The sequence below is a fragment of the Neisseria perflava genome, assembly GCF_024170405.1.
GTDB classification, from domain to species: Bacteria; Pseudomonadota; Gammaproteobacteria; order Burkholderiales; family Neisseriaceae; genus Neisseria; species Neisseria perflava_B.
Genome location: NZ_JALJYC010000011.1, coordinates 1 through 57,671 on the forward strand (window position 1 = coordinate 1; position 57,671 = coordinate 57,671).

Annotated in this window: 51 protein-coding genes, 2 tRNA genes, 2 pseudogenes and 1 riboswitch (1 of these 56 running past the window's edge); of the genes and pseudogenes, 22 read left to right on the plus strand and 33 right to left on the minus strand. The window is 52.5% G+C overall.

Features of this window, described 5'->3' with window-relative positions; all coding sequences use genetic code 11:
- Together J2T37_RS05320 and J2T37_RS05325 are read left to right on the plus strand one after the other, a co-directional pair.
- Positions 1 to 75: pseudogene (locus tag J2T37_RS05320) on the plus strand (IS1595 family transposase); the annotation flags it as partial.
- Between the two features lie 79 nt (positions 76 to 154).
- On the plus strand, positions 155 to 838 hold the full coding sequence (locus J2T37_RS05325) for an HNH endonuclease (RefSeq protein ID WP_253354329.1): 684 nt from the start codon (positions 155 to 157) through the stop codon (positions 836 to 838).
- Between the two features lie 160 nt (positions 839 to 998).
- On the opposite strand, the gene alr is transcribed toward J2T37_RS05325, so the two are convergent.
- Complete coding sequence (alr, locus tag J2T37_RS05330) at positions 999 to 2,057, minus strand: alanine racemase (RefSeq protein ID WP_253354331.1); 1,059 nt, start codon at positions 2,055 to 2,057, stop codon at positions 999 to 1,001.
- 222 nt (positions 2,058 to 2,279) lie between these two features.
- On the minus strand, positions 2,280 to 3,533 hold the full coding sequence (locus tag J2T37_RS05335) for a D-amino acid dehydrogenase (RefSeq protein ID WP_253354333.1): 1,254 nt from the start codon (positions 3,531 to 3,533) through the stop codon (positions 2,280 to 2,282).
- Positions 3,534 to 3,668: 135 nt separating this feature from the next.
- On the opposite strand from J2T37_RS05335, the gene J2T37_RS05340 reads away from it, so the two are divergent.
- From J2T37_RS05340 to J2T37_RS05360, 5 genes are all read left to right on the plus strand, one after another.
- Positions 3,669 to 4,133: a winged helix-turn-helix transcriptional regulator gene (locus tag J2T37_RS05340; protein ID WP_253354335.1), complete on the plus strand. Its 465-nt coding sequence runs from the start codon at positions 3,669 to 3,671 to the stop codon at positions 4,131 to 4,133.
- A gap of 201 nt (positions 4,134 to 4,334) precedes the next feature.
- Positions 4,335 to 5,552, plus strand: coding sequence for an aspartate kinase (locus J2T37_RS05345; protein WP_253354337.1), 1,218 nt, complete (start codon positions 4,335 to 4,337; stop codon positions 5,550 to 5,552).
- A gap of 127 nt (positions 5,553 to 5,679) precedes the next feature.
- A complete protein-coding gene (locus J2T37_RS05350; RefSeq protein WP_253354338.1) occupies positions 5,680 to 6,393 on the plus strand; it encodes a phosphoglycolate phosphatase in 714 nt (237 codons plus the stop codon).
- The gene (gene recX, locus J2T37_RS05355; RefSeq protein ID WP_301286354.1) at positions 6,383 to 6,907 is read left to right on the plus strand and encodes a recombination regulator RecX; all 525 of its coding nucleotides are present in this window, start codon (positions 6,383 to 6,385) and stop codon (positions 6,905 to 6,907) included. The genes J2T37_RS05350 and recX overlap by 11 nt, the downstream gene beginning before the upstream one ends.
- Positions 6,908 to 7,017: 110 nt before the next feature.
- A complete protein-coding gene (locus J2T37_RS05360) occupies positions 7,018 to 7,182 on the plus strand; it encodes a hypothetical protein (RefSeq protein WP_253354340.1) in 165 nt (54 codons plus the stop codon).
- Positions 7,183 to 7,298: 116 nt separating this feature from the next.
- On the opposite strand, the gene lptG is transcribed toward J2T37_RS05360, so the two are convergent.
- Complete coding sequence (gene lptG, locus J2T37_RS05365; RefSeq protein ID WP_253354342.1) at positions 7,299 to 8,369, minus strand: LPS export ABC transporter permease LptG; 1,071 nt, start codon at positions 8,367 to 8,369, stop codon at positions 7,299 to 7,301.
- Positions 8,366 to 9,481, minus strand: a complete 1,116-nt coding sequence (gene lptF, locus J2T37_RS05370; protein WP_253354344.1) for an LPS export ABC transporter permease LptF — start codon at positions 9,479 to 9,481, stop codon at positions 8,366 to 8,368. The genes lptG and lptF overlap by 4 nt, the downstream gene beginning before the upstream one ends.
- Positions 9,482 to 9,743: 262 nt before the next feature.
- On the opposite strand from lptF, the gene J2T37_RS05375 reads away from it, so the two are divergent.
- The 5 genes from J2T37_RS05375 (at position 9,744) to J2T37_RS05395 (ending at position 14,043) form a co-directional block, all read left to right on the plus strand.
- A complete protein-coding gene (locus J2T37_RS05375; RefSeq protein WP_253354346.1) occupies positions 9,744 to 11,153 on the plus strand; it encodes a leucyl aminopeptidase in 1,410 nt (469 codons plus the stop codon).
- Between the two features lie 93 nt (positions 11,154 to 11,246).
- Entirely contained in the window at positions 11,247 to 11,687 is a 441-nt protein-coding gene (locus J2T37_RS05380; RefSeq protein WP_253354348.1) for a DNA polymerase III subunit chi, read from the plus strand.
- Positions 11,688 to 11,818: 131 nt separating this feature from the next.
- A complete protein-coding gene (locus tag J2T37_RS05385; protein WP_253354350.1) occupies positions 11,819 to 12,598 on the plus strand; it encodes an FKBP-type peptidyl-prolyl cis-trans isomerase in 780 nt (259 codons plus the stop codon).
- A gap of 136 nt (positions 12,599 to 12,734) precedes the next feature.
- Positions 12,735 to 13,361, plus strand: coding sequence for a phosphoribosylglycinamide formyltransferase (purN, locus tag J2T37_RS05390; RefSeq protein WP_253354352.1), 627 nt, complete (start codon positions 12,735 to 12,737; stop codon positions 13,359 to 13,361).
- Positions 13,362 to 13,368: 7 nt separating this feature from the next.
- Positions 13,369 to 14,043, plus strand: a complete 675-nt coding sequence (locus tag J2T37_RS05395) for a DUF3108 domain-containing protein (RefSeq protein WP_253354354.1) — start codon at positions 13,369 to 13,371, stop codon at positions 14,041 to 14,043.
- 98 nt (positions 14,044 to 14,141) lie between these two features.
- On the opposite strand, the gene pgi is transcribed toward J2T37_RS05395, so the two are convergent.
- The 5 genes and pseudogenes from pgi to zwf all read right to left on the minus strand — a co-directional run bounded on the left by pgi (position 14,142) and on the right by zwf (position 20,015).
- Entirely contained in the window at positions 14,142 to 15,785 is a 1,644-nt protein-coding gene (gene pgi / locus J2T37_RS05400; RefSeq protein WP_253354356.1) for a glucose-6-phosphate isomerase, read from the minus strand.
- A 5-nt stretch (positions 15,786 to 15,790) separates the two neighbouring features.
- Positions 15,791 to 16,639, minus strand: coding sequence for a DNA-binding transcriptional regulator HexR (gene hexR, locus J2T37_RS05405; RefSeq protein ID WP_253354358.1), 849 nt, complete (start codon positions 16,637 to 16,639; stop codon positions 15,791 to 15,793).
- 171 nt (positions 16,640 to 16,810) lie between these two features.
- Positions 16,811 to 17,824: pseudogene (locus J2T37_RS05410) on the minus strand (glucokinase); the annotation flags it as partial.
- Positions 17,805 to 18,500 carry a 6-phosphogluconolactonase gene (pgl, locus tag J2T37_RS05415; RefSeq protein ID WP_253354360.1) on the minus strand — a complete coding sequence of 232 codons (696 nt, stop codon included), beginning with the start codon at positions 18,498 to 18,500 and terminating at the stop codon, positions 17,805 to 17,807. The gene pgl and the pseudogene J2T37_RS05410, both read right to left, overlap by 20 nt.
- Positions 18,501 to 18,569: 69 nt before the next feature.
- Complete coding sequence (zwf, locus tag J2T37_RS05420) at positions 18,570 to 20,015, minus strand: glucose-6-phosphate dehydrogenase (RefSeq protein WP_253354361.1); 1,446 nt, start codon at positions 20,013 to 20,015, stop codon at positions 18,570 to 18,572.
- A gap of 453 nt (positions 20,016 to 20,468) precedes the next feature.
- On the opposite strand from zwf, the gene edd reads away from it, so the two are divergent.
- Positions 20,469 to 22,304 (plus strand): phosphogluconate dehydratase, encoded by a 1,836-nt coding sequence (edd, locus tag J2T37_RS05425; protein ID WP_253354362.1) that lies wholly within the window; start codon positions 20,469 to 20,471, stop codon positions 22,302 to 22,304.
- Positions 22,305 to 22,421: 117 nt separating this feature from the next.
- On the plus strand, positions 22,422 to 23,057 hold the full coding sequence (locus J2T37_RS05430; RefSeq protein WP_253354363.1) for a bifunctional 4-hydroxy-2-oxoglutarate aldolase/2-dehydro-3-deoxy-phosphogluconate aldolase: 636 nt from the start codon (positions 22,422 to 22,424) through the stop codon (positions 23,055 to 23,057).
- A 208-nt stretch (positions 23,058 to 23,265) separates the two neighbouring features.
- Here the strand turns inward: J2T37_RS05430 and J2T37_RS05435 are convergent, their stop codons facing one another.
- Positions 23,266 to 23,472, minus strand: a complete 207-nt coding sequence (locus tag J2T37_RS05435) for a DUF2788 domain-containing protein (RefSeq protein WP_253354364.1) — start codon at positions 23,470 to 23,472, stop codon at positions 23,266 to 23,268.
- Positions 23,473 to 23,729: 257 nt separating this feature from the next.
- Positions 23,730 to 24,896, minus strand: coding sequence for an O-succinylhomoserine sulfhydrylase (metZ, locus tag J2T37_RS05440; RefSeq protein WP_253354365.1), 1,167 nt, complete (start codon positions 24,894 to 24,896; stop codon positions 23,730 to 23,732).
- A gap of 197 nt (positions 24,897 to 25,093) precedes the next feature.
- Between metZ and ushA the strand changes: the two genes are divergently transcribed.
- On the plus strand, positions 25,094 to 26,731 hold the full coding sequence (gene ushA, locus J2T37_RS05445; RefSeq protein ID WP_253354366.1) for a bifunctional UDP-sugar hydrolase/5'-nucleotidase UshA: 1,638 nt from the start codon (positions 25,094 to 25,096) through the stop codon (positions 26,729 to 26,731).
- 76 nt (positions 26,732 to 26,807) lie between these two features.
- Here the strand turns inward: ushA and J2T37_RS05450 are convergent, their stop codons facing one another.
- Entirely contained in the window at positions 26,808 to 27,374 is a 567-nt protein-coding gene (locus tag J2T37_RS05450; RefSeq protein ID WP_253354367.1) for a DUF3465 domain-containing protein, read from the minus strand.
- A gap of 58 nt (positions 27,375 to 27,432) precedes the next feature.
- Positions 27,433 to 28,248: a hypothetical protein gene (locus J2T37_RS05455; RefSeq protein WP_253354369.1), complete on the minus strand. Its 816-nt coding sequence runs from the start codon at positions 28,246 to 28,248 to the stop codon at positions 27,433 to 27,435.
- A gap of 90 nt (positions 28,249 to 28,338) precedes the next feature.
- Here J2T37_RS05455 and J2T37_RS05460 point away from each other — a divergent pair, with 90 nt between their 5' ends.
- Both J2T37_RS05460 and J2T37_RS05465 read left to right on the plus strand, forming a co-directional pair.
- Complete coding sequence (locus J2T37_RS05460) at positions 28,339 to 28,590, plus strand: NGO1151 family protein (RefSeq protein ID WP_253354371.1); 252 nt, start codon at positions 28,339 to 28,341, stop codon at positions 28,588 to 28,590.
- Between the two features lie 84 nt (positions 28,591 to 28,674).
- Positions 28,675 to 29,481, plus strand: coding sequence for a basic amino acid ABC transporter substrate-binding protein (locus tag J2T37_RS05465; RefSeq protein ID WP_253354373.1), 807 nt, complete (start codon positions 28,675 to 28,677; stop codon positions 29,479 to 29,481).
- 94 nt (positions 29,482 to 29,575) lie between these two features.
- Here J2T37_RS05465 and J2T37_RS05470 read toward each other — a convergent pair whose 3' ends face one another.
- The 18 genes from J2T37_RS05470 to thiM all read right to left on the minus strand — a co-directional run bounded on the left by J2T37_RS05470 (position 29,576) and on the right by thiM (position 48,070).
- Positions 29,576 to 30,991 carry a PhoH family protein gene (locus tag J2T37_RS05470; RefSeq protein ID WP_253354375.1) on the minus strand — a complete coding sequence of 472 codons (1,416 nt, stop codon included), beginning with the start codon at positions 30,989 to 30,991 and terminating at the stop codon, positions 29,576 to 29,578.
- A 126-nt stretch (positions 30,992 to 31,117) separates the two neighbouring features.
- Complete coding sequence (locus tag J2T37_RS05475; RefSeq protein ID WP_253354376.1) at positions 31,118 to 32,299, minus strand: glycoside hydrolase family 32 protein; 1,182 nt, start codon at positions 32,297 to 32,299, stop codon at positions 31,118 to 31,120.
- Positions 32,235 to 32,438, minus strand: coding sequence for a hypothetical protein (locus tag J2T37_RS05480; RefSeq protein ID WP_253354378.1), 204 nt, complete (start codon positions 32,436 to 32,438; stop codon positions 32,235 to 32,237). The genes J2T37_RS05475 and J2T37_RS05480 overlap by 65 nt, the downstream gene beginning before the upstream one ends.
- A gap of 228 nt (positions 32,439 to 32,666) precedes the next feature.
- The gene (serS, locus tag J2T37_RS05485; protein WP_253354380.1) at positions 32,667 to 33,962 is read right to left on the minus strand and encodes a serine--tRNA ligase; all 1,296 of its coding nucleotides are present in this window, start codon (positions 33,960 to 33,962) and stop codon (positions 32,667 to 32,669) included.
- 200 nt (positions 33,963 to 34,162) lie between these two features.
- Positions 34,163 to 34,237 (minus strand) — tRNA-Glu (locus J2T37_RS05490).
- Positions 34,238 to 34,253: 16 nt separating this feature from the next.
- A tRNA-Arg gene (locus J2T37_RS05495) sits at positions 34,254 to 34,330 on the minus strand.
- 126 nt (positions 34,331 to 34,456) lie between these two features.
- Complete coding sequence (locus tag J2T37_RS05500; RefSeq protein WP_253354382.1) at positions 34,457 to 35,821, minus strand: deoxyguanosinetriphosphate triphosphohydrolase; 1,365 nt, start codon at positions 35,819 to 35,821, stop codon at positions 34,457 to 34,459.
- A 299-nt stretch (positions 35,822 to 36,120) separates the two neighbouring features.
- On the minus strand, positions 36,121 to 37,377 hold the full coding sequence (gene rho, locus J2T37_RS05505) for a transcription termination factor Rho (protein ID WP_253354384.1): 1,257 nt from the start codon (positions 37,375 to 37,377) through the stop codon (positions 36,121 to 36,123).
- A 253-nt stretch (positions 37,378 to 37,630) separates the two neighbouring features.
- On the minus strand, positions 37,631 to 38,806 hold the full coding sequence (locus J2T37_RS05510; protein WP_253354426.1) for a restriction endonuclease subunit S: 1,176 nt from the start codon (positions 38,804 to 38,806) through the stop codon (positions 37,631 to 37,633).
- A gap of 17 nt (positions 38,807 to 38,823) precedes the next feature.
- Entirely contained in the window at positions 38,824 to 40,653 is a 1,830-nt protein-coding gene (locus tag J2T37_RS05515) for an HsdM family class I SAM-dependent methyltransferase (RefSeq protein WP_253354386.1), read from the minus strand.
- Positions 40,646 to 40,873, minus strand: coding sequence for a hypothetical protein (locus J2T37_RS05520; protein WP_253354387.1), 228 nt, complete (start codon positions 40,871 to 40,873; stop codon positions 40,646 to 40,648). The genes J2T37_RS05515 and J2T37_RS05520 overlap by 8 nt, the downstream gene beginning before the upstream one ends.
- A 161-nt stretch (positions 40,874 to 41,034) precedes the next feature.
- A complete protein-coding gene (locus J2T37_RS05525) occupies positions 41,035 to 42,717 on the minus strand; it encodes a glutamine--tRNA ligase/YqeY domain fusion protein (protein ID WP_253354388.1) in 1,683 nt (560 codons plus the stop codon).
- 98 nt (positions 42,718 to 42,815) lie between these two features.
- Complete coding sequence (locus tag J2T37_RS05530; protein ID WP_253354389.1) at positions 42,816 to 43,613, minus strand: DeoR/GlpR family DNA-binding transcription regulator; 798 nt, start codon at positions 43,611 to 43,613, stop codon at positions 42,816 to 42,818.
- A 129-nt stretch (positions 43,614 to 43,742) separates the two neighbouring features.
- Positions 43,743 to 44,645 (minus strand): lysine exporter LysO family protein, encoded by a 903-nt coding sequence (locus J2T37_RS05535; RefSeq protein WP_253354390.1) that lies wholly within the window; start codon positions 44,643 to 44,645, stop codon positions 43,743 to 43,745.
- Between the two features lie 91 nt (positions 44,646 to 44,736).
- Complete coding sequence (locus tag J2T37_RS05540; protein ID WP_253354392.1) at positions 44,737 to 45,453, minus strand: GntR family transcriptional regulator; 717 nt, start codon at positions 45,451 to 45,453, stop codon at positions 44,737 to 44,739.
- A 241-nt stretch (positions 45,454 to 45,694) separates the two neighbouring features.
- Positions 45,695 to 46,111: an OsmC family protein gene (locus J2T37_RS05545; protein WP_253354394.1), complete on the minus strand. Its 417-nt coding sequence runs from the start codon at positions 46,109 to 46,111 to the stop codon at positions 45,695 to 45,697.
- Between the two features lie 162 nt (positions 46,112 to 46,273).
- Entirely contained in the window at positions 46,274 to 47,089 is an 816-nt protein-coding gene (gene thiD / locus J2T37_RS05550) for a bifunctional hydroxymethylpyrimidine kinase/phosphomethylpyrimidine kinase (RefSeq protein ID WP_253354395.1), read from the minus strand.
- 183 nt (positions 47,090 to 47,272) lie between these two features.
- Entirely contained in the window at positions 47,273 to 48,070 is a 798-nt protein-coding gene (gene thiM, locus J2T37_RS05555) for a hydroxyethylthiazole kinase (RefSeq protein WP_253354396.1), read from the minus strand.
- 100 nt (positions 48,071 to 48,170) lie between these two features.
- Positions 48,171 to 48,272: riboswitch (TPP riboswitch) on the minus strand.
- Positions 48,273 to 48,482: 210 nt separating this feature from the next.
- On the opposite strand from thiM, the gene J2T37_RS05560 reads away from it, so the two are divergent.
- The 5 genes from J2T37_RS05560 (at position 48,483) to J2T37_RS05580 (ending at position 56,313) form a co-directional block, all read left to right on the plus strand.
- Complete coding sequence (locus J2T37_RS05560; protein WP_253354397.1) at positions 48,483 to 49,106, plus strand: biliverdin-producing heme oxygenase; 624 nt, start codon at positions 48,483 to 48,485, stop codon at positions 49,104 to 49,106.
- A gap of 334 nt (positions 49,107 to 49,440) precedes the next feature.
- Positions 49,441 to 50,610 carry a galactokinase gene (locus J2T37_RS05565; protein WP_253354398.1) on the plus strand — a complete coding sequence of 390 codons (1,170 nt, stop codon included), beginning with the start codon at positions 49,441 to 49,443 and terminating at the stop codon, positions 50,608 to 50,610.
- A gap of 13 nt (positions 50,611 to 50,623) precedes the next feature.
- Entirely contained in the window at positions 50,624 to 52,096 is a 1,473-nt protein-coding gene (gene galT / locus J2T37_RS05570) for a UDP-glucose--hexose-1-phosphate uridylyltransferase (RefSeq protein WP_253354399.1), read from the plus strand.
- An 81-nt stretch (positions 52,097 to 52,177) separates the two neighbouring features.
- The gene (gene galE / locus J2T37_RS05575) at positions 52,178 to 53,179 is read left to right on the plus strand and encodes a UDP-glucose 4-epimerase GalE (RefSeq protein ID WP_253354400.1); all 1,002 of its coding nucleotides are present in this window, start codon (positions 52,178 to 52,180) and stop codon (positions 53,177 to 53,179) included.
- 104 nt (positions 53,180 to 53,283) lie between these two features.
- Positions 53,284 to 56,313, plus strand: a complete 3,030-nt coding sequence (locus J2T37_RS05580; protein ID WP_253354402.1) for a glycoside hydrolase family 2 TIM barrel-domain containing protein — start codon at positions 53,284 to 53,286, stop codon at positions 56,311 to 56,313.
- A gap of 66 nt (positions 56,314 to 56,379) precedes the next feature.
- Here J2T37_RS05580 and J2T37_RS05585 read toward each other — a convergent pair whose 3' ends face one another.
- Positions 56,380 to 57,375 carry a galactose mutarotase gene (locus tag J2T37_RS05585; RefSeq protein WP_253354404.1) on the minus strand — a complete coding sequence of 332 codons (996 nt, stop codon included), beginning with the start codon at positions 57,373 to 57,375 and terminating at the stop codon, positions 56,380 to 56,382.
- 80 nt (positions 57,376 to 57,455) lie between these two features.
- Positions 57,456 to 57,671 carry the 3' end of an alpha-galactosidase gene (locus J2T37_RS05590; protein WP_253354406.1) on the minus strand. It continues 1,917 nt past the right edge of the window, so 216 of the gene's 2,133 nt are visible here — the last part of the coding sequence; its start codon lies off the right edge, out of view; the stop codon is at positions 57,456 to 57,458.

A 57,671-nucleotide genomic window follows, 5' to 3' on the forward strand; every position in this document is an offset into this window, starting at 1 on the left:
TGGCGTTTTAACAACAGTGAAATAAAATCTCAAATTTCTATTTTGAAACAGTTAGTAAAAGGTAATTTGCTCTAATTATCTAGTACAGCCCCAAATTATTTATGAGAACTCCAGCTTTAATCGTGCGGTAAATCAGAATTCCAATGAAAGACAGATGAATTTTCTAATTCAAACGCTAGTGGAACATCCGCTAGGAAAGTTATCAAAAGAAGAAATTCTCGCATTAATGCTAGTTAATATTACAAGCTATCCTAAGGGATTTTTAAATATAGATGAGTTATCCAAATACCAACAACAAGCAGTTGAATTAGGTTTTATTAAAAGAAAATATAATCAAATTGACTACCTTTGGAACTTACTTAAAAAACTAGATAATTTGACTATTGTCCAGAATGAAGTATGTTTTACAGAGGATGCTGAGCGTGTTTTTGGCAACTATATTGAAATCAGCTCCCGCAAACGCGACCCATATTTGCACCGACTATACAAAAACCAGTTACAAGAAGAATCAGAAGAATATTTCAACGGCGTTAAATGTATGTTGGAACAGTTAAGCTATCCGGTTCTAATTGCCAGTCACATTAAACCATTCGTTGACTCTAACGACCAAGAAGCATATGACCCTAATAATGGGTTGCTCTTAAGCCGAACAATCGATTCTCTATTTGATTTAAAATACATCTCCTTCAATGATGATGGAACAATGCTAAAATCAAATCAACTAGCGACAGATGTATGGAATTACTGGAAAAATTTCAAACTTCCAAAAGAGGTTCTAAATCCCCAAAGATTAGAATATTTAAAATATCATCGTAGTCTCATTGATTCATCATCATGAACACAACCTCCATTTTTTGGTATTGAAACCTGCCTACTAACGAATAGTTAGCTTTAGCTTGTAAATTAGTGCTAACTTCATGTTACCCCAATAGCTTAAAAGGCCGTCTGAAAATCTTAAGATTTTCAGACGGCCTTTGTTTGGCTAAACACCTAAATGCTTATTCCGAATAAGTAAATTTCGTCCGTTTGACATTACACAGCAATTCATAAGCAATCGTCCCGGCGGCTTCGGCGACTTCGTTGATATTGACGGTATCGCCCCACAGCTCGACTTCGCTGCCCAAGCCTTCTTGCGCGGGGTCAAGTTCGATGGTCATCATGTCCATGGAAACGCGGCCGATGACGCGGCTGCGTTTGCCTTCGACGGCAACGGGGCTGCCGGTGGAGGCCAGGCGCGGGTAGCCGTCGGCGTAACCGCAGGCAATCAGGCCGACGCGGGTGGATTTACTGGTGTAGAAAGTTGCGCCATAGCCGATGGGGGAATGCGGTTGCAATACGCGCTCGCCAAACACGCGGGTGGTCAGGCGCATCACGGGTTTCAGGCGCGGGTCGGTGCCGCCGAAGGGAGAAATGCCGTATAAGGCCAGACCTGCCCTGCCCCAGTCGCGGCGGGCGGCGGGGATATTCAGCATGGCGGCGGAATTGGCAAGGCTTTCTTCTCCGACCAAGCCTTCGCAGGCTAAATCGAAGGTTTCGATTTGCATCTCGGTCATGCCGTTGTCCGGCTCGTCGGCGCAGGCGAAATGGCTGAATTTGACGATATTGGCCACTGCCGGGCTTTGCTGCAAGGCGGTGTAGGCGGCGGCGTAGTTGTGCGGGAAAAAGCCGGCGCGGTGCATGCCGGAATCCATTTTCAGCCACACGGTCACAGGGTTTTGCCACGGATGTGCCAGCAGGCTTTCGAGCTGCCATTGGCTGCCGACGGCAGGCCATAAGCCGTATCGGTCAACGGCTTCGTATTCGCCCACTTCAAACACGCCTTCGAGCAATACTATCGGATTGGAAATGCCGTTTTCGCGCAGGCTGATGGCTTCATCTATGGTGGCGACGGCAAATCCGTCGGCCAAATCCGACAAGGCATGGGCGCAGCGCACCGCGCCGTGTCCGTAGGCATTAGCTTTGATAACGGCTAAGAGCTTGCCGCCGTGGATTTGCTTGAGGGTTTGGTAGTTGTGGCGCAGATGGTCTAGGCGGATTCGGGCATTGAGCGGGCGCATGGGGTTTCCTTGACGGCCGTTTTTCAGACGGCCTTTTTAGGTTTTGAATGAACGGAATTATAAAACTGTCGTCTCGTTTTTTAAATACGGCACGGCAGTTATTTTCTTATTAATGTTTTGTACTGGGCATGCTTTCGGGCTTACTGTCGGCACCGCATTTGCATGATACGTGCCAGGCCGTCTGAAAACGGTTTCAGACGGCCTCGTGCGTTTATCGCTGTTTTAGCCGTAACGCGCCATGCCCAAATCGTCGCTACGCACTTCGGGCATCGTGCCGCACACCAAATCGGCGGCGATTTTGGCCGAACCGAGCGACATCGTCCAGCCGAGCGTGCCGTGGCCTGTGTTGAGAAACAGGTTGTCAAACTTGCTTGCGCCGATGATGGGCGTGCTGTCGGGGGTCATCGGGCGCAGGCCGCTCCAGAAGGTGGCGCGGGTCAGGTCGCCGCCTTGCGGATACAAATCGTTGACGACCAGCTCCAGCGTTTCGCGCCGTTCGGGTGACAATTTGATGTCGTAACCCGACAATTCCGCCATGCCGCCGACACGGATACGCTCGTTGAAACGGGTAATGGCGACTTTATAGGTCTCGTCCAAAATGGTGGATACCGGCGCTTCGGCAGCGTTGGTAATCGGAACGGTCAGCGAATAGCCTTTGACCGGATAAATCGGCAAATCCAAGCCCAAATCGGCCATCACGGTACGACTGAAACTGCCCAAGGCGCACACATAGCGGTCGGCCTCGAAGCGTTCGCCCCCCGCCATCACGGCGGTAATGCGTTTGCCGTTGTGTTCGATACGTTCGATGCTATGGTTAAACTTGAACACCGCGCCTTTTTCTTCGCACAAGGTTTTCAGACGGCCTGCAAACAAATGGCAATCGCCGGTGGCGTCGTTGGGCAGGAGCAACGCGCCGGCAATGCGGCCGACGGCATGGTGCAGCGCGGGTTCGTATTGCAGGCATTCTTCCGGCTTCAGCCGCTGGTAAGGAACATCGTATTCGGCCAATACTTCAATGTCTTTTTCCGCTGCCTCCGCTTCTTTTTGCGTGCGGAAAATTTGTAATGTGCCCAAGTGCCGCCCCTCAAAATCCATGCCGGTTTCTGCCTCAAAACGACGGAACATCTCGCGGCTGTATTCCGACACGCGCACCATGCGCTCTTTATTGGTTTGGTAATGCTCGGCGGTGCAGTTTTTTAACATCTGCAACAGCCATTGCAACTGGTATGCACTGCCGTCGGCTTTCAAAATCAGCGGCGAATGGTGTTTCAGCAGCCATTTGGCGGCTTTTGCGGGAATGCCGGGCGAAGCCCACGGCGTGGTGTAGCCGTAGGACAACTGCCCTGCATTGGCAAAACTGGTTTCCATCGCGGCAGCCTCTGCGCGGTCGATAACGATAACCTCATGCCCCGCCTGCAACAAATACCAAGCGGTGCTGACACCGGCGATACCTGCGCCCAATACTATGGCTTTCATCTCTTTTCTCCTTATACAAACCGCCAATGGCGTATTTGCCAAGTGTATGACAATTCTTACAGCGGCTTTCATTTTATTTTGATGAATTTTTAGGTTATTATGCTGTTTTTATTGATATTAAAAACGGATTCCACCATGAAAGAGCTGGACAAAACCGACCTCAAAATCCTCAAAATCCTGCAACAAAACGCCCGCATACCGATGACCGAACTGGCGGAAAAAGTCGGGCTTTCGACCACGCCGGTTACCGAGCGCGTGCGCCGTTTGGAGCGCGACGGCTACATCAGCGGCTATCATGCCCGCTTGAATCCGCATGCGCTGGGGCAAAGCCTGCTGGTGTTTGTCGAAATCAAATTGCGCTCGAAATCGGGCAATATTTTTGAGGACTTCCGCCACGAGGTAATGCGCATTCCGCAAATTTTGGAATGCCATCTGGTGTCGGGCGAATACGATTATTTAATCAAAGTGCGCCTGCCCGATATGTCGGCCTACCGCGACATGCTCGGCAATATTCTGTTGCAGCTGCCTGCCGCTGCCGAAAGCCGCAGCTATGTGGTAATGGAGGAAGTTAAAGAAGAAGTGGTTTTGGATTTGGAATAAAAAAATAAGGGGATAGGCCGTCTGAAAACCAAGATACATCAAAGCGGCCAGCGGTTTTCAGACGGCCTTTTGCCACGGTATTCGATGATAAGCGGTAAATTTCCCGCCCCAAGCTGCCTGCAAGTCTTGTCTTTCATGTAAAAAATAGTAATAATAGCCTGATTGTTTACAATCAATCCACCAACCCAAGAAAGCACGAACATGGCGTTAATCGTACAAAAATACGGCGGCACATCCGTAGGCTCCGCCGAACGCATCAAAAACGTAGCCAAACGTGTTGCCAAAACCCGCGCCGAAGGTCATGACGTGGTCGTGGTCGTTTCCGCCATGAGCGGCGAAACCAACCGTTTGGTAGCACTGGCGCACGAAATGCAAGACACCCCCGATCCGCGCGAGCTGGACGTTGTCCTGGCCACCGGTGAGCAAGTGACCATCGGCCTCTTGGCCATGGCGCTGAAAAACATCGGCGTGGATGCCAAGAGCTACACCGGCTGGCAAGTAGCGGTCAAAACCGACACCGCCCACACCAAAGCGCGTATCGAAGAAATCGACGGCGACAAAATGCGCGACGACCTCAAAGCAGGCCGCGTGGTGATTGTGGCCGGTTTCCAAGGCATCAGCAGCGAGGGCAATATCGCCACTTTGGGTCGCGGCGGCTCGGACACTTCCGCCGTGGCGCTGGCTGCCGCGCTGGGTGCCGACGAGTGCCAAATCTATACCGATGTGGACGGCGTTTACACCACCGACCCGCGCGTCGTACCTGAAGCGAAATGCCTTGACACCATTACCTTTGAAGAAATGCTGGAGCTGGCGAGCTTGGGCTCGAAAGTATTGCAAATCCGCTCCGTAGAATTCGCCGGTAAATACAAAGTGCGCCTGCGCGTACTGAGCAGCCTGCAAGATGGCGGCAACGGCACCTTAATTACCTTTGAAGAGGACGAAAACATGGAAAAAGCTGCCGTTACCGGTATTGCATTCGATAAAAACCAAGCCCGTATCAATGTGCGCGGCGTACCCGACAAACCGGGTGTGGCTTACCAATTAATCGGCGCTGTGGCCGACGCTAACGTCGAAGTGGATATGATTATCCAAAACATCGGCAGCGAGGGTACCACCGACTTCTCATTTACCGTGCCGCGCGGCGATTACAAACAAACCATGGAGCTAATGCGCAATCTGCAAGACAGTATCGGCGTTGCCGATGTCAGCGGCGACGACGCAGTATGCAAAGTATCCGTGGTCGGCGTGGGCATGCGCTCGCACGTGGGCGTGGCCGCCAAAATCTTCCGTTCTTTGGCCGAAGAAGGCATCAATATCCAGATGATTTCTACTTCTGAAATCAAAGTGTCTGTGTTGATTGACGAAAAATACATGGAGCTGGCGACCCGCGTGTTACATAAAGCCTTTAATCTGGGCTAACCCGCTGCCGTTGGGCAAACCCCCTGACAGGCCGTCTGAAACAGGTTTTCAGACGGCCTGTTTTATGCCTGCCGCCAAACGGTGTTAAAATGACCGCTTTCCGAATGATTGAAACAGAGGAGCCTTTATGACTGTTCCCACCATCGACCACGTTCAAGCCGTTGCTTTTGATTTGGACGGCACGTTGTGCGACTCCGTACCCGATTTGGCCGCCGCTGCCGAAGCCATGCGCGAATACCTCGGTCTGTCTTCCCTGCCCGCCAAAGTGGTGGAAAGCTATGTCGGCGACGGTATCGGCACGCTGGTGCACCGCGTGATTACCAACGACCGCGACGAAGAGGCCGACCCTGCGGTGTGGGAAAAAGGCTTTGTGTTTTTCATGCAATACTACCGCACCCATTTGAGCGACTTTACGCGCCCGTATCCCGAAACCGAAGCCGGTTTGGGCTTGCTCAAAAGCCTGGGCATTCCGCTGGTGGTGATTACCAATAAAACCGAAATTCTGGCCGTGGAGCTGTTGAAACAGCTCGGCTTAGCAGATTATTTCAGCCTGATTCTCGGCGGTGACAGCCTGCCAGAGAAAAAGCCCAGCCCCCTGCCACTCTTGCACGCCGCCGAAGTATTGGGCATCGAACCTGCCGATATGATGATGGTCGGCGATTCTAAAAACGACATTCTCGCTGCCAAAGCCGCCGGCTGCTTAAGCGTGGGCGTAACCTACGGCTACGGCGACATGACCATGCTGTCGCAAGATGACGCCACCAAACCCGACTGGCTCATCGGCAAACTGCCGGAAATCTACGAGAACCTGCAACCGCAGAAAGCGCGTGATGGTGAGTGATGATTTTGAAGACAGGCCGTCTGAAATTTCAGACGGCCTGAATCCGCCGAAAAAGCAGTCTGCCCGCCCTGAAAAATCCCTACGTGCCCGCGCAATGGATATTTTGTCGCGTCAGGAAATCAGCCGCAGCGGTTTGAAGCGCAAACTCGCGCCGCATGCCGAAAGCGAGGCCGAGCTGGAAAAGGTATTGGATGAATTTGCCGAGCGCAACTGGCAGTCGGACGAGCGTTACGCCGAGGCCTATATCCACAGCAAAAGCCGCCAACACGGTACGCTACGCCTAAAACAGGCTCTGGCGGCGCAAGGCGTGGATGAAGACCTCAGCCGCCGCTTTTTGCCCGATCGCGACAGCGAGCAGCAAACTGCAATGGCGGTATTGCGCAAAAAATTCAAGCAGCCCGCCGCCGATTTGAAGGAAAAACAAAAGCAGGTGCGCTTTCTGGCTTATCGCGGTTTCGGTATGGACACGATTCAGACGGCCTTAAAACATGCTTGGGATGAAGACGAAAATTAAAAACCTGTATTGACAGACAGATTTTACAACTTCATGCTATCCGCTTGATTTTTCATCACATACGGCGTACCCTTACGCCTTTTCCGCCATCCGCACACTTGAGCCGAACCATGTCCGAATTAAAAAACAAAGTTTCTCCCCCGCCTGCACCGCTTGATGACCACAAAACGCCGGTATTCCGTCTCGGTCAGGCCGTTGCCGGTTTTATGCTGCTCGTATGGGTCGGCGTATTGGCTTTGGTCTTTTTCTTGGTCTTCCGTTTTTGGCTGAGCTAAACGTGTTATGCCGTTATACAAAATAGGCCGTCTGAAAACCTTTCCGTTTTCAGACGGCCTTTTGCTTAAGATAGCGCGATAATTGAATCGTCAACCACCCCTAGTGAAATTTAAGGTCAGCGTTTTTCCTGTTTGCGAATCAGATACACCGCCAGCAGCGCGAAAATAATCGTCGGCAGCGCACCGGCCAGAAACGGCGGTACGCCATAAAGCTGGCTGGTAAAGCCGAACAAACGGCCGGCAAAATGGAAAGCCAAACCCAAGCAAATCCCGCCGAAGAGTTTCAAACCCATGTTGCCGTGACGCGTGTTTTGCGGCGTAAAAGCAAACGCCACCAATGCCATTACCCACGCGGCAATCGGATACACCAGCTTGCGCCACCACGCAATCGCGTAGATTTGCGTTTGCTGGTGGTTGCTTTTCAGATGGCTGATGTAGGTACTCAATTCGGACACCGACATTTGGTCGGGATCGACCAGCAATACATCCAACAGGCCGCGCTTGAGCGTCACCTGCCAGCGTTGTCCCTCTTCCTGCGCCGTGTCCACACGGTCGTCGTGCAAAATACTGCGGCGCACGTTTTTCAGCTGCCAACTGCCGTCTGAATTTAACACAGCCGATTCTGCTTCCGCCGCTTCGGTCAGCTCATATTGGTCGTTGTACTGCCAAATTTTAATGCCCCGCAGAGTATGGTCGGGCAGCATTTCGCGCACATTGATGATGTGATTTTGCTCTTTCAGCCACAACCCCGTTTCACCGGTGCTGACTTGGCCGTTGATGGCGGTTTTGCGCATATTTTCAGCACGCTGGCTCAAAGCCGGCGCCGCCCACTCGCCCAACACCACCGTGACCAGCGCAAAAATCAGGCCGAACTGCGACAAGATAAGCAGCAGCCTTTTGGTGCTCAAGCCGCTGGCCTTCATCACAGTCAGCTCGCTGCCCTGCGCCAACTGGCTGAGCGCAATCAGGCCGCCGATTAACACGGCCAGAGGCATCAGCTCGTATGCCCGCGCCGGCATCAACATCAGCACATATTTCGCCATCACCCAGCCGGTGTAATTGCCCCGACCGATACGGCCGACTTCGTCAATCACTTCAAAAAAACTGTACAAGGCCAAAAACGCCAGCAGCGAATACACGGCCATGACCGACATTTGGCGGATAAGATAACGGGGAATCAGCTTCATTTTCCGCCTTTCAGGGTCAAACTTTGGCGCACGGCCGCCCAAAACGGCTGCGCCGGCATACTGCGTACGCGCAATAAAACCACGGCCACAGCGAAAATCAGGATGTGCATGGGCAGCAAGCCCAGCAAAAACGGAATCTTGCCGCCCTCCACCGCGTCACGCAGGAAGGTCAGGCCGTTTTGATAGATTAAGAACATGCCGATGGCAATCAGAATATTATATGTGTGGCCGCCGCGCGGATTGAAATACGACAGCGGTATCGCCAGCAAGCTCAGCAGCAATGCGCTAATCGGCAACGAAGTGCGCCACATTAATTCGGCTTGGTGCTGCGGATCGCTGCTGCCGAAAAGCTGCGATGTTGGGATGGTTCGGCGGTTGGACACCGGATCGACGATTTTCGGCGTGGTGCTGATAATCAGATCCAGCTTGTCAAACGACACCCGCGTATAGTCTGCCTGACCGGGAATGCCGCCGTAGCGGTAGCCGTTGCGCAGCTCCAGCGTACGCTTGTTGTCGGCCAGCGAGAAATTGCCCTCTTTAGCGAACACCACGTTGTCATTACCTTTGTCGTCCAGCTCGCGCAAAAACAGGTTTTTCATAATACCCGATTCGGTATCGAAGGTTTCCACAAAATACACGCGACTGTTTTTCTTGCCCAAAGCAGCAAACTTACCCGCCTCTACCATCGAAAGCTGCTGTTTCTGCTTCAAAATCTCCGCATATTCGCGGCTGCGCAGCTCCGCCCACGGCATGACCCACAGCTGCATGACGGCAATCAGGATGGCAAACGGTACGGCAAACTGCATCACCGGCCGTATCCACTGGCGCAACGCCAGCCCGCAAGAGAGCCACACCGACATTTCGCTGTCGCGCCAATAGCGGGTCAACACCGTCAGAATGCTGATAAAAGCGGTTAATACCAGCAAAAGCGGCGTCATGCCGATAATCCAGAAGCCGACCAGCGCGGCCACGGCGTCAATCGCCACCCTGCCGTCGGCGGCGCGGCCGAGCAGGTTAATCGCCTGCGTCGAAACCAGCACCGCCAGCAGCACTACAAAAATGCCGACGGCGGTAAAGGAAAGTTCTTTAATAAAATTGCGTTGGTAAATCATAATCTGTTGGCTGCTGTGAGCGTGGGTAGGCTAAACGTAAAGAGCATGCGGTACGCGCATTTTCTGACCGCTATCGGAATCAAATCTTGAAAAACGCAGGCGGGGCTTGCGACGCACCCTGCCCGTTCGATTTCATTCAACTTTAAATCTTTCAGACGGCCTGTACTTGGCGTACAATCAAGTATCGTTTTCAACTCGGTATATCTGTTTGGACATGCCATCTGAAAATCCCGTATAACCTGTTTCCCATAGGAGAATAAACGTGGAATTTAGCACAAAAGCCGGAAAATTGCAGCCGAATCAGGCAGCCGCGCAATTATTTGTTTGCACCGAAGCGGCGCAAATCACCGATAAGACCGCTGCGGCCTTATTGGGTTCGCTGGAAGAAGGGCAAAATTTTGCCGAAACCAAACTCCCCGTTTCAGACGGCCTGCAAGCCGTGGCGGTTTTGCGTTTGAAAGATTTGGAACGCGCTACTTTGAATAAAGCTGCCGCTGAAGCGGCAAAATGGGCGCAAAACCAAGCGCAGGTTGCGGTTGAGCTGGCGCCGTTTTGCGAAGTAAACGCCCCGCGCGTAGCCGAAGCGCTGGCCGTGGCCTTTGGCAATGCCGCCTACCGTTTCGACCGTTACAAAAAAGAAGCCAAACCGGCCAAGTTCGCGCAAGCCGTGTTCTACTCCGACCACGAAGCCGCCGTTGCCGCCGCGCTGAAAATTGCCGACGCGCAAGTCTATGGCCAAACCCTGTGCCGAGACTTGGGCAATGCCGCGCCGAATGAATGCACTCCCGAATTTTTGGCGACAACCGCCAAAGCGGAAGCGGAAAAAGTCGGCGCGTCTGCCAAAATCATCGGCAAAGAATACATCAAAGCCAATATGGGCTCGTTTTGGTCGGTAGCCAAAGGCAGTGCGCAAGACCCGTATTTGGTCGAACTGAGTTACTTCGGTGCGGTGGATAAAGCAGCCGCGCCGGTGGTTTTGGTCGGCAAAGGCATTACCTTCGACAGCGGCGGCATTTCCCTGAAACCCGGCCCGGGCATGGATGAGATGAAATTCGACATGTGCGGTGCGGCCACCGTTATCAGCACTTTCTGCGCCGCCGTCAAGCTGCAACTGCCCATCAACCTGATTGCCGTGGTCGCTACTTGCGAAAACCTGCCCTCCGGTACGGCCAACAAGCCGGGCGACATCGTCAAATCCATGAAAGGCCTGACCATCGAAGTGTTGAACACCGACGCCGAAGGCCGTCTGATTTTGTGCGACGCGCTGACCTACGCCGAACAATTCAAACCGCAAGCCGTGATTGATGTGGCCACCCTTACCGGCGCATGTATCGTCGCTCTCGGCCACGATGTCAGCGGCGTGATGGGCAACAATCAGGATTTGCTCGACAACCTGCTGGCCGCTTCCCGCGAAGTCGATGACAAAGCATGGCAGCTGCCGCTGTTTGACTGCTACAAAGACCAGCTCAAATCCAACTTCGCCGACATCCCCAATATCGGCACCCCCGGCGCAGGCTCGCCTGTGGCCGGCGCATTCCTGTCTTACTTCACCGAAGACTACCCGTGGGCGCACCTCGACATCGCCGGCACAGCTTGGAAATCCGGCGCGGAAAAAGGCGCAACCGGCCGCCCCGTACCGCTGCTGTTGAACTATTTGCGCAATCTGGCTTAATGCCGGTATAAAGCAAAGGCCGTCTGAAACAAAACATCAGTTTCAGACGGCCTTTTGTTATAATCTGCCTGTTCAAACGTCTGCCTGCCCGCCATGCCCAAAGCCACTTTCTACACCCATGTTGCCCACCCCGCCGCATTTGCCTGCCGCCTGGCTGCCCGTGCCGTCCGCGACGGCGGCTGCGTGTTGGTTTGGTCGGACAACCCAGATACCATCACCCGCCTTGACCGCGATTTGTGGCAAAACGAGCCGGAAAGTTTTATCCCGCATGAAATCTGGCAAACCGGCAGCGCCATGCCGTCTGAAACCCTGCTGTTGCTGGCTTCCGGCCATCAGCTGCCCGCTCTGCCCGAAAACATTACCGTATTAAACCTGTCGCCCGATTTTTGGACGGCGGCGCCGGTGTTGCCCGATCGCGTATTGGAAATCGTCGGTGACGGTTTGGAAGATTTGGCCGACGCGCGCGAGCGGTTTAAAGCCTACCGCCAAAGCGGTTTTGCGATTGAGCATTTCGGCATGCAAGGCAAAGCCTAGCGGCTGTCGAAACGTGTCAAACTTGCCTGTCTTTACAATCCGAACCCTGATTTTTCAGACGGCCTGCTTCATTTTCAAACAAACTGGGCTATAATCCCCTTTCTATTTTTATTTTACCGAAGAATACCGCCATGAATAAAACGTTTAAATTCGGTGCGCTGGCATTGGCCGCCGCATTGTCCCTGACCGCTTGCGATAAAAAAGACAGCAGCGTCGCCGCTGGTACGGCCGCTTCCGCTGCCGATGCTTCATCCATCGGCACACCGGCGCAGCAGGCCAGCTATGCGATGGGTTCGGACATCGGCCGTTCGCTCAAACAAATGAAAGACCAAGGTACGGAAATCGACCTGAACGTCTTCAACGAAGCCCTGCAAACCGTGTATGAAGGCAAAGAGCCGAAAATGAACGAGCAGCAGGCGCAGGAAGTGATGATGAAATTCTTGGCCGATCAGCAGCAAAAAGCGCAAGAAAAAATGGTTGCCGACGCCAAAACCAATCAGGAAAAAGGCGAAGCCTTCCTGAAAGAAAACGCGACTAAAGAAGGCGTAAAAACCACCGCTTCCGGCCTGCAATACAAAATCAAAACCGAAGGTACAGGCAAACAGCCCAAAGCCAGCGATGTAGTGACCGTGGAATACGAAGGCCGTCTGATTGACGGTACGGTATTCGACAGCAGCAAACAAAACGGCGGCCTGGTTACCTTCCCGCTGAACCAAGTGATTCCGGGCTGGACCGAAGGCGTACAGCTTTTGAAAGAAGGCGGAGAAACCACATTCTACATTCCGGCCAAACTCGCTTACGGCGAACAAGGTGCGGGCGGCAAAATCGGCCCGAATTCGACTTTGATTTTCGATGTCAAACTGGTTAAAGTCGGCGCTCCGGAAGCTGCGCCTACACAACCGGCCAAATAAACCAGCCCGGCCGTAAGGCTTTTGCCTAACCGCCAAACCGAGGCCGTCTGAACAAGGATAACGGAAATCTTGGATTTCTTTTCACACCTGTTCAGACGGCCTTAACGCACAATTTTTCTCTCTCATCCCATCCATCATGAAAAACATCGTTATCCTGATTTCCGGTCGCGGCAGCAATATGCAGGCCATTGTCAACGCGAATATTCCCAACGCCCGTATTGCCGCCGTATTGAGCAACAGCGAAAGCGCCGCCGGTCTTGGCTGGGCGGCCGAGCGCGGCATTGACACCGGCAGCCTCAACCACAAAGACTTCGCTTCGCGCGAGGATTTCGACCGTGCCATGATGGAAAAAATTGACGCTTATCAGCCTGATTTGGTGGTTTTGGCCGGCTTCATGCGTATTCTTACGCCCGAATTTTGCGCCCGCTACGCAGGCCGTCTGATGAATATCCATCCCTCCATCCTGCCTGCGTTTACCGGCCTGCATACCCACGAGCGCGCGCTGGCTGCCGGTTGCCGCGTGGCCGGTTGCACCATCCATTTTGTCACCGCCGAACTCGATTGCGGCCCGATTATCGCGCAAGGCGTGGTGCCGATTTTAGACGGCGACAATGCCGACGACATCGCCGAGCGCGTATTGAAAGTGGAACACCAACTCTTCCCGCAAGCCGTGGCCGATTTTGTGGCAGGCCGTCTGAAAATTGAGGGCAACCGCGTTTTCAACAGCCAACGCAGCGCCGACGGTCAAGCGCTGTTGGCCTAATCCGCCGATGAAAACATCCGTTTCCCTAATCGGCGGCTTGGCGGGGGCAATGCTTGCCCTGCCCGCATTTGCCGCCGAACTGCCCCGCTCGGCCGTTTTACAGTTTGCCAGCAACTATCAAGTACCCGCCGTGATGGTGTTCAAACGGGAGGGAACGCGCTATACCATCGTATCCGACATCGACCTGCTGTTTTACCGTATCCGCTTCGAGTCGGGCGGCACGGTGGACGGCAAGTGGCTCAAACCCGCTTACTACCGCGAAATCCGCAACAGTACGCTTTATAGCGCCGCCGAATTTAACGGCCATACCGTTACCTATGGCAAAACCGGCGACAAAAAAACCGCTACGCCCGATGGGGTCACGATGGATTTGTTTACCCTAGCTTGGCAGCTTGCCGCCAGCAATGCCGCGTTACCCACCCCGATATACGCCACCAACGGCAAAAAAATCTACCCGCTCAGCCGACTGACGCCGCAAGGCAGCAGTCGCTACGCCTTCGGCACAAGCGCCGTCAATGCCGATCGCTATACGCTGAAACAAGGTAAGGGGAAGGTTAGCTATACCCTACTGCCCTCATTCGGCAATATTCCGGCGCAAATTTCATACGACACCGAAGACGGCGCGGCTTACCGGCTGAGCCTGACCGGATTAACCATCGACGGCAAAAGCATAATGCCGTGAATGTCACTGCATAATTACTGATCGGCTTGCACCGCAAAAAGGCCGTCTGAAAACCATATGGTTTTCAGACGGCCTTTTACTGACTCATCTTTGCCGTTTTATTTATTGGCGTTCAGATAAGTGCTGATTAAATGCTCGGTAGAGCTGTCGTGTTTTTGCGGTGCGGTCTCGCCGGTCAGCTCGGCCAAGATGGTTTTCGCCAGCTGTTTGCCCAGCTCGACACCCCACTGGTCAAAGCTGTTGATGCCCCAAATAATGCCTTGCACGAAGGTTTTGTGTTCGTACATGGCAATCAGGCTGCCCATGTTACGCGGGCTGACTTTGTCCATCAAAATCAGGTTGGTCGGGCGGTTGCCGGAGAAGGTTTTATGCGGTACCAGCTCTTCAATACGCGCTTCGTCCATGCCTTGCGCTTTAAGCTCGGCGCGCACTTCGTCCGGCGTTTTGCCGCGCATAAAGGCTTCGGCTTGGGCAAACACGTTGGCCAACAGGATTTCATGGTGGCCTTTGAGGTTGCTACGTTTTTCCAAAGAGGCAATCAGGTCAATCGGCGCAATGTGCGTACCTTGGTGCAACAGTTGGAAGAAGGCGTGTTGACCGTTGATACCGGTTTCGCCCCAAATAATCGGCGAGGTTTCGTGCTGCACGGGTTTGCCGTCGAGCGTTACCTGTTTGCCGTTGCTTTCCATATCCAGCTGTTGGATGAATTTCGGCAGGCGGTGCAGGTTTTGGTCATACGGCGCGATGACATGGCTGCCGCCGCCGTAGTAGTTGATGTACCACACGCCGACCAAGGCCAGAATCACCGGCAGGTTGCGCTCCAGCGGGGTATTGATGAAGTGTTGATCCATCAGATGTGCGCCGTTGAGCATTTCGATGAAGTTTTCTTCGCCCAAATACAGCATAATCGGCAGACCGATGGCTGACCACAGGCTGTAACGGCCACCGACCCAATCCCAAAATTCAAACATATTGGCAGTATCAATACCGAATTCGGACACGGCTTTTTTGTTGGTAGAAACAGCCACGAAGTGTTTGGCGATGGCACCTTCGTCATTGGCGTGTTTCAAGAACCATTCGCGAGCGGTCAGAGCGTTAGTCAGGGTTTCTTGGGTGGTAAAGGTTTTGGAAGCCACGATAAACAACGTGGTTTCGGGGTGCACTTTTTCCAACACGCCGCGCAGTTGCGAGCCATCGACGTTAGACACGAAGTGCATGTTCAGACGCGGGTGGCCAAACGGTTTGAGCGCGGTACACATCATCAGCGGACCCAAATCGGAGCCGCCGATACCGATATTCACCACATCGGTAATCACTTGGTTGGTATAGCCCAGCCAATCGCCGCTGCGCACTTCGTGGGCAAATTCGCCCATGCGGTGCAATACATGGTTTACTTTCGGCATCACGTCTTCACCGTCCACAACAATCGGCGAATTGGTGCGGTTGCGCAGGGCAACATGCAATACGGCGCGGTTTTCGGTGGTGTTGATTTTTTCACCGTGGAACATCTGCTGCATGCGTTCGGGTACGCCGGCTTCGCGCGCCAAACTGGTCAGCAGCGACATGGTTTCGTCGGTAATGCGGTTTTTGGAGTAATCCAAAGTCAAGCCGCCCACTTGCAACCAGTAGCGTTGCGCACGTTCGGGATCTTCCTCAAACATTTGGCGCATATGGTTTGCTTTGGTTTCGTCAAAGTGCTGCCACAATTTGGCATTGCTCGGCAATTCTTCCAGATGTTTCATGATGTTCAATCCTTATCGTAGTCAATATGTTTGCTATGGATACTGCGTTTGCTTTTTTGCAGTTGCAGGCTGGCCGCATCGCCCAGGCGCAGCGCCAGGCCGATGGCCAGAATATCAATTACCGCCAGTTGCAAGAGGCGAGACACCATCGGCGTATAAAGCTCGACGTTTTCCTGCGTCGCCACACTCAATACGCAGTCAGCCAGTTGCGATAGGGGGGAATCGGCGCGGGTCACGGCAATCACGGAAGCGCCGTTTTCTTTGGCAATGCTGACCGCATCCAAAAGCTCGATGGATGAGCCGGTATTGGAAATCGCCACCAACACATCTTGATCGCTCAATACCGAAGCCGCCATCAGTTGCACATGGGTGTCGATATAAGAGACGGTGGAAATGCCGAAACGGAAGAATTTATGCTGAGCGTCTTGCGCCACAATGCCGGAGTTGCCGACACCGTAAAACTCCACGCGGCGGGCGTGCATCAGCATGGCAATGGCGTTTTCCAGCTCGGCTTCTTTCAGAAAACGGCGCTCGCCCAGCAAGGAAGCGGCGGCGTTACCCAATACTTTTTCCACCACGCTGTTCATGTCGTCATCGGCATTCAGCTCTTCATGCACATACGGCATGCCTTCGTGACCGATACTGGCAGACAACGCGAGTTTGAACTCAGGCAATCCCTTATAACCCAAGCTGCGGCAGAAACGGATAACCGTAGGTTGGCTGACCGACGCGCATTCGGCAATCTCGGCCACCGCAGCGTGGACAAACCATTTCGGTTCGGCCAGCGCCGATTCAGCAACTTTGCGCTCTGCGCCGGAGAGATTGGCCAATGCTTCACTGATTTTACTTAACATATATCTTCCTAATTTTCCCTTCCCTGTGTGGCAAAGGCAGCGTTGTCAAAACGCTGCCGGTCAGGGTCATGCTTATGAATTTGTTTGGCCGCCGGTATTTCCCGCCGCAGTCAATCCGCCACCAACACATTGGCTGGTTGCACCGCCCAACGCGCTGACGTTGTTGCAGGCATTGCGCAGGTGGTTGTCCAAGGCCACGGCCGCACCGGTCAGGCCGGGGAATTTGCTCAACACCACATATACCGGAATCGCCGCTAAATAGGCGTCAAAACGGCCTTTGTTTTCAAAACGGTTGCGGAACGGCGAATATTTGAAATATTCGATAAAGCGCGGAATAATCCCGCCGCACAAGTATACACCGCCGCTGGCACCCAAGGTCAATGCCAAGTTAGAGGCCACTGTACCCAGCATGGCGCAGAACATGTCCAAAGTCAGACGGCACAGCGGAGAAGAGCCGCTCAATGCGCTTTCGCTGATTTCAGCGGGGGTAAGTTTTTTCGGCTTCAAGCCTTCTTTTACCGCCAAGGCTTCGTAAATCAGGGTCAGGCCGGAACCGCTCAAGAAACGCTCGGCAGAAACATGGCCGTATTTTTTCTTGGCATATTGCCAAATCATCACTTCCGCATCGTCAAACGGCGGGAAGCTGACGTGGCCGCCCTCGCCTGCCAGCGGTACCCAGCCGGCATTGCTCGGAATCAAACCGCTGACACCCAAACCGGTACCCGGGCCGATGACCGCTTTCGGTGATTTTTCATTCGGCTCTTTACCGCCGATTTGCACCAAATCTTCTTGAGCCGTTTGCGTAATCGCCAAAGCCTGGGCAGTAAAGTCGTTCAGGAAAATCAGTGTTTCAAAGCCTAGCGACTGGCGCGTGGTTTCAATGGAAAACGCCCAGTGGTGGTTGGTCATCTGCACCCAGTCGCCCATAATCGGGTTGGCGATGGCGATACCGGCATGGCGGATAGACGGATTGCCAACGCGCTTGAGGTATTCGCGGATGGCATCAACGATGGTGTCGTAATCGTTACACGGCAACACTTCCGGCTGTTCGATTTTTTGCGGCGCGGTTTCCAGCGCAAAGCGGGCGTTGGTACCGCCGATGTCGGCAATCAGACGCGGCCAATCGTTAGTCGGGGTAGCGGTTTCGGTTTTGGTATCGTTTTTTTTAGTTTGCGTAGAAGACATGGCAGTTTGCTTTCTCGTTGGTCACAACCAAGCTAATCGGGTATTCTAAAGTCGGCGCAGCGGAGGCTTGGTCAAACAAGGCTTTTTTCTCTGCGCCTTGCAGCGCCAGATACAGATGCGGCACGCTGACGATTTCAGCCAAGCTCATGGTCACGCGCTCATGCGGCGCGGTTACCGGAGTAGTGTGCGCCAATACCGGATTGTTGTTCAAATCAATCGCTGCCTGTAATTGCGGCGCTTTGGGGAACAACGAAGCGGTGTGACCGTCCGGCCCCATGCCTAAAATAGCGACATCGGGACGTTTGTAATGTTTCAGCGCAAACGCAACCACTGCTTCCGGCTGTAATTCTGTTTCAGACTTACCGGCTTCAACCATCGGAATCCAAACAGCGGCAGCGGCTTTGTTTTGCAGCAGATATTCATGCGCCAAAGCGGTGTTGCTGTCAGCATGATTGGTCGGCACAATGCGCTCGTCCACCAAACCGATTTTCACTTTATCCCATGCGATGTCTTTTTGAGATAATTCTTTAAACAATGCGATGGGCGATTTGCCGCCGGAAACCACCAACACGGCTTCGCCTTTGGCGGCAATGGCTTGCTGCAAATCGGCAGCAATCGCACCAGCCAAGGCTTGAACGTAAGCCTCAGCTGATTCAAATGTTTGAACGGTGTACATATTTGTTATTCCTTCTTCTGTTTTCAGACGGCCTCACATCAGCCAGGCCGTCTGAAAAACCTTTACTGCTTATTGCTCTTCATGCCATTTGTTGCCGTCGCGTGCCAGCAGTTCGCGGGCAGCTTCCGGACCCCAAGACAGGGCGGGATAGCCATGAGGCGGCGTAGTGTTGTTGGCCCAGTTGTCCAAAATCGGCATCACATATTCCCACGCGGCTTCCAACTCGTCGCGGCGGTTAAACAAGCCCAATTTGCCGTTAATCACTTCCAGCAGCAGGCGCTCGTAGGCTTCTTGGCGGCGGCCGGCGATTTCTTTGCCCATGTCCAGTTTCAACGCAGCCAGCTCGACTTTATGACCGGCACCCGGCTGTTTCACTTGGGTATAGAGGCGGATGGATTCGTTCGGTTGCAATTCGATAACCAAGCGGTTGGGCGCAGGCAGGCTGTTTTCAAAGCCGATATTATCCAATTCTTTGAAATTCAATACGATTTCAGCCACTTTACCCGCCATGCGTTTACCGGTACGCAGGTAGAACGGCACGCCTTTCCAGCGTTCGTTTTCGATTTCGGCTTTGATGGCGACATATGTTTCGGTAAAGCTGTCGGCCGGTACGTTCAACTCTTGCAGATAGCCGTTCATGCCGTCGGCGGCGGTATATTGGCCGCGTACCACGTTTTCGTTTACCGATTCAACCGTCAGCGGTTTCAATGAATGGATAACCTTCACTTTTTCATCGCGCAGCGCATCGGCATCCAGACTGGACGGCGCTTCCATCGCGGTAATGCACAACATCTGCATCAAGTGGTTTTGAATCATGTCGCGCAGGGCGCCGGTGATGTCGTAAAACTCGCCGCGCTCTTCCACGCCCAACTGTTCGGCAATGGTCAGCTGCACGCTTTTAATGTATTTGTTGTTCCACAACGGCTCGAACATCACATTGGCAAAACGCAGTTCCAAGATGTTTTGCAGGCTTTCTTTGCCCAAGTAGTGGTCGATACGGTAGATTTGCTCTTCTTTGAAATATTGCGCCACATCGTGGTTGATTTGTTGCGAAGACGCCAAATCGGTACCCAACGGTTTTTCCAATACCACGCGCACGTTATCCGCATTCAGGCCGACTTTAGCTAGGTTTTCGCAGGCTTGGGCAAAGAATTTCGGTGCGGTAGAGAGGTAAATCACCACATTTTCGGTTTGGGTACGGGCTTTAACCATATCACCCAAGGCGTTGAAGTGTTCCGGATGGGTAACGTCAACGGTCAGGTATTCGATACGCTTGATGAAAGACGCCCATTGTTCGTCGGAGAAGTTTTGTTTGACGTGGATTTTGGAGTTGGTTCCCACTTTGGCCAAAAATGCGGCCGTATCCATATTGCTGCGACTCACTCCCAAAATACGGCCGTCGGGATGCAGCAGACCGGCCACATGCGCCTGATACAGGCAGGGCAGCAGCTTGCGCATGGCCAAATCACCGGTTGCGCCGAACAATACCAAGTCAAAATTTGTTTGCGTACTCATGTTTTATCTTTCATCAAGAGGAGGCTTGCGCCATATTAATCAATCTTAAAACAGAAACCGGCAGTGTAAAAATCCAATAAAATCATGGCTATCGAATCTCTAACACAGGTACAATCCGTTTATCCGCCGCCACGCCTGACGGCAGAACGGTTGAATTTGGTAGTAATACTACACAGGGCTACACTTTTTGTCTATCACGAATTCCGTAAATTATTTGACCTAATCCAAGATTTGCGTTGTTTTTTTATTACATTTTATTTTAAACCGCAAAAATCACGATTTAAATCAAATTTCATGCTTTTCTTAAATTATTTTTGTAACAAAATTACAATAGCTGTATTATAATATCCCTACAAAATTCAGACGGCCTCCGTCAATATTCAATACCAATTATTGCGATTGACGGTTGCGCCGCCCGCGACCACACCCTACCTATCCCGAAGGAGACTGAACATGAGCACCACTCCTCTTCATCCGAAATTAGCAGAAATCACCCAGCGCATTATCGAGCGCAGCCGTCCGACCCGTGAAAAATATTTGGCCAAAATCCGCAGCGCCAAACAAGTCGGCAAATTAGAGCGCAACCAGCTCGGCTGCAGCAACTTGGCGCACGGCTACGCCTCCATGCCGAAAACCATCAAAATCGAAATGTTACAGGAAAGCGTACCGAATCTGGGTATCGTCACCACCTACAACGACATGGTTTCCGCCCACCAGCCGTTTAAAGATTTCCCCGATTGGATTAAAGACGAAGCGCTGAAAAACAACGCTACCGCCCAAGTCGCCGGTGGCGCACCCGCCATGTGCGACGGCATTACCCAAGGTTATGAAGGCATGGAATTGTCGCTGTTTTCCCGCGACGTGATTGCCATGAGCACCGCCGTAGCGATGTCCCACCAAATGTTCGACGGCGGCCTGTATATGGGCGTATGTGACAAAATCGTACCGGGCTTGATGATTGGCGCGTTGTCGTTCGGCCATCTACCGGGTATTTTCCTGCCCGCAGGCCCGATGAACAGCGGTATCGGCAATAAAGAAAAAGCACGCACCCGCCAATTATTTGCAGAAGGCAAAGTCGGCCGCGACGCCCTGCTTGCCAGCGAAATGGGCTCTTACCACAGCCCGGGTACCTGTACTTTCTACGGTACGGCCAACTCCAACCAAATGATGATGGAGCTGATGGGCGTACACCTGCCGACGGCTGCCTTCGTTCATCCTTATACCGACTTGCGCGAAGCGCTGACCCGCTACGGCGCGGCGCATTTGGCACGCGGTATCCGCAACGGCACTGCCAAACCGTTCGGCGAAATGCTGACCGAAAAATCCTTTATCAACGCCTTGATTGGCTTGATGGCCACTGGCGGCTCAACCAACCACACCATGCACTTAGTCGCGATGGCACGCGCGGCCGGCGTGATTCTGAACTGGGACGATTTCGACAAAATTTCTTCCATCATCCCGCTCTTGATTCGTGTGTATCCGAACGGCAAAGCCGACGTCAACCACTTTACCGCTGCGGGCGGTCTGCCGTTTGTCATCCGCGAGCTGCTTGACGCCGGCCTCTTGCATGACGATGTGGATACCGTTGTCGGCCACGGTATGCGCCACTACACCCAAGAACCGTTCCTCATCGACGGCAACCTGGAATGGCGCGACGCGCCTGCCGAAAGCGGCAACGACGACATTCTGCGCAAAGCCGACAATCCGTTCTCACCCGACGGCGGTCTGCGCCTGATGAAAGGCAACATCGGCCGTGCGGTAATGAAAGTGTCTGCGGTACAAGACCAATTCCGCGTGATTGAAGCGCCTGCCATCGTATTTAACGACCAACGCGAAGTACTGGCAGCGTTTGACCGTGGCGAATTGGAACGCGATTTTATCTGCGTTGTCCGCTATCAAGGCCCGCGTGCCAACGGTATGCCCGAGTTGCACAAACTGACCCCGCCGCTGGGCATTCTGCAAGACCGTGGCTTCAAAGTCGCCCTGCTGACCGACGGCCGCATGTCCGGCGCTTCGGGCAAAGTACCGGCTGCCATCCACATGAGTCCGGAAGCGCTGATGGGCGGCGACATCGCCAAAATCCGTACCGGCGACATGATTCGCTTGGATTCCTTTACCGGCGATTTGAACGTATTGGTTACCGAAGCGGAATGGGTGGCGCGCGAACACGAGCAAATTGATTTAAGCGCCAACCAGCATGGTTGCGGCCGCGAACTGTTCGCCGGTTTCCGCAGCATGACCAGCAGCGCCGAAACCGGTGCAATGAGCTTCGGCGGCGATTTTGCTTAATTAAACCCGTATTGATGTACCCGTTTTCAGACGGCCTTTCTCCCCTGCCCATGCCGATGACGCAAGGCCGTCTGAAAAATTTTCCCTCTGACTGATATTGGATATAGGAGATTCGATATGTCCCAACTGACTCCCCGCGAGATTTTGAGTGCCGGTGCCGTTGTGCCCGTGATGGCGATTGACGACTTGAGCACCGCCGTTGATTTGGCGCACGCTTTGGTTGAAGGCGGCATTCCCACTTTGGAAATCACCCTGCGCACCCCCGTTGGTCTCGACGCCATCCGCCTGATTGCCAAAGAAGTACCGAACGCCATCGTTGGCGCGGGTACCGTTGTCAATCCTGAACAACTGAAAGCCGTGGAAGACGCCGGCGCGGTATTTGCCATCAGCCCGGGTTTGCACGAATCTTTGGCTAAAGCCAGCGAAAACAGCGGCATTCCGTTGATTCCGGGTGTAGCCACTCCGGGCGAAGTACAACTGGCCTTGGAGCACGGTATCGACACCCTGAAACTGTTCCCGGCCGAAGTAGTCGGCGGCAAAGCCATGCTCAAAGCCCTGTACGGCCCGTATGCCGACATCCGCTTCTGTCCGACCGGCGGTATCAGCCTGGCAACCGCTCCGGCCTATTTGGAACTGCCCAACGTCTTGTGCGTCGGCGGCTCTTGGCTGACCCCGAAAGACGTGGTGAAAAACAAAGATTGGAATACCATTACCAAACTGGCGCGTGAAGCCGCCGCTTTGAAAAAAGCTTAATTTGTATGGATATGGTGAAATAAGTAAAAAATCAAACTGCGTAGGTTGGGATGAAATCCCAACGAGCCCTTTGGTAAATATTGGGTTTACAACCCAACCTACCCCATGCTGCCGGTTTGCTTTCTCATTCATTTCACTATAAACTGCACAAAGCAAAGGCCGTCTGAAAATTTTGTGATTTTCAGACGGCCTTTGCTTATTTGGCAAACTATTTGGACAACACCAAGAAATTAATCAGCAACTCCTTGAAAATAAAACCGAACACGCCCAGCCCCAGCACCAAAAACAACATCGCCATGCCAAACTTGCCCGCTTTGGATTCCTTACCCAGATTCCAAACAATAAAGCCCAAAAAAATAATCAGTACCGACAGGCAAATTTTCAACGCCCATGCCGAGAAAACGGCTTCATCCATCGCATTATCCTTGTATCGTGTGCGCTTATCATATTTTCAGACGGCCTCGCGCCCGAAACACTAGGGTCTGTTGACATTTTATCCGTGAAGCAGATTTTCGAGCAAAAAAGCGCGGATGCAAGGCAAAAAGCGCAGCAAGGTTGTACACCTTGCGAGCATTTTTAACGCAGCAGGCGCGCTTTTTTTGCCGAAAAGATGCCGCGTGATAAAATGTCAACAAACCCTAAGGCCGTCTGAAAAACAGATACGATTCTAAATCAAGCCATTGCCTGTTGCAAATCGGCAATCAAATCATCCACATATTCCAAACCCACCGACAAGCGGATTAAGCCCGGTTTAATCCCCGCAGCCAGCTTGTCTTCTGGCGTCATACGGCCGTGAGTGGTTGTCCACGGGTGGGTAATGGTCGAGCGCACATCGCCCAAATTAGCCGTTTTGGAAAACAGCGCCACGCCGTCCACAATCTTCCAAGCCGCTTCTTTGTCCGCTACTTCAAAGCCGATGACAATGCCGCCGCCGTTTTGCTGCGCCGCAATCAAATCTTTCTGCGGATGGTCGGGCAAGCCCGGATAATACACCGCTTCCACGCCGCTTTGCGTTTGCAGCCATTTGGCCACTTGCAGCGCGTTATCAAATTGTTTTTCCATGCGCACCGACAGCGTTTCAATACCGCTGAGCAGCGTCCACGCATTAAACGGCGACATCGCCAAACCGCAGGAATTGCAATACATCGCCACCTGCGTCATCAATTCGTCCGAACCCGACAACACGCCGCCCATCACGCGGCCGTGGCCGTCCAAGGCTTTCGTGGCCGACTGCACCGAAATATCCGCACCCAAAGCCAGCGGCTGCTGACCCACCGGCGACATCAGGCTATTGTCCACCACCAGCAAAGCGCCCGCCGCATGCGCCATATCCGCCAGCGCACACAAATCCGCCACTTCGCCCAGCGGATTAGACGGTGTTTCCAAGAAAAACAGCTTGGTATTCGGTTTCACCGCCGCCTGCCAAGCCGCCGTATCGGTCGGCGAAACATAGGTAACTTCAATGCCGAATTTGGTTACGATACCGTTGATAAAACCGACCGTCGTGCCAAACAGACTCTGGCTCGACACCACATGGTCGCCCGCTTTCAAAAAGGTAAAAAACGCTGCCTGAATCGCCGACATACCGGTCGAAGTGGCAATCGAACGCTCCGCTCCTTCCAAAGCCGACACGCGCTGCTCAAACGCCGCAATGGTCGGATTGGCGGTGCGGGTATAAGTAAAACCTTTTACCTTTTTGGAAAACAACGCCTCGGCATGCTCCGCGCTGTCCCACATAAAACTGCTGGTTAAAAATAGCGCCTGATTGTGTTCCAAATATTCGGTCTGCTCTTTACCGCCGCGGATGGCTAAGGTTTGCGGATGAAGTTTTTGAGTCATTTTTTATCCAATCTGAAATATTCGAGGCCGTCTGAAAGCGACAAACGGCAAGCGTATTGAAAGAGTTAATTTGTTAACATTTTGCGCTAATTTTGGCAGTCTTTCAAGTTTGCAATCCGGTTAATCAAGAGCCGTGCAGATAGAAAGCAGATTTGATAAGATGGCTTCTTTATTGAATCCATCCTATGCCAATTTTTATGAAATCAGCAGCCATTCTGCCCCTTTTACTCCTCTCTGCAACCGTTTTTGCCTATCAGCCCAACCATAGCTATCGACTTACCGTATTACACACCAATGATTTACACGGCCATTTTTGGCCGAATGATAAGGGCGAATACGGCTTAGCCGCACAAAAAACCCTGATTGACGGCATTAAAAAAGAAGTACAAAAGCAAGGCGGTTCGGTAATCGTGTTAAACGCTGGTGATGTTAATACCGGCATTCCCGAATCGGATTTGCAAAATGCGCGTCCGGACATCGAGGGAATGAATGCCATCGGTTATGAAGCGATGACGTTGGGTAACCATGAATTTGACAATCCGTTGCAATTATTGGATATGCAGGAAAAATGGGCCAAATTTCCTTTTTTGGCCGCCAATGTCTATTCCAATAAAACCCTTAAGCTGTTGGTTCAGCCTTATACGATTTTGAATAAACAGGGCTTGAAAGTGGCGGTTGTGGGGCTGACGACCGAAGACACTGGCAAACTCGGTAATCCAGAATATATGCATGAAGTGGTGTTTAAAGACCCTACCCAAACGGCGCAACAAGTCTTACAAAATTTAAATCAAACCGAAAAACCGGATATTAAAATCGCCCTAACCCATATGGGGTATTACCCTGACGGTAAATACGGCTCCAACGCCCCCGGCGATGTCAGCATGGTGCGTAAATTACCCGCTGGCGCTTTTGATATGGTGGTCGGTGCGCATACGCACGATACAGTCTGCGTGGATAAACAAGGTGTTTTCATCAAAGACTACCAAGCTGGACAAGCCTGCCAGCCTGATTTCCAAAATGGCACTTGGATTATGCAAGCTGGAGAATGGGGCAAATTTGTCGGCCGCGCCGATTTTGAGTTTCAAAACGGCAAGCTAACGCTGCTCAACTATGCGCTGATTCCCGTCAACCTCAAAAAAAGCGTGAAAAATGCACAGGGGCAAACCGAATATGTCCTCTATCAACCGGAAATTCCCCAACATAAAAATCTCGCTAAACATTTAAAAACGTACCAAGACAAGGGCGACAAATTATTGGGTGTCAAAATAGGCGCACTAAACGGCAAATTGGAAGGTGACCGCCATGTCATCCGTTTTGAACAGACCAATTTGGGCAAATTGATTGCAGAATCCCAGCGCCAACGTGTCCAAGCGGATTTAGCCATCGTCGGTTCAGGTGGTATCCGCGACTCCATTTTGCCGGGAGATGTGACCTATAAGGATTTATTGAAAGTCCAGCCTTTTGGCAATATTTTGGCTTATGTGGATTTAAGCGGTCAGGAATTACGGGATTACCTGAACATCGTAGCCTTTAAAGAAGTCGATTCCGGGGCTTATCCGCAATTTTCAGGCATTGAAATGGTGGTTAACCGCAAAACCCATACGTTGGAAAATATCAAAATCCAAGGCAAAATTTTAAATCCGAAGAAAACCTACCGCTTGGCCGTTTTAAGCTATTGGGCAGCCGGTGGCGACGGTTATCCGAGAATTACCCATTATCCGACTTATGTCAACACCGGGTTTGTAGATGTAGATGTATTAAAAGACTTTTTCACGCAACATAGCCCGATTAATGCCGAGCAGTTTAACGCCAGTCGTGCCGTTGTTTTCCAATAAACATCAGCATAACAAGGCCGTCTGAAAAACACGTTGTTTCTGTTTTTCAGACGGCCTTGTTTGTTGCGTTGCAAATTTACTGATACATCTTACCGTTATGCGCCAACCACCCGTCGGCATGGCTGCCGTTGGGGTCATGGTGTGTCCAGTGAATCACTCCGCCCTGTTTTGACCACTCGTATTCGCCGTTGAAACCAACTCGATCGCCTTTTTTCAAGCCTTTGATTTTGTCTGCCAAATCAATATTATGCGCAACCAGCAGGGTTTGACCGCTGGAAAGTTTCAGGATAAAGCGCTGATGGCGACTGCCTTTGTTGTCGTCGGGCAGGGTCTTTACCACCACGCCTTCACCTTGCACCTGTATGTCGCTGCGGTGCAGCTCATAGGCTTGCTGCAAAATTTGCTCGGTCTGGCCGTCGGCGGTGCTGTGCGCTTGCGGCGAAACGGTAGCGTTATCCGCTTCATCCGTTACGGCATGATGGCGTTTTTGGCGGCGGATTTGCCGGTTGCCGGTATCGGCCGTCTGCTCTGTTTCGGTTTGGGCGGCGGGATATTCGGTCTGCGCGCCCTGCCCCTGCTCCGGCTTAAATTGCTGGTAAGCAACGGCGGCAAGAGCAATCAGAATCAGCAGCCATTTTTTCATGTTTCACGCTTTCTATTTGGTCATCTCAACGGCGGACATCTCTGCCCGCCCCGACGGTTTATTTCTTATATTTCATCTCGTATTTGATGTCCGACAGGATTTTTTTGAGGTTGTGTTGCAACACTTCTTCCACCAAATCAGGCGCTTGCTCATTGAGCGTTTGTTGCAACTGGTAGGTAAACAGTGCCATCTGCTTTTGCACCACCACGCGAATCATGCCGTTGACGGCGTCGGTCAGATGCGGGCGCATGCGCTTAATTAGGCGTTCGGTCAGCTCCTGCTCCGACAGACAAAATACTTCTTTGCGGTTAACCGCCTGCGGGTTTAATACATTGATGTTGACGGTAATTTTTTCCGCAACCTCATCTTCCGGCGCACTTTGGCCGTCTGAAACATCATCGTTTTGGTTTTCAGACGGCATTTCATCACCGGCTGCCTCTGCTTGCGCTTTGGGAAATTCAACGGTTTGATGTTTCGGATTCAGCCATACGGTACGCGTGGATTCGATGTATTTGTCGGACGCTTTCATTTGCAGGGCGCTCTGCGCGGCCAGCCAGTTTTCCTGCAAAATCACCATATTGTCGGTTTCAACTTCCTCACGGCCGCTTTGGGCGACTTCGGCATTGTGCTCCTGCTGCCATTTGAGCAGGTATTCCTGCAATACTTTGTCGCGGTTTTTATCGTCCAGACGGTGGGCTTCGCTGCGTTTGCTGCGGCCGGATACCGGCGCCGGCGCTGCGCCGGATTCGCGAATCAACGGAGCGTGGGTATAAGGGGCATTGAGCTGGCGGGTTTGGCGCAGTTTTTCCAAACGGCTTTCCCAATCTGAATGTTCGTCGGTTTGCGGAGCGGATTTGGGCTGTTGCGGGTTCATTTTTATCTCATTAGGACTAAGTACCAAGCGTGCTTGGTTTACTATAAAATAGCGGGATATTTTAACAGATTATCAAGGAGCGCACGCATTATGAGCAGCATTGAACAACGCATCGAATATTTGGAAGAAGCCAATGAGGTTTTGCGTATGCAGAATCATGTTTTGTCCACCGCGCTCAAGGGGCTAATCCGCGCGCTGCCGTCTGAAACCGCCGAAGACGTAATCGAATCCATCCAGCTTGCCTTTGAAGACGCGCTGGCCGAGCTGAATTACGAAGACAGTCCGCATACGGATTTGTTCCACGATGTGACCTACGCGTTTTTCCGTGAAAAAGAGCGCTGATTGCTGACGGGTTGATGACAATATTGTGTAAATTTATGCTAAACTCTGCTTTTCTTTTCCACCGCTTCCCGTAAGGATTCAATCATGAACATGAAAAAATGGATTGCCGCCGCCGTTACCTGCTCGGCGCTGGTTTTGGCTGCCTGCGGCGGTCAAAGCAAAGATGCCGCTTCAGCCTCCGCCCCTGCCGCTGACAGCGGCAAAGTGTACCGCGTGGCGATGAATGCTGAGTTTGCGCCGTTTGAATCGCAAGATTCCGCCGGTAAAATCGAAGGCTTCGATATTGATTTGATGGATGCCATGGCCAAAGCCGGCAATTTCAAAGTCGAATACAAACACCAGCCGTGGGAAAGCCTGTTCCCCGCGCTGAACAACGGCGATGTAGATATCGTCATGTCGGGCGTGACCATTACCGACGAGCGCAAGCAAACCATGGATTTCACCGATCCTTACTTTGAAATCACTCAAGTGGTTTTGGTACCGCAAGGCAAAAAAATTACCTCTTCCGCCGAGCTGAAAAACCGGAACAAAGTCGGCGTGGTTACCGGCTACACCGGCGATTTTTCCGTATCCAAACTGCTGGGTAACGACAGCGCGAAAATCGCCCGCTTTGAAACCAATCCGCTGGTAATTAAAGAATTGGAAAACGGCGGCTTGGATGCGGTGGTACTCGACAGCGCCGTGGTTGCCAACTACGTGAAAAACAACCCGACCAAAGGCTTGGATTTCCTGACCCTGCCGGACTTTGACATTGAAAACTACGGTATCGCCGTGCGCAAAGGCGACGAAGCCACCGTGAAAATGCTGAACGACGCGCTGAAAAAAGTACGCGAAAGCGGCGAATACGACAAAATCTACGCCAAATATTTTGCCGAAGAGTCTAAAAAATAATTCTCGCAACTGCTTATCCGCATAAAAAGGCCGTCTGAAACCCTAAATCGTTTCAGACGGCCTTTTCTTTCGCCTTGTTCCACAGCGCCTGCCACTACAACACCGCCACCGCATAATCCGACAGCCGCGAGCGTTCGCCCTGCACCAGCGTGATGTGGCCGTAGTGCGGCCAGCCTTTGAAACGATCCACCACATAGCTCAGGCCGCTGCTGCCCTCGGTCAGATACGGCGTGTCAATCTGCGCCAGATTGCCCAGGCAGACGACTTTCGTGCCTTTACCCGCGCGGGTAATCAGGGTTTTCATCTGCTTGGGCGTGAGGTTTTGCGCTTCGTCGATGATGACGAATTTGTTTTGAAACGTCCGTCCGCGCATAAAATTCAGCGAACGGATTTTAATGCGGGAGCGTATCAGGTCGGAAGTGGCTTTTTTCGCCCATGCGCTGAATTCGCCGCCCTCGTTTTGCTGGGTCAGTACCTCCAGATTATCTTCCAACGCCCCCATCCACGGGTTCATTTTTTCTTCTTCCGTACCCGGCAGAAAACCGATGTCCTCGCCGACGGGTACGGTCACGCGGGTCATGATGATTTCGTTGTAGCGCTTTTCGTCAAACGTCTGCATCAGCGCGGCGGCCAACGTCAGCAGGGTTTTACCCGTTCCCGCCTGACCCAAAATCGTGACCAAATCAATATCGGGATTCATCAAAAGATTCAAGGCGAAATTTTGCTCGCCGTTGCGGGCGGCAATGCCGAACACATTGTTTCTGCCGCTGTAATCCTTAAGGGTTTCCAGCACCACGCTGCGCTCTTCCACCGCCACCACCCGCGCATTCAGGCAGGATTCGCCGTTATCGTCCGACAGCAGCTCGTTGTGGTAAAAGTTTTGCTCCGTGCCGCCCTCAATGCGGTAGCACACCCGCCCGCGTTCCTGCCAAGAATGCAGCCGGATACCTTCCTGCGTCCAAAATCCCGGCGGCAGGCGGCGGCTGCCGCTGTACAGAATATCGCTGTCTTCCAATACTTTATCATTGATATAGTCTTCCGCATGCAAGCCCAAAGCGCGGGCTTTAATGCGGATATTGATGTCTTTGGATACCAGCGCCACATAATCATAGCCGCCGCCGATACGGTGCGCCAGCGCGGTCACCACCGCCAAAATCTGATTGTCGCCGCTGCCGGCTGCCAAGCCTTCGGGCAATTCGGCCGCCGCCCGTTCGATTTGTAAAAACAGCTTGCCGCGCGGCTCGGTGTGTTCCGGCAGGCGCAGGCTGATGCCCTTGCCCAGGCCGTCCGGCTCGGCATTCAACAATTCATCCAGATAACGGCTGGCCTGCCGCGCATTGCGGGCTACGTCGGACAAGCCTTTTTTGTGGTTATCCATTTCCTCCAGCGTTACCATCGGGATAAAAATATCGTGTTCCTGAAAGCGGAACAAACAGGACGGGTCGTGCAGCAGCACATTGGTATCGAGGACAAACAATTTGCGGCCGCCGCCGCTCAGTTTGGGAGACATGGCTTTCCTTTGCGCGTGAATCACCGTTTCAGTGTGGCAAAGGTGTGTTACAACAGCATGAAAAAAATCAGGCCGTCTGAAAATCAATAGATTTTCAGACGGCCTGTCGCATTTTCAAGCAGGCTGTTATGCCTTAAGCGCTACCTGCTCTCCACCGATATTTCCCGCCAACGCAAAGCCATAATTCTGCGGATACACCTGATAGGTTAAGGCATAACGCCCGCCGTTAATCAAAATCTCCAATACCTGATAATCCAGCAATATATCAACGGTTTCCACCACGCAGTCTATCAGCGTTTCGCAAGGAAAATCCGCATGAAAGCCGTTGCCGCCGAACGCGCCGCGTGTAACTTTCAGACGGCCTTGGCGGTAATCCAGCGTAAAACTGCCTTGCCCGTCACGAAACAGCTCTACGCTAAAATTGCCGTCGGCGTGTAATTGCAGATACACATTTTGCGGTAACTCGCCTTGCTGCGGCAGGGGTTGGCGTTCACCCAAATAGGTTTGAAACGCGGCCGGATAACGCTGCACCAAATGATTATCTTCCAAAGACAATTCACGCGGCACAGCCATCACGCCGCGATATTCGCCGCACGGCGTTTCCTGCGCATACGCCCAGTTGCTCAACCACGCGCCGGTAGTAGGCGGCTCGACACCGTACCAGCTTTGCGCGGCGTAATAATCCTTGCCGTAGTCTATCAGGCCGTAATCCTGCTCGGGCGTAAAGGTTTCGCCGTCGAAACTGCCGACAAAATACACCGACTCGCTGTCTATGCGTTTTTCGGTATGAATCATGCTCGCCAGCAACAGCCACTTGCCGTCAACTTGCAGCAATTCCGGGCATTCCCAAATATGCGGATAAGCAAATTTATAACGAAATTCGCCGCATTTCTGCCAATCCAGCAGGTTTTGCGAGCGGTAAAATTCCACCCTGTCGCCTGCCGAACAAGTCATCATCCACGTTTTACCCGCTTCAAAATAAAACACTTTCGGATCGCGGAAATCACGGCGGCCGCCGCTCGGAATAATCGGATTACCCGCATATTTGCGGTAGCTGCCGTCGGTCTGAACCGCCGCTATGCTTTGCATTTCTTCAGGCTGTCCGGCTGCGTTTTCATTCAAATGATTGGTGTAAAACAACAGACTGCGCTGTTCAGACGGCATTTCGTCGGCAAACAATCCGCTCAGATTATCCTTATCCGTGATTGCGCTGCCCGAATAAATATAACCGAGCGCATCCGGCTCAAGCGCCACGGGCAATTCCTGCCAACGGATTAAATCCTGCGACACCGAGTGTCCCCAATGCATAGACCCCCCATTCGGTCGTGTGCGGGTAATACTGGTAAAACTTCTGATAACCGTCGGCATTGCGGTGCAGACCGTTGGGATCGTTAATCCAGCCTTTGGCGGCGTGAAAATGCAGCAAATAACGGTTGCTTGTCATCATTGAATTCCTTATCAAAAAAGGCCGTCTGAAAAATAACGCTTATTCATTATTTTTTCAGACGGCCTTACTTACTTAACGTGAGTTCGGGATAAGCATATAAATTTCAGAAACATGTTCCTTCCGGCAGACAGAAAATCTGACGATTTTCTGTCTGCCGGAATGTCGCATATTTTTGAAAACAATAAAAATATTTAAAATGCTTATCCCAAGCTCACGTTACTTAAAATCTTACTTCACTTCCAGCTTAGTCACGCCGCCCATATACGGTTGCAGCGCAGCCGGAATATTAATGCTGCCATCGGCATTTTGGTGGTTTTCCAACACCGCCACCAGCGTGCGGCCGACCGCCAGACCGGAGCCGTTGAGCGTGTGCACCAAGCGGTTTTTACCGTTTTCGTCTTTGAAACGCGCCTTCATGCGGCGGGCTTGGAAGTCTTCACAGTTGGAGCAGCTGGAAATCTCGCGGTAAGTATTTTGCGCCGGCACCCACACTTCCAAATCGTAGGTTTTCGCCGCACCAAAACCCATATCGCCGGTACACAGCGTAATCACACGGTAGGGCAGTTCCAAAGCTTTCAAGATATTTTCGGCATGGCCGACCATCTCTTCCAGCGCGTCGTAAGATTGGTCGGGATGGGCAATCTGCACCATTTCCACTTTGTCAAACTGGTGCTGGCGGATAAGGCCGCGCACATCCTTACCATACGCACCCGCTTCGGAACGGAAACACGGCGAATGCGCGGTCAGTTTCAAGGGCAGCGCGGATTCCGGCACAATACTGTCGGCTACGGTATTGGTCAGGGTCACTTCCGCCGTCGGAATCAGATATTGCGTTTTCTTGCTCTCATCGCCGCCACGGGTAACATGGAACAAATCTTCGGCAAATTTCGGCAGCTGGCCGGTACCCAAAAGCGCGGTATCATCCACGATATAAGGCGTGTAATGCTCGGTATAGCCGTGTTTCAGCGTATGCGTGTCCAGCATAAACTGCGCCAGTGCACGGTGTAAGCGGGCAATTTGACCGCGCAGAACAGTAAAACGCGCGCCCGACAGCTTCGCTCCGCCTTCAAAATCCAAGCCCAGCGGCTCGCCCAAATCCACATGGTCTTTGATTTCAAAATCAAATTCGCGCGGCGTACCGACTTTGCGCACTTCCACGTTTTCCGTTTCATCCGCCCCCTGCGGCACGCTCTCGTGCGGCAGGTTCGGAATGGTCAGCAGCCAAGCGTCCAGCTCTGCCTGAACCGCTTCCAAATCGGCCGCAGCCTGTTCCAAATCGGTTTTGATTTGCGCCACCTGATCCATCGCGGCCTGCGCCTCATCGTGTTTGCCCTGCCCTTTCAAAGCACCGATCTGCTTGGAAATACTATTACGCGCCGCCTGCAATTCTTCGGTTTTCACCTGCACGGCCTTACGCTGCTCTTCCAGCGCATTGAAACGCGCGGTATCAAAATCATAGCCGCGCTGCGCCAAACGCTCGGCCACGGCAGCGGTGTTGCTGCGGAGTAATTGGATGTCTAACATTTTAAACTCTCAATATAAAGGGATGACATGGCGACATTGTAAACCAAATTGCAGGGAATTTCATTGCAGGCCGTCTGAAAGTTTGACGTATGGAAACAAACAAAATAATGCTATTGATAGAGCTGCATTGATGGGAGAAAAAAGAGGAAAAGTAGGAATAGAAAAAGGCTTCCGAAAAATCGGAAGCCTTTTTTAAAATCTGGCACGCCCACGGGGAATCGAACCCCGGTTACCGCCGTGAAAGGGCGATGTCCTAACCGCTAGACGATGGGCGCGGATACTTGATTTTAGTGGCGCACCCGGAGCGATTCGAACGCCCGACCCTCTGGTTCGTAGCCAGATACTCTATCCAACTGAGCTACGGGTGCATCCTTATCACTTTGCTTTCGCGCCGTGAATCAAGAAGACCGAATAATATAGAAACTCTGAAATGCTGTCCAGCATTTTTTATCCGGTTTTTCAAAAAATTTGATAGCTGCTTGATTTATAAAATCTTAAAATCCGCGCAACATGCCCATACCCGACAAATCATGTGCGGCCTTGGCGGCAGTATTGTCGGTCATGCCGCCGATAAAGTCCAAAATCTTCATATATGCCTGATACAGGGTGTCTTCGGGATGTATCGGGTCTTCGTGTTTCAGCAAATCCAATGCAAGAGACTGGCGGATACTGACCTTACCTTCAGCAATCAGCGCATACGCGGACGGCACCAGTAAATCCAGCAGCGAACCCAAACACGGGAAAGTGGCGATTTCGGTAATCAGCTTGGTATGGTGGCGGAAAATACGCGTCCGCGCCATTTCTTTGGCTTTTTCCAGCGTATTTTGTACGGCGGGACTGCACAAGGCCAGCAGGTCTTTGCCTTGAAAACTGCCGGCCAGCAAATCGGATTGATGCAGCATAAAGGTTTGCGCCACATCGTCCACCGCCCTGCCGATGGCGATGCCGCGCAGCATGGCGCAGCGTTGGCGGCTGGATTGGGCGTGCCACGTGCTTTCGGCAAAGGTCAGCTCGCACAAAATGCTCTCTACTTCGGTATCACTGAGCAATTCCAGCTCCACCGCGTCTTCCAAATCCAAGAGCGCGTAGCAGATGTCATCGGCTGCCTCCATCAGGTAAGACAAGGGGTGGCGTGCCCACCAGTCCGCGCCTTTTTCTACCAAACCCAATTCCTGCGCCACGCGGCGGATAAAAGGCAACTCGGTTTGATAGATATTGAATTTGTGCATGCCGTTGGGGTGCAGCGTGGTCCACGGGTATTTCAGCAATGCACCGATGGTGGCGGCGGTCAGGCGCATACCGCCCCGATTGCGGTACATCTCCAGACTAGCCAATACGCGCAGACTGTGGGCATTGCCTTCATAGGTTTGCACATCGTTGCGCTCGGCTTCGCTCAAGCCGCTCAGGTATTTGGCGTTAGCTTCATCGCGAAACCACGCCCGCAGCGCGTCTTCACCGGTGTGACCGAAGGGCGGATTGCCCAAATCGTGCGCCAGACACGCCACTTGCACCACCGCGCCGATGTCGCTGGGCGTATTTTCAGACGGCAAAAAACCGCCGGCCTGCAACATCACGCCGACGCGGTTGCCCAAGCTGCGGCCAACGCTGGCCACTTCCACGCTGTGGGTCAGGCGGTTGTGGGTCATATCGTGTTCGGCCAGCGGGTGTACCTGCGTTTTGCGCCCAAGCCGTCTGAATGAGCCGGAAAATACCACGCGGTCGTAGTCGATATGAAAATCCGTACGCAAAGCGTCCGCGCCTTCTTGGGTGGACGGGGTCACGGTGGGGACAATTTCGCCGTCTTTGACGCGGAAGCGGCGGGTAGAAAGCAGGTTTTGCCAATTCATGCGGGCAGTCATAATTACTCCTTATGCAGACAAAAGGCCGTCTGAAAATTTTTGTTTTTGATGTTTGCTGCTTGGTGGATATGAAATCATATCAGGTGGCTGAACGTAGGGTACGTTAGCCGCCCCAAGCGGCGTAACGTACCGGCTAACGGGTGCTTGGAATATGCAGCAAACACCGACCGTCCGCTAGCCGGTGCAATACGGCGTACCGCCTATTGCACCCTACACTCTATGGAATGAAGCTTAAATTGTACGCTAACAATAAAAAGGCCGTCTGAAAAATCACGGATTTTCAGACGGCCTTTGCCGTATTATTTGCGCATTAATTCAAAAAACTCATCGTTGTTTTTAGACGCTTTGAGTTTGTCCACCAAAAATTCCGTGGCTTCGATGTCGTCCATCGGGTGCAGGAATTTGCGCAGCAGCCACATGCGTTGCAGCTGGTCGTTGGGGACAAGCAGCTCTTCGCGGCGTGTACCGGATTTGTTGATGTTGATGGCAGGGAACAGACGTTTTTCGGCCATACGGCGGTCGAGGTGCAGCTCCATATTGCCCGTACCTTTAAACTCTTCGTAAATCACATCGTCCATACGGCTGCCGGTTTCCACCAGCGCGGTAGCGATGATGGTCAGCGAACCGCCCTCTTCCACATTACGCGCCGCGCCGAAGAAGCGTTTGGGACGGTGCAGCGCGTTGGCATCGACACCGCCGGTCAGGATTTTGCCGGAAGCGGGTACGACGGTATTGTAAGCGCGCGCCAGGCGGGTAATCGAGTCGAGCAGAATCACCACGTCTTTTTTATGCTCGACCATGCGTTTGGCTTTTTCCAGCACCATTTCGGCCACCTGCACATGGCGTGCGGCCGGCTCGTCAAAGGTAGAAGACACCACCTCGCCGCGCACGGAGCGGCTCATCTCGGTCACTTCCTCGGGGCGCTCGTCAATCAGCAGCACAATCAGCTCGACATCGGGATAATTGCTGGTAATCGCATGGGCGATGTTTTGCAGCATCACAGTTTTACCGGTTTTCGGCGGTGCCACCAACAACGCACGCTGGCCACGGCCGATGGGCGACACCAAATCAATGGCGCGGCTGGTCAGGTTTTCTTCCGCCTTGATGTCGCGCTCCAGCTTGAACTGCTTGGTGGGAAACAGCGGAGTCAGGTTTTCAAACAGGATTTTGTGTTTGCAGGCCTCGGGATTGTCACCGTTGATGGTATCCAGGCGCACCAGCGCGAAATAGCGCTCGTTATCTTTGGGCACGCGCACGCTGCCTTCGATGGTGTCGCCGGTGTGCAGATTAAAGCGGCGGATTTGGCTGGGCGATACATAAATATCGTCCGGCCCGGCCAAATAAGAAGTATCGGCGCTGCGCAGGAAACCAAAGCCGTCGGGCAGGATTTCCAGCGTACCGGAGCAGGTGAAGCTTTCGCCGTCTTTCATCATCTGGCGCACAATGGCAAAAACCAGATCTTGCTTGCGCAGGCGGTTGGCGTTTTCAATATGGTGTTGTTCGGCCATTTCCAAGAGTTTGGAAATGTGCAGGGTCTGTAATTCGGAAACGTGCATAATAGTTTTGCAATAGATAGGAAACAGGAAAACGGCGCTGAGGCCGTCTGAAAAAAGAAGCGGGAAAGTAAAAAGCCCGAAAAGGCCAAGAGAACTTTTTGAAGTTGGAATTTTAAGCAAGCGGCGTGGCGGTGTCAACTTTGGCGCTTAATCGGGAGAAAGGCCATCTGAACGGAAACTGTTTCAGACGGCCTGAAACCTTTATGCAAAAGCAGAAAACATATCCGCCGATATTGCCTTAAAAAGGCAAAAATCACGTTTTCAGACGGCATTTTGTTGATATAAAAACGCTCCATCCAGCCTTACTCCGGCCGGCAAGCGGCATGAACACCGTAGGCAGGGCGGCAGCCCCGCCCTCCCCCCGATCGGCCAACACGCTTTGCGCAGCCTGCATTTTTTGGTCGGCATAGCGCACCACATCTTTAATCACGAGTTTCTGTACGGCAGACAGCAGGGTTGCCATCCATTCGTAATCGGGCTGGCCGTTGTTTACAGGAAGCTGAATATTTAATTCATCTGCGTCTTTTGCATAGAAATTACGCGCATAACTGAATTTACCAGTATATGCAGCCTTATGGCAGGCAGCAGTAACAAATAAAGATGCCATTTCAGTTAATTTTTCTGTATGGACAACGGCGACATGGTCATCTGCTCCATATTGATAATGCCGGTATTTTGCAGAACCAAACATATCAATGGTTACAGTATTGGCAGCAAAAATATGTACATCGTTACCGATAAAATCAGAAACACCCGTATCTGCCTCGCCTGCGGTTACAAACGGTAAGCTGCCTGAAACACGGTCGGCACTTTTCAGACGTTTGCCACGCGTGGCGTTACCGAACAATGTTTTTACATTGTATGTTCCCCATGAAACTTCCGATAACGCCGCCAACGCCGCCTGCTCTGTTTCAGTCAGCATATAGTCTTTCAGCCCTGCGGCTGAAAGATAGGCTTCCAGCTCGGCTACGAATTTCTCCATAAAGTCAAGATTCATTTGCCCTTTTTTTACAGGTAACTGAATCTCTGTATTCCGCATGGCAGCACGATTAAATTTTGTTCCGTAATTATATAATTGTGCAGTAGCCATTCTTGCCGAAGCAATAATGAACTGTGCAATCGCACGATTAAACGGTGTGAATTTAGGAACTAAATGCTGAATATGAGAATATCCGATAAAATCCCGTTCTTGGTAAAACATTGTATCTGCACCGACTGTTGTATCCGAGCAGGTAAGACTATTCCCTTTATTATTGGCCTCCAGACTAGAAAACCCCATTACGCCGTTGTTAACCGTTCCATTTGAAATTAAAGGAACATTACCCGCTTTCGACATAATTTCATCATTAGACAAGCGGTAATATTTAGTCGGATTGATTTCAAATAAATTCCCTAACTTAAACTCTCCCCACTCAACCGAATCCAACATTTCAGTCAAGCGGGCATCTACTTTTTTAAGGCTTCGTCCGTATTATCGCTTTGTTTCAGCAGCTGCGATACTTCCCAAGCCAAATAATCGGAAACGGTTTTCTTGAAATCGGCCAGCGTCGGGCGGGTATCGACGGGGGCGGTCTGGTTCCAGTCTGCGCCGTTGTCGGGATGGATGGTTCCTTCGTAGTATTGGCAGGTATCAAAAATCTTCAATTTGCTTTTGCCGAAACGTACCAAATCCGCCACTTCCTGATAGCGTTCGCGGGCGCGGTCGGTATCTTTCAAATTGTTGCTGGCTTTTTTGCGGTTGGTACGGGTGTAGCCGTCGTTGGAGAAATCAATAAATTTGACGGGTTCATCGGCCTGATGCGCCTCGCCCACGCGGAAAACATAAATATGGGTCTGTACGCTGGATTTTCCGATAAACAAATCAATCGGCATTTTAATGCTGGCAATCAGGGTGTGTTTTGCCAAAATACGGCGGTTGATGTCGCGCGCTCTGCCCGAACCTGCGGAGTTTTGGATAATGACGGCAGCGTAACCTTTGCTCATCATATTCAGCGCTTTCTCGACAAATACCATGCCGTTGCCGTTTGCCGAATACGGCGGATTGAGGATAAAGGCATCGGCAGGAAAATGCCGGTCGGTGTTGCCGAAGCCGTATTTGCCGTCGAAATCGGCAAGCGAATCTTTGTTTAAGATATTGGAGCTGCCGTCGCCCATTAAAATCATGTTTAAAATCGCAAGCATGTACACGCTTGAAAGCAATTCCAAGCCAAGCAGTTGTTCGGCTTTGATTTTGGCTTCTTTTTCGTGCAATTCCTGAGGCGAAGTGATGTGTTTTTTGGCATCATCAAGCATTTCGTTCATGGCGGCAACAAGCAGACCCGCCGAGCCGGTGGCAAAGTCCCATACATAGCTGTTTCGGTTGACGCGGGCAAGTTTGGCCAACAATGTGGCAACATATGACGGGGTCAATACTACGTCATTGAGCTTGTCTTGCGTAAAACCGAGCCACGAGTACATTTCGTTAAACAGTTTGCCGGTAAAGTCGGTGGTCAGGCCGATTTTGTAGTAAATGCCCAAATCGTCAACGATTTTGGCAAATACGCGTTTGAGCTGGCTTTCGCCGTTTTGCACTTTGTTGATGTTGTCGGTCAGAAGCGTGTTGGCAAGGGTACGGATAATCAAATCCTGCTTTTGTTTGGGCAGGTTTTTTTCGTGTAAAAAGGCTTCGATATGACGGATGAGAATGTCGCCATCGCGGTTGTTGCTCATTTCGCTTGATTTTAAGTCGGATTTTTCCAAGGGCGGCACTTTGCCCGCCACGCCGATGGTGGCAATAATGGCGGCGGCAACCAGATATACGCGGTCGTTTTCGCCCAAACCTTTTTCGTTTTGGTAAATATCGTTGTTGAGCTTTTTCAGACTGATGTCGATTTCCTGCTCGCGCTTGGCTTTGATTTTATCCAGCTCTTCGGGCGTCAGTTTCAGCGCTTTAACCTGTTCGATAAAATCATCAAAATGCTCTGGCGATAAAAACGATAAATCGCTGAATATGCCTACTTCCTGCCCCGCGCCCAAATTGGATTTAGACACATAATAAACGCCGATTTGCGTATGGATTCGGCCTGTATCTTCATCTTTATGTCCTGTTACGCCGACGGCAATGATGTCTGTATAGGCGGTATGGTGCAACAGCGCATTGGCGTAATGTACTGCGCCGTTGACGGCATAACCGTTGATGTTTTTGAAAATCGGCTCGTTTTTGGCATTGCGGTTTTCGACATTGCCGTCTTTGTCTAATTTGACCAGCTTGTCCTGATAACCTTTGTATTCAATCAATATTGGGAAAAACTGTCCTGTTTTTTTCACTTTTCAACAGCAACTTGGCATCGGGGCGGTTTGCACCCGCTCCGCCGTTTTTGGAAAAATAGGTATGCAGCGCATTGTCAATTTCGCTGTTTAAAGATTCCTGCTCTAATTTGTAATCCAATTTGTAAGATTTGAGCCATCCGTTTGCCAAATCTGCAATATTAGGTTCGATAGACTGTACTTTTGCCATGATATTTGTTTTGCGAAATAATGAGTTGTATAAGGCCGTCTGAAAATTATGGATTTTCAGACGGCCTTTAAATCAATAGGTTGTAATTTCCGTAGGGTGGGTTTTAACCCACCATTTCAACGGTTTTGTCCAATGGTGGGTTAAAACCCACCCTACCGCATTTATTTCCCCTGCCAAGAATCTTTCAGCGTGACCGTGCGGTTGAACACGGGCTTGTCGGCCTGATGGTCTTTGCGGTCGGTTACGAAATAGCCCAAGCGTTCAAACTGCCAGTGGCTTTCGGCGAACAAACCAAGGGCGGCGGGTTCGGCGTAGGCGGTGATTTCTTTGACGGAATCGGGGTTTAGGAAATCGGTAAACGGCAGGTATTCGCCGTCTTCGCCGCGAATGGCGTCGGGGCGCGCTTCGGTAAACAAGCGGTCATACAGGCGCACTTGGATTTGGGCGGCTTGCTCGGCGCCGACCCAGTGAATTACGCCTTTGACTTTGCGGCCTTCGGGGTTTTTGCCGAGGGTGTCGTAGTCGATAGTGCATTTGAGCTCGATGACTTGGCCGTCTGAATCTTTCACCACTTCTTCGCATTTGATGACGTAGCCGTGGCGCAGGCGCACTTCGCCGCCGGGAATCAGGCGTTTGAAGCCTTTGGGCGGGATTTCGGCAAAGTCGTCCTGCTCGATATACAGGGTTGGCGAGACGGTGATTTCGCGTTCGCCCAAGTCTTCGCGGTTGGGGTGAAACGGGGCGCGGCGCGATTGGATTTTGCCTGCGTCGTAGTTGGTGAGGGTAACTTTGAGCGGGTTCAACACGGCCATCAGGCGCGGGGCGGCGGTTTCCAGCTCTTCGCGAATTGCGCCTTCCAACACGCTCATGTCAACGATATTCTCGGATTTAGAAATACCGACACGTTTGGCAAACAGGCGCAGACCTTCGGGGGTATAACCGCGACGGCGCATACCGGAAATGGTGGGCATACGCGGGTCGTCCCAGCCGCTGACATGGCCTTCCGTCACCAGTTGGTTCAATTTACGTTTGGAAGTAATGGAATACAGCAATTCCAAGCGCGAAAACTCGTATTGGTGCGGCTCGCTCGGCACGGGGATGTTTTGCACCACCCAATCATACAGCGGTCGGTGGGATTCAAATTCCAGCGTACACAGGGAATGGGTGATGTGTTCGATGGCGTCGGAAGCAGAATGGGTGTAGTCGTACATGGGGTAGATACACCATTTGTCGCCGGTATTGTGGTGGTGGGCGCGGCGGATGCGGTAAATCACGGGGTCGCGCATATTGACGTTGCCGGAAGCCATGTCGATTTTCAGGCGCAGGGTTTTGCTGCCGTCGGGGAAGGCACCGTCGCGCATTTTGTAGAACAAATCGAGGTTTTCTTCCACGCTGCGCTCGCGGTAGGGGCTGTTTTTGCCCGGCTCGGTGAGCGTGCCGCGATATTCGCGCATTTCTTCGGCTGTTAAATCATCGACATAGGCTTTTCCCTCTTTAATCAGGCCGACGGCGTAATCGAAGAGTTGGTCGAAATAATCGGAAGCGAAACGCGGTTCGCCCGCCCATTGGAAACCCAGCCAGCGCACGTCTTCTTTAATGGCGTCAACGTATTCTTGGTTTTCTTTTTCGGGATTGGTGTCGTCAAAACGCAGGTTGCATTGGCCGTCGTAAATATAGGCGAGGCCGAAGTTTAAGCAAATGGATTTGGCATGGCCGATGTGCAGGTAGCCGTTGGGCTCGGGCGGAAAACGGGTTTGGATGGCGGTGTATTTGCCGCTTTTAAGGTCGTCTTCGATGATGGTGCGGATAAAGTGGTTATCGGCGAATTGGTCTTTGCTTAGCATAATGGGTCTTTGTAGTGGGTATCGTAGGGTGGCTTTAGCCCACCATGTCAAAGGATAATGGTGGGTTGAAACCCACCCTACATGAATTTGGAAAACGCTTATTGTACCTGACTTGCGCCGTTTGATAAATCGGCGGGAATCAGCCACTCGACACCGGCGGCGTTGAGGATTTTCTGCATGGTTTCTTCCGGCTCGCGGTCGGTAAAGACTTTGTCAAACTCGGTGATGTTGCCCAAGCGCACCAGCGCGTTGCTGTTGAATTTGCTGTGATCCACGCCGAGAAAGCGCACGCGCGCGTTGCTCATCATCGCCTGCATGACGCTGACTTCTTTGTAATCGTAATCCAACAACGAGCCGTCGGTTTCGACGCCGTGGGTACTCATCACGGCATAATCGACTTTGAATTGGTTGATGAAATCCACCGTCGCCACGCCGGTCACGCCGCCGTCGAGCGGACGCACCACGCCGGAAGTGATGATGACCGTATAATCATTGCGGGCGGAAGCGGCGGAGGCGACATAGATATTGTTGGTGATAATGCGCAGGTTTTTGCGCTGCTTCACCAGCGCGGCGGCCACGGCTTCCATGGTCGTGCCGATACTGAGAAACAGCGAGGCGTTATCGGGGATTTGGTCAACGATTAATTGGGCGATGGCGTTTTTTTCGTCTTGGCGGTTGTGGCGTTTGCCTTGCAGCAATTCGCTTCCCAGCGCGTCGCCCATGGTCGCGCCGCCGTGGTAGCGGCGCAAGACGTTTTCTTCGCAGAGTAAATTGATGTCGCGGCGCACGGTTTGCGGCGTCACATCCAGCGCTTTGGCCAGCTGCTCGATAGACATATAATGATGTTCGCGCACCAGCTCGATAATGCGCTCATGGCGTTGCAGGCGTGGTTTCATAATGTTTCTCTTGATGGTTGTTTGTTATGTATAGTGTGGTGGCAGGCCGTCTGAAACGGCGCGAAATCGGGCGGGGGCAATATCCCGCTGTTTTATGCCTGCCTATTGTGCCAAAACCCGTTAAACGATTCAACTGAAAGAAGAAAATACCACCATCAGAAACGGCGCGGCCACGTTGACGATAAAGCCGAAACTAATCGCTAGCGGCACGGCAGCCAAACCGCCCGAAGCCTGAATAATCGGCAGCGTAAAATCCAAACTGGTCGCGCCGCCCACGCCCACCGCCGCGCTCGGATGCCGCCGCATAAGCAAGGGGATAAACACCAGCGCAAAAAATTCCCGCGCCAAATCATTGAGCAGCATAATGCTGCCCCACACCGCGCCGTAAGCCTCGGTCATCACCAATCCCGACAGCGAATACCAGCCGTAGCCCGACGACAGCGCCAAACCTTTCAACCACGACACATCAGGCACAATAGCCGCAAACAGCAAACCGCCCAGCGCAGAAGATACCATCATCAGCAAGGCCGTCTGAACGCCGCGTTTGTTAATCAATACTTGGCGCAGGGTCACGCCGCTGCCGTTGAGCTGTATGCCCACCAGCAACACCAGCGCCATCAGGCAATACATGCCTAAATTTTCAGACGGCAGCCAAATCCCCGCCATTGCCTTGCCCGCTACAAATCCCAGCGCCACGCAGCCGAGCTGCTTCAAGCTGCCCGCAATACTCACTGCCGCTTTCTTACCTGCCCCCTGCGGTTGCCACGGCTTGCGGCGGTCAAACCACATCAAGACCAAAAGATTCATGCCGATAACACAGGCAAACAGTAAAACCGTTGTCCACAAAATCGTATCCAACTGCGAACCTAGGTTTTCCACTCTTGAGAGCGACACACCGATGAGCAGCAAGACGGCATACACCAGCCACGTCAGGGCTTTGTCCACTAGCGGCAGATATTTTTTCGGCACACGGATGTAGAAACCGGCAAACATGGGGGCGAGGACGGAAATCAGGGTAATCAGGCTTTGCATGGGGATTTTCGGGTATTTTGATAAACAATGCCGTCTGAAAAACACGCTTTTTTCAGACGGCCTACGGCGGTTGGATGCGGTATCTGCCGCCCTATTCCAATTCCAAGTTGTTTTCCAAACGCTCGATACACGCGCCCAGGTGTTTGCGCATAAATTTCATCACGCGGTTGCGTTTGCCCGCAATCAGCAAATCCAAAATCTTGCGGTGGTCGCAATGGGTATGCGTGTTAATCGGCTTGCGTTCGCGCCGTTTCACGTCATACACCGCCACAATCAGCGAGGAGCGGGCGCACAGCGTGTTCATGATTTCAAACAACACATCATTGTCCACCAGCCGCGCCAAGCCGACGTGGAAAGCCACGGTCATGCGGTTCCAGCCGACATGGTCGCCCGCCTCCGATACCGCTTTTTCTTTGTCCAGCATGGCATACAGCGGCTGCAGGCGGGTTTCCAAATCCGGCATGTCAATCAGGATATTTAGAATCAGCGTTTCCAGCTCGATACGCGCGTTAAACACATCCTGCATTTCCTTCAAATCCGGCTCGTGCACAAATGCGCCCCGGTTGGGCTGCAAATCGACGATTTTGTCATGCGCCAACAGCGACAAGGCATTGCGCACGGTATTGCGCGAGCAGGCCATTTGGCGACACAAATCGGATTCGGTCAGTTTTTTCCCGGGCAGCAAAACATGGTCGGTAATGCCGTCTAAAATGGCGGCATAGACGCGAAACAGCTCCGCATCGTGGCGTTCTTCCAAAATCAGCGACGACGTACTCGGCGGCGTGGCGGTTTTCTCGGTATTAATCATACGTTCCCTTACATGGTTGCGACCGTAACGTGTGGTTTTGCAATCGGTAATAATAATTGTTGACAATAATAAAGGCTGCTTGCACAATAGGCGAACACAAAAAGCCAAGCAGCAAAGGCACACAAATAGAGCGAGATGCAGTTCCGAATAAGCAGATATATTCACTAAGCGGTCTGAATATATCTGCTTATTTGCTTTTCAGACGGCCTTTTTGTGTTGCTTTAAAACCCACCCTACCCGGTTACGCCTCGGCAATCTCAAAGCTGTGGGTCACATTCGCCGCTTTGCCCAGCATAATCGAAGCCGAACAGTATTTTTCCGCCGACATCTGCACCGCTTTGGCAATCGCGTTTTCGTCCAAACTGCGGCCGATGACTTTGAAATGGATATGAATGTCGGTAAACACACGCGGCACGCTGTCGGCACGCTTGCCCGTTACCGTGGCTTGGCAATCAACGATGTCTTGGCGCTGTTTCTCGGCAATCATCACCACATCAATGCTGGAGCAGCCCGCCACGCCCAGCAGCAGCATTTCCATCGGGCTGAGCCCGCGCTTAACCGCACCTTCGGCCGCCGCGCCTTCCATCACCACGCTGTGCCCGCCCTCGTCGGTACCGACAAAACACATACCGTCCAACCATTTGGATGTTACCTGCATTGCTGCCTCCCCTTTCTTATTCGTCTGTGAAAGGCGATATTGTAAACAATTTCACTCAACAAATAAATCCATTGCGCGGGCAGCGATGTTTTTCCGGCGGCAAAACAGTCGCAAGGCCGTCTGAAAAAACAATATTTTCAGACGGCCTCACCGTTTAACAGCCTAATCCCGATACGCCCAATGATTCACCGGCCCGTGCCCCGCACCGATGTTTAGCGGGTCGGCAATCGCCGCGCTGATAAAGGCTTTGGCGGTTTTTACGGCAGCAGCGATGTCTGCGCCCTTGGCCAGCTCCGCCGCAATGCAGGCAGAAAAGGTGCAGCCCGTGCCGTGGGTGTGCGGCGTGGGGAAACGCGGGCTTTCCAGCTCGATAACCTCGTCCGGCGTAAACAGCCAATCCGTGCAGACCGCGCTTTGGCTGTCGGCCAAATGTCCGCCCTTAATCACCACGTTTTTCACGCCCGTTTCCTGCAACATCCGCGCCGCACGCTCCGAGTCTTGACGGTTTTCAACCCGAATGCCGGTCAGTGCCTCGGCTTCGGGCAGATTCGGCGTCAACACATCCGCACGCGGCAGCAGATACCGCTTCATCGCCGCCACCGCCGAATTTTCCAACAAAGGCGCACCGCCTTTGGCAATCATCACCGGATCAAGCACCATCGGCCCGAAACGGCAGCTTTGCAAACTGTCGGCCACGCATTCGATGACCTCCGCCGTACCCAACATGCCTATTTTAAACGCGCGAATCTGAAAATCATCGCGCACCGCCGCCATTTGCGCCCGAATCATTTCCGGCGGCAGCATATGCACTGCCGACACGCCGAGCGTATTTTGTGCGGTAACCGCCGTCAAAACGCTGGTGCCGAACACGCCGCGCATTTGAAACGTCTTCAAATCCGCCTGTATCCCCGCCCCGCCGCCGGAATCCGAGCCGGCGATGGTCAGGGTTTGCACAAATTCGGTATCGTTGTTGCTCATTACTTTTCTCCTGAATATCGTAGCGCGGGTTTCAACCCGCCATCTGTCTCTATAGTCAAATTACCTAAAAACCAAACCAATGTGTAGGGTGGGCAACTTGTTGCCCACCGCAGCAAACAATAAAAAACGACGTTTCCTTTTCTCGGGAAATGGCGGGTTGAAACCCACCCTGCCCGTCAATTTTCAGACGGCCTCTATCCTCGCTGCCAGCGCCACTTCTTCCGCCATCAACGCCCCCAGCGTATCCAAAAGGCACACGCCGAAGCTGCCGCTTTGCGTATGGTGTAAACCCGCCGCTGCCTTCTCGCCCGCCACCGCGTAGGCGGTGCAGGCCGCCAATGCCGCATTCAGATATTCCGCCTTATCCGCCACCGCCAAAAACGCCGCGATTACCGAACCGAGCAGGCAGCCCGAAGCGGTAATTTGGGGCAGCATGGGCGTACCGTTGTGCACGGCAAAAGTCTTGATGCCGTCTGAAACATAATCCGTTGCGCCGCTGACCGCCGAAATGCAGCCGTATTGCCGCGCCACCGCCTGCGCAACGGCGGCCACATCCGCGCTGCCGCTCCCCGCGTCCACGCCTTTGCCTTGCCAACTTTCCCCGGCCACAAACGCCATTTCCGCCGCATTGCCGCGTATGGCGGCAAACTTGACCTCCGAGAGCAGACGCGCCACCGTTTCACGCCGCAGCGCCGTCGCCGCCACACCGACCGGATCGAGTACCACCGCAAGCCCCCGCGCATTCGCCGCCTTACCCGCCAGCAGCATGGCCTCAATGCTGCTTTGGTTGAGCGTGCCGATATTAATCAGCAGCGCATCGCAGATGGCGGCCATATCCGCCATTTCCGCCGGTTCGTCCGCCATAATCGGCGACGCACCCACCGCCAAGAGGCCATTGGCGGCAAAATGCGCAGCCACGGCGTTGGTAATGTTGTGCACCAGCGGATTTTCCGCACGCACTCGGTTTATCAGCTCAAACATCTTGTTTCTCCTAGGGTTTTATCGCCCGAATAAAACAACGGGCAACAAAAAAGCACAATCCGCGCCGATACGCGGATTGTGCCCGACGGCAAACCGATTTGCCGCATGTGTGCCAGTTTCCTACGTCAGCGTTAACTGCATCAGGTTCACGGGTATCATCTCAGCGGCTGCACTTTCCGGCGCCGCACCCCGACTGTCTTGCTATCTTAACGCAGTTTTTGCTTCGGCGACAACTGTGAAAAAGATACGCAATCGCCACTTGTTATTAAAATAGAAATAATATATATTCTTATTCTTGATTTTATGACAGAGTGCTTAACCGCCTATAAACCGGCTAAATTTATTAATTTAACTCATTTTTCAGACGGCCTTTTCCCCCTTGCCGCCTGAAACCCAACACAAGGAACCCATCATGAGCGACCAAACCGAAACCACCTTTGCCCAGCGTCTGAAAGCCGACACCACCGGGCTGCACGACAGCGTGGATAAATTAGTCATGTCAGTCAAACCGTTTGCCGATAAAGCAAATTACATCAAATTCCTGCAACTGCAATCCGTGTTCCACAAAGCCGTCGATCATATCTATAAAGATTCGACCTTGAACCAAGCCATTCCCGAGCTGGAATACATGGCGCGTTACGATGCCGTGGTGAAAGACTTGGCTGATTTGGGTGCGCAACCCTATGCCTATACCGGCGAACTGCCGCAGGAAACCGGTAACAAAGCCATCGGCTGGCTGTATTGCGCCGAAGGCTCGAATTTGGGCGCAGCATTCCTGTTCAAACATGCGCAAACGCTGGATTACAACGGCGACAACGGCGCGCGCCACCTGGCTCCCCACCCCGACGGCCGCGGCAAACATTGGCGCGAATTTGTCGGCTACCTCAACGCCCTGCCGCTAAGCCCCGAAGCCGAGGCCGAAGCCATCCAAGGCGCGAAAGACGCGTTTGAATTTTACAAAGTCATCCTGCGCCAAACCTTCGGCCTACCCGAAGGCGCGGAAGCACCGGCAGGTTTGGAAGCGCACCGCCATTGATTCTGTTTGTTTAATTTAAATAGACACTATAAAAGGCCGTCTGAAACAGTTTACCCCGCTGTTTTCAGACGGCCTTTATCTTATCCAATATTTATTCTTAATAAACATAACATTTTGTATTGATAAATTTTTTTTGGTAATAATTTATCATATGATTCAAATCAAAATGTTTTCCCTTTTCTACGCCGTTTCGCTATGGAATTTTATTTCAGAATCCGCTATCCTTTGCCAAACATTTCAATCGTAACATCTGTTTTACAAAGTCCGACCAGCCTGTAAAACGCAGCGGGAGGCTTTGCTACCAAACAGCTGCCGTAAACCAAAGGGCTTTTCCATGAAGACACAAGAAATCAAACAGCAATTTCAACAGATTTTCGGTGTGCAAGCAGATGCCGCTTTTTTTTCTCCCGGCCGTATCAATCTCATCGGCGAACATACCGATTACAACGGCGGACACGTTTTCCCCTGCGCCATCACGCTGGGCACTTACGGCGCTGCGCGTAAACGCGATGACGAATTACTGCGCTTTTATTCCGCCAATTTTGCCGAAGCCGGAATCATCGAAGTCCCCCTGCAAGACCTGGTGTTTGACCCTGCCCACTCCTGGGCCAACTACCCCAAAGGTATGATTAAATTCCTGCAAGAATCAGGCCATGTGATTGACAAGGGGATGGACATCTGGATTTACGGCAATCTGCCCAACGGCGCGGGCTTGTCGTCTTCCGCCTCTTTGGAAATGCTTACCGGCGTAATGGCGCAGGAATTATTCGGTTTGAACATTGACCGCCCCGACATCGTCAAAACCGGCATGAAAACGGAAAACCAATTTATCGGCGTCAATTCGGGCATTATGGATCAGTTCGCCATCGGCATGGGACAGGCGCAAAAAGCCATTTTGTTGGACACCAATACGCTGCAATACGATTTGGTGCCGCTGGATTTGGGCGATAACGTCATTGTGATTATGAACACCAACAAGCGCCGCGAGCTGGCCGATTCCAAATACAATGAGCGGCGCAGTGAGTGCGAAACTGCCGTCGGCGAGCTCAACCGCGCCTTGTCTATTCAAACTTTAGGCCAACTCGATGCGCAAACTTTTGACGAGTATGCCTATTTAATCCAGGATGAAAACCGCCTCAAACGCGCCCGCCATGCGGTATGGGAAAACCAACGCACTTTGCAGGCACGCGCGGCATTGCAAGCAGGCGATTTGGCCAAGTTTGGCCGTTTGGTCAACGCCTCGCATGTTTCTTTACAACATGACTACGAAGTGACCGGCGTAGAATTGGATACCCTCGCACATGCAGCTTGGGTACAAACCGGCGTATTGGGCGCGCGCATGACCGGCGCGGGTTTTGGCGGCTGCGCCATTGCCATCGTGGATAAAGCGCATGTGGCGGCGTTCCAAGAAAACGTCGGTCGGATTTATACCGATAAAATCGGCTATGCGCCTTCATTTTACATTGCCGAAATTTCAGACGGCACCCGTGTATTGAATGCTTGAGCGGAGTGCACAAATGAGTTTGATTGAACGATTTGTAAACGGCGTGATTGAGGAAAGCGATTACACCGATGAAGACCGCATTTACCTCTGCAACCGCGTGATGGCCTTGGTGGGCGAAGACGGCGCTCATGCTGATACGCCGTCTGAAAACCTGATTGATTTAAAAGACGAATTAGTTACCGTGGCGCTGAGCAACGGTAAAGTCGGCGACACGCTGGACGAGCAAGATTGTCTGGGCGCTACGCTGATGGATTTCATCACGCCGAGGCCGTCTGAAACAAATCAGCGGTTCTGGGAAACGTATCAACATCACCCCAATCAGGCGGTGTCGGATTTTTATGTGTTAAGCAAACGCAACGACTATGTCAAAACCAAAGCCGTTGCCAAAAACATCTATTACACCGTGCCCACCGAATACGGCGATTTGGAAATCACCATCAACCTTTCCAAACCGGAAAAAGACCCCAAAGCCATTGCTGCGGCGAAAAAAATTAAATCATCAGGCTATCCTGCCTGTTTGCTGTGTATGGAAAACGAGGGCTATCAAGGGCGTATCGGCTATCCTGCCCGCGCCAACCACCGCATTATCCGCCTAAATTTGGGCGGCGAGCCGTGGGGCTTCCAATATTCGCCCTATGCTTATTTCAATGAACACTGCATTATCTTAGACACCCGCCATATTCCGATGGCAATTACCCGCCAAACTTTTGTCCAGCTTTTGGACATTACCGACCTGCTGCCCGGTTACTTTGCCGGCAGCAACGCCGATTTGCCGATTGTCGGCGGTTCGATCCTGACCCATAACCATTATCAGGGTGGGCGGCATACGTTTGCCATGGAAAAAGCGCCGCTGGAGCGCACCTTCCGTTTCCAAGGTTTTGCCGAAATTGAAGCCGGGATGGTCAAATGGCCGATGTCGGTCATCCGCTTGCGCGGTGCCGATAAAACCCGCCTGACTGATTTGGCCGACAAAATTCTGCTTGCTTGGCAACATTACTCCGATGAAACGGCCGATATTCTGGCGCACAGCAACGGCGAGCCGCACCACACCGTCACGCCGATTGCACGCAAAAAAGACGGGCTGTTTGAATTGGATTTGGTATTGCGCGACAACCATACTTCGGCTGAATTTCCAGACGGCATTTACCATCCGCACCCTGATGTGCAGCACATCAAAAAAGAAAACATCGGCCTGATTGAAGTGATGGGGCTGGCGATTTTACCGCCGCGTTTGAAAGACGAGCTTAAAGAAGTGGAACGCTTCCTGCTGGGCGAGACTGCTGCCGTCGCACCGTATCATCAAGAATGGGCGGGCCGTCTGAAAGCCGAGTCACCCGATGTTACTGCTAAAAATGCCGAAAACATCGTGCGCCAGTCCGTCGGCAAAATTTTTGCCCGCGTATTGGAAGACGCGGGGGTGTACAAGCGCACCCCGCAAGGCCAGGCTGCGTTTATGCGCTTTATTGAAAGCGTAGGGATTATTTGATGTCTAAGGCCGTCTGAAAACACACTGTTTTCCACTTTTTCAGACGGCCTCGCTACACATAAATAAAGAAAAGGAAAAAGCATGACCGTATTGGTTTTAGGCGGTGCCGGCTACATCGGCTCGCATACCGTTGACCGCTTGATTGAGGGCGGTAAAGAAAAAGTCGTTGTCGTCGATAGTTTGGTAACCGGCCACCGCGCCGCCGTCCGTCCAGAGGCGCAGTTTTACCAAGGCGATTTGGCCGATCAAGCCTTTATGCGCGGCGTGTTTGCCGCCCACCCCGACATCGACGCGGTGATTCATTTCGCCGCCTATTCGCTGGTGGCCGAGTCCATGACCCAGCCGCTCAAATACTTCGACAACAACACCGCCGGCATGATTAAGCTCTTGGAAGTGATGAACGAATGCGGCGTAAAGCGCATTGTATTCTCCTCCACCGCTGCCACCTACGGCATTCCCGAAAGCGTACCCATTCGCGAAGACGATCCGCAAAAGCCCATCAATCCCTACGGCGAGAGCAAGCTGATAATGGAAACCATCATGCGCTGGTCGGACTCGGCTTACGGCATCAAATTCGTGCCGCTGCGCTATTTTAATGTGGCCGGTGCCAAACCCGACGGCTCCATCGGCGAAGACCACGATCCGGAAACCCACCTCCTACCGATTATCCTGCAAGTGGCGCAGGGCAAGCGCGACAAGCTGATGATTTTTGGCGATGACTACAACACGCCCGACGGCACCAATATCCGCGACTATGTGCACCCCTTTGATTTGGCCGATGCGCATATTCTGGCCGTGGATTACCTGCGTCAGGGCAAAGAATCCACCGCCTTCAACCTCGGCTCGTCCACCGGTTTTTCCAATTTGGAAATTCTGCAAGCCGCACGCGAAGTCACCGGCCAAGCCATCCCCGCCCAAATCGCACCGCGCCGCCCGGGAGACCCCGACACCTTAATCGCCGCCTCCGACAAAGCCCGCCAAATCTTGGGCTGGCAGCCACAGTTTGACAACATTAAAAAAATCATCGAAACCGCGTGGAAGTGGCATTCCACCCACCCCAACGGCTACGATGACCGCAAATAAACGTCAGGCCGTCTGAAAATCTGCGGTAAGCCAATGCTTTTCAGACGGCCTCTTGTTTGAACCAATCTTCAGTATGGTTATGCTTAATTTTAAGGAGTGATTCCATGTTGGAAAAATATTACGAACGTCCCGATATCTTGCACGTTAACACCACACCGCACCATTCCTATTTCATCCCCTACGCCGACGAAGCGCAGGCGAAAAGCGGGCGGCGCGAGCAGTCTGACTGTTTTATCCCGCTCAATGGCACATGGGCGTTCGCCTATTTCGATAGTCTGCAAAATCTGCCTCAGGATTTTCTGAATTACGCCTTCAGCGCGCAAATCCCCGTCCCCTCCTGCTGGCAGACGCAAGGTTACGACCATCATCACTATACCAACATCAATTACCCCTTCCCCTTTGACCCGCCGTATGTCCCCACCGACAATCCGTGCGGCCTGTACCAGCGTCGAATCCACATTGAGCCGCAGGCAGATAAGCGCTACCTGCTGAATTTCGAGGGCGTGGACAGCTGCTTCTATGTTTACCTCAATGGCGAGTTTGTCGGTTACAGTCAAGTGAGCCACAGCACTTCTGAATTCGATATCACAGGCCGTCTGAAAAGCGGCAGCAATACCCTGACCGTCTTGGTCTTAAAATGGTGCGATGGCAGCTATTTAGAAGACCAAGACAAATTCCGCATGTCGGGCATTTTCGATGATGTGTACCTTTTGCTGCGCCCCGACAACTACTTGCAAGACTTCTTTATCCAAACCACCTTATCTGACGATTTGCGCAGTGCCCAAATCAATGTCAGCACGCAGTTTAGCCAAACGCCGCAAGATGTCACTTTCCGCTTGTATGCGCCCGATGGCACGCTGCTTTTAGAACAAAGCGGCGAAACATTATCTGCCGCCATCGACGATGCCCAATTATGGAACGCCGAGAATCCACAGCAATACACGCTGATTTTGGCCTATAACGGCGAATTTATTGCGCAGAAAATCGGTTTGCGCAAAGTGGAAATTTCAGACGGCATTTTCAAAATCAACGGCAAAGCCATCAAATTCCGTGGGGTTAACCGCCACAGCAGCGACCCCAAAACCGGCTACACCATCAGCCGTGCACAGGCCGAAATCGACTTGCGCTTGATGAAACAGCACAACATCAACGCCATCCGCACCGCGCACTACCCCAATTCGCCATGGTTCAACGAATTATGCGGCGAATACGGCTTTTACGTTATCGGCGAGAGCGATATCGAAAGCCACGGCGCCAGTATGCTGTATGTCAAATCGCCTGAACCGAGCATTTTTCTGAATGTAGAAAACGACCTCGAAACCGCTCGCGTGCGCCAAGACACCATCGACAATTTCTGCTATTTCGCACGCGATCCGTCTTACCGCGAGGCTATTCTCGACCGCACCCGCGCCAACATCGAGCGTGACAAAAACCGCAGTGCGGTAATTATGTGGTCGCTGGGCAATGAATCAGGCTTCGGCGAAAACTTTGAAGCCGCCGCCGCATGGATTAAATCACGCGACAGCAGTCGCCCCGTGCATTACGAAGGTTCAATTTACCAGCATTCCCAACATCAAAACGATTTGTCCGCCATCGACGTGTACAGCGAAATGTATGCCACACCAGAAGACATCGACCGCTATTACACCAGCGGCGGCGTGTTCGATAAAAACGGCGTGAAAAAACCGTTTATCCTGTGCGAATACAGCCATGCCATGGGCAATTCCAACGGTGATTTGGAAGACTACTTCCAAGCCTTCGAGCGTCATGCCGGCTCATGCGGCGGCTTTATCTGGGAATGGTGCGACCATGCGCCTAAATTGCCCGACAGCAAACGCTCCGGCTACGGAGGCGATTTTGGCGACACGCCCAACGACGGCAATTTCTGCGTAGATGGCTTGGTTTCACCCGAGCGCATTCCCCACAGCAATCTTTTAGAGTTGAAAAACATCAACCGCCCTGCCCGCGCTCGTTTTTCAGACGGCCAAGTTTTCCTGAGCAACTATCTGGACTTTACCGACCTGAAAGATTACCTGAGCGTTGGCTACCGCTACTCGGAAAACGGCGAAACCCTTGTCGAAGGCCGTCTGAAAATGGATTGCGCTCCCGGCCAAACCGCCCGTTTACCGCTGGATTTGCCGCAACCCGATCGCAGCAAACTCTGCCTGCTCGATTTGACTTACACGCTGGAAAATCGCACTGCCCTGCTCTCTGCCGGACACGAACTGGGCTTTGACCAAATCATCATCGCCGAAGGCGAAGGCGTTGCGCCGCAAACCGCCGCGCGCACCGCCGCGCCGTGGCAGGTGGAAGAAGACAGCCGCAACCTGTATTTGAGCAGCGCCAATCTGCGTTATACCTTCGACAAAACCAAAGGCATTTTCAGCGCTTTGCAAAAAGACAGCCAAGCGCTGATTACTGCGCCGCTGGATTTCAACATTTGGCGTGCGCCCACCGACAACGACCGCCTCATCCGCGTATTGTGGCAAAACGCCGGTTTCGACCGCGTCGCCACCCGCGCCTATGAAACCGCTTGGTCGCAGCAAGACGGCGCCGTCATCATCAAAACCCGCAGCAGCATTGCCGCCGTTTCCCGCGCACGCGTTTTGACGCTGGAGGTAACATACACGGTTTCGCCCGATGGCAACATCCGTATTGCCGTTCACGCGGAAAAAACGGCCGAGCAACCCTACCTGCCTCGCTTCGGCCTGCGCTTTTTCCTGCCAAAAACCAGCAACACGGTGTCCTACTTGGGCTATGGCAGCGGAGAAAGCTATGTGGGCAAGCACCATGCAAGCAAACTCGGCCGCTACCGCACCAGCGCCGCAGAAAACCATACCGACTACCTCAAACCGCAGGAAAACGGCAGTCACTGGGGTAGCCGCTTTGTCGAGTCCGCCGATTTAGTCATCAGCGCCGCGCAACCGTTCAGCTTCAACCTGTCGCCCTATACGCAGGAAATGCTGACCGCCACGGCGCATTGCTATGATTTGGTGGAATCAGAAGCTACGGTTTTGTGTGTCGATTACAAAATGAGCGGTATCGGCACCAACTCCTGCGGCCCGAATTTGAACGAACGCTACCGTTTGAATGAATCCGCATTCGATTGGCAGTTGGATATCCGTTTGAAATAAGCGCAGGTAAAGGCAAGGCCGTCTGAAAATCAATTTTCAGACGGCCTCGTCTTTACCGCTTCAGGTTTATAAGGTTTCCACCTGATAACGGATGACAGCGCTTCGGGTTTCGTCCTCCCGCAAACGGATTTCGCCGAATTGCGGATGGTGCAGGCTATCGGAAACGGTTTGCGCTTCGGTTGCCACGGCGCAGTAATAGCCCGCCTGATGTTGCGCCAAATCGGTTGGAGCGGCGGTAAACACCACCAAACCATTGCGGTTGCTGAAAATGTGGATGCGGTGTGCGCCGGTGTCCAACACAGCCACCGGCTTTTGTAAATCCGGGCGCACGCGGTAGATTTCGTCCAGCCCGTTTTTTAATCCGCTGCGGCGCAAATCGGCTACGGCCTGCGCCAAATCGCGGCTGTCTGAAAAATCAAACAGCGGATTGTTGTCAAATTCGCCGGTCGGCAGACTTTGACTGTCTAAAACCGCATGTTCAGCGTGCGGAATCTGTAACACGGCATGCTCCAGCCCGTCAGCCAGTTGCCAATACACATGCATGGTCGGATCAAACACGCTGCTTCCTCCTCGCGCTGTGCCGCGATATTCCAGCGTCAGGCTGTCGTCATCTTCCAAGCGGTAGCGGATAGACATCGCCAAATCATGTGGGAATCCGTCTTCCTCTACCTTAACCAAGCTATGCAACAGCAATTCCTGCTCACTAACCACGGTAACATCAAATACTCGTGTACCAAATCCCCGACTACCACCGTGCAAGCAGTAATCCTGCTCGTTAGCTTCAACTTCATATTGCTGCCCATCCAGCTCAAAGGCCGCACCGCGTATCCGCCCGGCTACGCGGCCGATTTGTTTGTTGAGCTGGAAGGTATTGCTTTCATACGCGGCAGCGTCGGGCAGGCTGACCACCAGATTCTGCGGCGTACCGTCTTTATCTTTAACCACAAAATCCTGCACAATACCGCCTAAATCCAATATGCCCACGCTCGTGCCGCGTGTATTTTGCAAATGGTATTTGGTAATATCCCGCCCGTAGGCCGTGCCGAAAGACTCGGTTTGCATATTATTTCCTTCTCTGCTTGATTTATGACGAAGGCCGTCTGAAAGATAAATATTCAGACGGCCTATTTTAGACTAGTATTTTATACCCGCTCAAAGCCGAACAATACTGCGCTTTGCGGATCGATACTCGGAATGCTCAAACCTGCTTTGGCCAGCCATTCGCCGCGCACAGTGTATTCTTTACCCTCCAGAATATCGGTAAACCATTGCGGATACGTTTTCATCAAATGTCCGCCACGGCCTTCGCGGATATACTCTTCCACCGCCAACACGCTGACTTTGTATTCAGCCTCCGG

Bases quoted from the DNA above. Each gene is read 5' to 3' on its own strand.
- J2T37_RS05520 (WP_253354387.1), bottom strand. From the start codon at position 40,873: ATGGCAAAAGTACAGTCTATCGAACCTAATATTGCAGATTTGGCAAAC.
- J2T37_RS05500 (WP_253354382.1), bottom strand. From the start codon at position 35,821: ATGACTGCCCGCATGAATTGGCAAAACCTGCTTTCTACCCGCCGCTTC.
- galE (WP_253354400.1), top strand. From the start codon at position 52,178: ATGACCGTATTGGTTTTAGGCGGTGCCGGCTACATCGGCTCGCATACC.
- J2T37_RS05380 (WP_253354348.1), top strand. From the start codon at position 11,247: ATGCCCAAAGCCACTTTCTACACCCATGTTGCCCACCCCGCCGCATTT.
- J2T37_RS05465 (WP_253354373.1), top strand. From the start codon at position 28,675: ATGAACATGAAAAAATGGATTGCCGCCGCCGTTACCTGCTCGGCGCTG.
- J2T37_RS05585 (WP_253354404.1), bottom strand. From the start codon at position 57,375: ATGCAAACCGAGTCTTTCGGCACGGCCTACGGGCGGGATATTACCAAA.
- J2T37_RS05565 (WP_253354398.1), top strand. From the start codon at position 49,441: ATGAAGACACAAGAAATCAAACAGCAATTTCAACAGATTTTCGGTGTG.
- recX (WP_301286354.1), top strand. From the start codon at position 6,383: ATGGTGAGTGATGATTTTGAAGACAGGCCGTCTGAAATTTCAGACGGC.
- J2T37_RS05475 (WP_253354376.1), bottom strand. From the start codon at position 32,299: ATGCATTGGGGACACTCGGTGTCGCAGGATTTAATCCGTTGGCAGGAA.
- J2T37_RS05540 (WP_253354392.1), bottom strand. From the start codon at position 45,453: ATGATTAATACCGAGAAAACCGCCACGCCGCCGAGTACGTCGTCGCTG.
- pgi (WP_253354356.1), bottom strand. From the start codon at position 15,785: ATGAAACATCTGGAAGAATTGCCGAGCAATGCCAAATTGTGGCAGCAC.
- J2T37_RS05430 (WP_253354363.1), top strand. From the start codon at position 22,422: ATGTCCCAACTGACTCCCCGCGAGATTTTGAGTGCCGGTGCCGTTGTG.
- J2T37_RS05360 (WP_253354340.1), top strand. From the start codon at position 7,018: ATGTCCGAATTAAAAAACAAAGTTTCTCCCCCGCCTGCACCGCTTGAT.
- J2T37_RS05580 (WP_253354402.1), top strand. From the start codon at position 53,284: ATGTTGGAAAAATATTACGAACGTCCCGATATCTTGCACGTTAACACC.
- J2T37_RS05455 (WP_253354369.1), bottom strand. From the start codon at position 28,248: ATGAACCCGCAACAGCCCAAATCCGCTCCGCAAACCGACGAACATTCA.
- J2T37_RS05350 (WP_253354338.1), top strand. From the start codon at position 5,680: ATGACTGTTCCCACCATCGACCACGTTCAAGCCGTTGCTTTTGATTTG.
- J2T37_RS05450 (WP_253354367.1), bottom strand. From the start codon at position 27,374: ATGAAAAAATGGCTGCTGATTCTGATTGCTCTTGCCGCCGTTGCTTAC.
- thiM (WP_253354396.1), bottom strand. From the start codon at position 48,070: ATGTTTGAGCTGATAAACCGAGTGCGTGCGGAAAATCCGCTGGTGCAC.
- J2T37_RS05560 (WP_253354397.1), top strand. From the start codon at position 48,483: ATGAGCGACCAAACCGAAACCACCTTTGCCCAGCGTCTGAAAGCCGAC.
- J2T37_RS05510 (WP_253354426.1), bottom strand. From the start codon at position 38,806: ATGTTGGATTCGGTTGAGTGGGGAGAGTTTAAGTTAGGGAATTTATTT.
- hexR (WP_253354358.1), bottom strand. From the start codon at position 16,639: ATGTTAAGTAAAATCAGTGAAGCATTGGCCAATCTCTCCGGCGCAGAG.
- ushA (WP_253354366.1), top strand. From the start codon at position 25,094: ATGAAATCAGCAGCCATTCTGCCCCTTTTACTCCTCTCTGCAACCGTT.
- J2T37_RS05435 (WP_253354364.1), bottom strand. From the start codon at position 23,472: ATGGATGAAGCCGTTTTCTCGGCATGGGCGTTGAAAATTTGCCTGTCG.
- lptF (WP_253354344.1), bottom strand. From the start codon at position 9,481: ATGATTTACCAACGCAATTTTATTAAAGAACTTTCCTTTACCGCCGTC.
- J2T37_RS05460 (WP_253354371.1), top strand. From the start codon at position 28,339: ATGAGCAGCATTGAACAACGCATCGAATATTTGGAAGAAGCCAATGAG.
- J2T37_RS05470 (WP_253354375.1), bottom strand. From the start codon at position 30,991: ATGTCTCCCAAACTGAGCGGCGGCGGCCGCAAATTGTTTGTCCTCGAT.
- J2T37_RS05480 (WP_253354378.1), bottom strand. From the start codon at position 32,438: ATGATGACAAGCAACCGTTATTTGCTGCATTTTCACGCCGCCAAAGGC.
- J2T37_RS05385 (WP_253354350.1), top strand. From the start codon at position 11,819: ATGAATAAAACGTTTAAATTCGGTGCGCTGGCATTGGCCGCCGCATTG.
- pgl (WP_253354360.1), bottom strand. From the start codon at position 18,500: ATGTACACCGTTCAAACATTTGAATCAGCTGAGGCTTACGTTCAAGCC.
- thiD (WP_253354395.1), bottom strand. From the start codon at position 47,089: ATGAGCAACAACGATACCGAATTTGTGCAAACCCTGACCATCGCCGGC.
- alr (WP_253354331.1), bottom strand. From the start codon at position 2,057: ATGCGCCCGCTCAATGCCCGAATCCGCCTAGACCATCTGCGCCACAAC.
- serS (WP_253354380.1), bottom strand. From the start codon at position 33,962: ATGTTAGACATCCAATTACTCCGCAGCAACACCGCTGCCGTGGCCGAG.
- metZ (WP_253354365.1), bottom strand. From the start codon at position 24,896: ATGACTCAAAAACTTCATCCGCAAACCTTAGCCATCCGCGGCGGTAAA.
- edd (WP_253354362.1), top strand. From the start codon at position 20,469: ATGAGCACCACTCCTCTTCATCCGAAATTAGCAGAAATCACCCAGCGC.
- J2T37_RS05545 (WP_253354394.1), bottom strand. From the start codon at position 46,111: ATGCAGGTAACATCCAAATGGTTGGACGGTATGTGTTTTGTCGGTACC.
- zwf (WP_253354361.1), bottom strand. From the start codon at position 20,015: ATGAGTACGCAAACAAATTTTGACTTGGTATTGTTCGGCGCAACCGGT.
- lptG (WP_253354342.1), bottom strand. From the start codon at position 8,369: ATGAAGCTGATTCCCCGTTATCTTATCCGCCAAATGTCGGTCATGGCC.
- rho (WP_253354384.1), bottom strand. From the start codon at position 37,377: ATGCACGTTTCCGAATTACAGACCCTGCACATTTCCAAACTCTTGGAA.
- J2T37_RS05325 (WP_253354329.1), top strand. From the start codon at position 155: ATGAATTTTCTAATTCAAACGCTAGTGGAACATCCGCTAGGAAAGTTA.
- J2T37_RS05395 (WP_253354354.1), top strand. From the start codon at position 13,369: ATGAAAACATCCGTTTCCCTAATCGGCGGCTTGGCGGGGGCAATGCTT.
- J2T37_RS05530 (WP_253354389.1), bottom strand. From the start codon at position 43,613: ATGAAACCACGCCTGCAACGCCATGAGCGCATTATCGAGCTGGTGCGC.
- galT (WP_253354399.1), top strand. From the start codon at position 50,624: ATGAGTTTGATTGAACGATTTGTAAACGGCGTGATTGAGGAAAGCGAT.
- purN (WP_253354352.1), top strand. From the start codon at position 12,735: ATGAAAAACATCGTTATCCTGATTTCCGGTCGCGGCAGCAATATGCAG.
- J2T37_RS05345 (WP_253354337.1), top strand. From the start codon at position 4,335: ATGGCGTTAATCGTACAAAAATACGGCGGCACATCCGTAGGCTCCGCC.
- J2T37_RS05535 (WP_253354390.1), bottom strand. From the start codon at position 44,645: ATGCAAAGCCTGATTACCCTGATTTCCGTCCTCGCCCCCATGTTTGCC.
- J2T37_RS05335 (WP_253354333.1), bottom strand. From the start codon at position 3,533: ATGAAAGCCATAGTATTGGGCGCAGGTATCGCCGGTGTCAGCACCGCT.
- J2T37_RS05340 (WP_253354335.1), top strand. From the start codon at position 3,669: ATGAAAGAGCTGGACAAAACCGACCTCAAAATCCTCAAAATCCTGCAA.
- J2T37_RS05525 (WP_253354388.1), bottom strand. From the start codon at position 42,717: ATGCTAAGCAAAGACCAATTCGCCGATAACCACTTTATCCGCACCATC.